General features: G+C 71.0%; 42 protein-coding genes (1 of these 42 only partly in view). 21 read left to right on the forward strand and 21 right to left on the reverse strand.

Features of this window, described 5'->3' with window-relative positions:
* The 4 genes from ACFC96_RS22145 to ACFC96_RS22160 all read right to left on the reverse strand — a co-directional run.
* A protein-coding gene (locus ACFC96_RS22145) for a class I SAM-dependent methyltransferase (RefSeq protein ID WP_376259934.1) crosses the window boundary here: on the reverse strand, positions 1-135 show its start. Its footprint begins 765 nt before the window's first position; 135 of the gene's 900 nt are visible here — the first part of the coding sequence; its start codon is at positions 133-135; its stop codon lies off the left edge, out of view.
* A gap of 94 nt (positions 136-229) precedes the next feature.
* Positions 230-1,375 carry an acyltransferase family protein gene (locus ACFC96_RS22150; RefSeq protein WP_376259932.1) on the reverse strand — a complete coding sequence of 382 codons (1,146 nt, stop codon included), beginning with the start codon at positions 1,373-1,375 and terminating at the stop codon, positions 230-232.
* Positions 1,372-2,709 carry a polysialyltransferase family glycosyltransferase gene (locus ACFC96_RS22155; RefSeq protein WP_376613718.1) on the reverse strand — a complete coding sequence of 446 codons (1,338 nt, stop codon included), beginning with the start codon at positions 2,707-2,709 and terminating at the stop codon, positions 1,372-1,374. Before ACFC96_RS22155 ends, ACFC96_RS22150 begins: the two co-directional genes overlap by 4 nt.
* Positions 2,706-3,686 (reverse strand): glycosyltransferase family 2 protein, encoded by a 981-nt coding sequence (locus ACFC96_RS22160; protein ID WP_266560871.1) that lies wholly within the window; start codon positions 3,684-3,686, stop codon positions 2,706-2,708. The genes ACFC96_RS22155 and ACFC96_RS22160 overlap by 4 nt, the downstream gene beginning before the upstream one ends.
* 198 nt (positions 3,687-3,884) lie before the next feature.
* On the opposite strand from ACFC96_RS22160, the gene ACFC96_RS22165 reads away from it, so the two are divergent.
* From ACFC96_RS22165 to ACFC96_RS22220, 12 genes are all read left to right on the forward strand, one after another.
* A complete protein-coding gene (locus tag ACFC96_RS22165; RefSeq protein WP_376259926.1) occupies positions 3,885-5,198 on the forward strand; it encodes a DUF6716 putative glycosyltransferase in 1,314 nt (437 codons plus the stop codon).
* 26 nt (positions 5,199-5,224) lie between these two features.
* Positions 5,225-6,565 (forward strand): cytidylyltransferase domain-containing protein, encoded by a 1,341-nt coding sequence (locus ACFC96_RS22170; RefSeq protein WP_376259924.1) that lies wholly within the window; start codon positions 5,225-5,227, stop codon positions 6,563-6,565.
* A gap of 14 nt (positions 6,566-6,579) precedes the next feature.
* Positions 6,580-7,518: an N-acetylneuraminate synthase family protein gene (locus ACFC96_RS22175; RefSeq protein ID WP_376259922.1), complete on the forward strand. Its 939-nt coding sequence runs from the start codon at positions 6,580-6,582 to the stop codon at positions 7,516-7,518.
* Between the two features lie 85 nt (positions 7,519-7,603).
* Positions 7,604-8,671 carry a hypothetical protein gene (locus ACFC96_RS22180; protein ID WP_376259921.1) on the forward strand — a complete coding sequence of 356 codons (1,068 nt, stop codon included), beginning with the start codon at positions 7,604-7,606 and terminating at the stop codon, positions 8,669-8,671.
* 181 nt (positions 8,672-8,852) lie between these two features.
* Complete coding sequence (locus ACFC96_RS22185) at positions 8,853-9,635, forward strand: glycoside hydrolase domain-containing protein (RefSeq protein WP_376260253.1); 783 nt, start codon at positions 8,853-8,855, stop codon at positions 9,633-9,635.
* A 160-nt stretch (positions 9,636-9,795) separates the two neighbouring features.
* Complete coding sequence (locus ACFC96_RS22190; RefSeq protein ID WP_376259919.1) at positions 9,796-11,043, forward strand: amidohydrolase; 1,248 nt, start codon at positions 9,796-9,798, stop codon at positions 11,041-11,043.
* A gap of 220 nt (positions 11,044-11,263) precedes the next feature.
* Complete coding sequence (locus ACFC96_RS22195; RefSeq protein WP_227296919.1) at positions 11,264-12,325, forward strand: BMP family protein; 1,062 nt, start codon at positions 11,264-11,266, stop codon at positions 12,323-12,325.
* Between the two features lie 221 nt (positions 12,326-12,546).
* Positions 12,547-14,085 (forward strand): ABC transporter ATP-binding protein, encoded by a 1,539-nt coding sequence (locus ACFC96_RS22200; protein ID WP_376613761.1) that lies wholly within the window; start codon positions 12,547-12,549, stop codon positions 14,083-14,085.
* A complete protein-coding gene (locus ACFC96_RS22205) occupies positions 14,082-15,227 on the forward strand; it encodes an ABC transporter permease (RefSeq protein ID WP_376259918.1) in 1,146 nt (381 codons plus the stop codon). The genes ACFC96_RS22200 and ACFC96_RS22205 overlap by 4 nt, the downstream gene beginning before the upstream one ends.
* Positions 15,224-16,513, forward strand: a complete 1,290-nt coding sequence (locus ACFC96_RS22210; RefSeq protein ID WP_376613720.1) for an ABC transporter permease — start codon at positions 15,224-15,226, stop codon at positions 16,511-16,513. The genes ACFC96_RS22205 and ACFC96_RS22210 overlap by 4 nt, the downstream gene beginning before the upstream one ends.
* Positions 16,510-16,899, forward strand: coding sequence for a cytidine deaminase (locus ACFC96_RS22215; protein ID WP_376613722.1), 390 nt, complete (start codon positions 16,510-16,512; stop codon positions 16,897-16,899). Before ACFC96_RS22210 ends, ACFC96_RS22215 begins: the two co-directional genes overlap by 4 nt.
* 94 nt (positions 16,900-16,993) lie before the next feature.
* Positions 16,994-18,271, forward strand: coding sequence for a thymidine phosphorylase (locus ACFC96_RS22220; protein WP_376613724.1), 1,278 nt, complete (start codon positions 16,994-16,996; stop codon positions 18,269-18,271).
* 69 nt (positions 18,272-18,340) lie between these two features.
* Here ACFC96_RS22220 and ACFC96_RS22225 read toward each other — a convergent pair whose 3' ends face one another.
* Entirely contained in the window at positions 18,341-19,264 is a 924-nt protein-coding gene (locus tag ACFC96_RS22225; protein WP_376259912.1) for an AEC family transporter, read from the reverse strand.
* A 187-nt stretch (positions 19,265-19,451) separates the two neighbouring features.
* On the opposite strand from ACFC96_RS22225, the gene ACFC96_RS22230 reads away from it, so the two are divergent.
* Positions 19,452-19,823 carry an STAS domain-containing protein gene (locus ACFC96_RS22230; protein WP_376259910.1) on the forward strand — a complete coding sequence of 124 codons (372 nt, stop codon included), beginning with the start codon at positions 19,452-19,454 and terminating at the stop codon, positions 19,821-19,823.
* On the opposite strand, the gene ACFC96_RS22235 is transcribed toward ACFC96_RS22230, so the two are convergent.
* The gene (locus ACFC96_RS22235; RefSeq protein ID WP_376259908.1) at positions 19,725-20,717 is read right to left on the reverse strand and encodes a sigma-70 family RNA polymerase sigma factor; all 993 of its coding nucleotides are present in this window, start codon (positions 20,715-20,717) and stop codon (positions 19,725-19,727) included. The genes ACFC96_RS22230 and ACFC96_RS22235 overlap by 99 nt on opposite strands.
* Before the next feature lie 149 nt (positions 20,718-20,866).
* Positions 20,867-22,156: an MFS transporter gene (locus ACFC96_RS22240; protein ID WP_376259906.1), complete on the reverse strand. Its 1,290-nt coding sequence runs from the start codon at positions 22,154-22,156 to the stop codon at positions 20,867-20,869.
* A 62-nt stretch (positions 22,157-22,218) separates the two neighbouring features.
* Here ACFC96_RS22240 and ACFC96_RS22245 point away from each other — a divergent pair, with 62 nt between their 5' ends.
* Positions 22,219-23,190, forward strand: coding sequence for a LysR family transcriptional regulator (locus ACFC96_RS22245; RefSeq protein ID WP_376259904.1), 972 nt, complete (start codon positions 22,219-22,221; stop codon positions 23,188-23,190).
* Here the strand turns inward: ACFC96_RS22245 and ACFC96_RS22250 are convergent, their stop codons facing one another.
* Positions 23,191-23,949, reverse strand: coding sequence for a prolyl oligopeptidase family serine peptidase (locus ACFC96_RS22250; protein WP_376613726.1), 759 nt, complete (start codon positions 23,947-23,949; stop codon positions 23,191-23,193). It lies immediately after the preceding gene.
* Positions 23,950-24,062: 113 nt separating this feature from the next.
* On the opposite strand from ACFC96_RS22250, the gene ACFC96_RS22255 reads away from it, so the two are divergent.
* Together ACFC96_RS22255 and ACFC96_RS22260 are read left to right on the forward strand one after the other, a co-directional pair.
* Positions 24,063-25,217: an adenosine deaminase gene (locus ACFC96_RS22255; RefSeq protein ID WP_376613728.1), complete on the forward strand. Its 1,155-nt coding sequence runs from the start codon at positions 24,063-24,065 to the stop codon at positions 25,215-25,217.
* A gap of 145 nt (positions 25,218-25,362) precedes the next feature.
* Complete coding sequence (locus tag ACFC96_RS22260) at positions 25,363-25,707, forward strand: ATP-binding protein (protein ID WP_376259899.1); 345 nt, start codon at positions 25,363-25,365, stop codon at positions 25,705-25,707.
* Between the two features lie 94 nt (positions 25,708-25,801).
* On the opposite strand, the gene ACFC96_RS22265 is transcribed toward ACFC96_RS22260, so the two are convergent.
* From ACFC96_RS22265 to afsQ1, 5 genes are all read right to left on the reverse strand, one after another.
* Entirely contained in the window at positions 25,802-26,002 is a 201-nt protein-coding gene (locus tag ACFC96_RS22265) for a PspC domain-containing protein (protein ID WP_376259897.1), read from the reverse strand.
* Positions 26,003-26,110: 108 nt separating this feature from the next.
* On the reverse strand, positions 26,111-26,653 hold the full coding sequence (locus ACFC96_RS22270) for a VanZ family protein (RefSeq protein ID WP_376259895.1): 543 nt from the start codon (positions 26,651-26,653) through the stop codon (positions 26,111-26,113).
* A 77-nt stretch (positions 26,654-26,730) separates the two neighbouring features.
* Positions 26,731-27,342 (reverse strand): hypothetical protein, encoded by a 612-nt coding sequence (locus ACFC96_RS22275; RefSeq protein ID WP_376259893.1) that lies wholly within the window; start codon positions 27,340-27,342, stop codon positions 26,731-26,733.
* Positions 27,342-28,919, reverse strand: coding sequence for an ATP-binding protein (locus tag ACFC96_RS22280; RefSeq protein ID WP_376259892.1), 1,578 nt, complete (start codon positions 28,917-28,919; stop codon positions 27,342-27,344). The genes ACFC96_RS22275 and ACFC96_RS22280 overlap by 1 nt, the downstream gene beginning before the upstream one ends.
* Entirely contained in the window at positions 28,916-29,593 is a 678-nt protein-coding gene (gene afsQ1, locus ACFC96_RS22285; protein WP_030682803.1) for a two-component system response regulator AfsQ1, read from the reverse strand. The genes ACFC96_RS22280 and afsQ1 overlap by 4 nt, the downstream gene beginning before the upstream one ends.
* Before the next feature lie 238 nt (positions 29,594-29,831).
* On the opposite strand from afsQ1, the gene ACFC96_RS22290 reads away from it, so the two are divergent.
* Complete coding sequence (locus ACFC96_RS22290; RefSeq protein ID WP_376259890.1) at positions 29,832-30,590, forward strand: SigE family RNA polymerase sigma factor; 759 nt, start codon at positions 29,832-29,834, stop codon at positions 30,588-30,590.
* A 158-nt stretch (positions 30,591-30,748) separates the two neighbouring features.
* Here ACFC96_RS22290 and ACFC96_RS22295 read toward each other — a convergent pair whose 3' ends face one another.
* A complete protein-coding gene (locus ACFC96_RS22295) occupies positions 30,749-31,384 on the reverse strand; it encodes a uridine kinase (RefSeq protein WP_376259888.1) in 636 nt (211 codons plus the stop codon).
* 155 nt (positions 31,385-31,539) lie between these two features.
* Here ACFC96_RS22295 and ACFC96_RS22300 point away from each other — a divergent pair, with 155 nt between their 5' ends.
* The gene (locus tag ACFC96_RS22300) at positions 31,540-31,956 is read left to right on the forward strand and encodes a hypothetical protein (RefSeq protein ID WP_376259886.1); all 417 of its coding nucleotides are present in this window, start codon (positions 31,540-31,542) and stop codon (positions 31,954-31,956) included.
* An 80-nt stretch (positions 31,957-32,036) separates the two neighbouring features.
* On the opposite strand, the gene ACFC96_RS22305 is transcribed toward ACFC96_RS22300, so the two are convergent.
* The 3 genes from ACFC96_RS22305 to deoC are packed head-to-tail and all read right to left on the reverse strand — an operon-like array spanning position 32,037 to position 35,339.
* Complete coding sequence (locus ACFC96_RS22305; RefSeq protein ID WP_376613730.1) at positions 32,037-32,933, reverse strand: aldehyde dehydrogenase family protein; 897 nt, start codon at positions 32,931-32,933, stop codon at positions 32,037-32,039.
* Positions 32,934-34,385: an aldehyde dehydrogenase family protein gene (locus ACFC96_RS22310; protein WP_376613732.1), complete on the reverse strand. Its 1,452-nt coding sequence runs from the start codon at positions 34,383-34,385 to the stop codon at positions 32,934-32,936.
* A 3-nt stretch (positions 34,386-34,388) separates the two neighbouring features.
* Positions 34,389-35,339: a deoxyribose-phosphate aldolase gene (gene deoC, locus ACFC96_RS22315; RefSeq protein ID WP_116513451.1), complete on the reverse strand. Its 951-nt coding sequence runs from the start codon at positions 35,337-35,339 to the stop codon at positions 34,389-34,391.
* Positions 35,340-35,629: 290 nt separating this feature from the next.
* Between deoC and ACFC96_RS22320 the strand changes: the two genes are divergently transcribed.
* On the forward strand, positions 35,630-36,253 hold the full coding sequence (locus ACFC96_RS22320) for a PH domain-containing protein (RefSeq protein WP_376613734.1): 624 nt from the start codon (positions 35,630-35,632) through the stop codon (positions 36,251-36,253).
* Between the two features lie 58 nt (positions 36,254-36,311).
* Here the strand turns inward: ACFC96_RS22320 and ACFC96_RS22325 are convergent, their stop codons facing one another.
* The 3 genes from ACFC96_RS22325 to ACFC96_RS22335 form a co-directional block, all read right to left on the reverse strand.
* A complete protein-coding gene (locus ACFC96_RS22325) occupies positions 36,312-37,955 on the reverse strand; it encodes a phospho-sugar mutase (RefSeq protein WP_376613763.1) in 1,644 nt (547 codons plus the stop codon).
* A 39-nt stretch (positions 37,956-37,994) separates the two neighbouring features.
* Positions 37,995-38,831 (reverse strand): purine-nucleoside phosphorylase, encoded by an 837-nt coding sequence (locus tag ACFC96_RS22330; protein WP_116510654.1) that lies wholly within the window; start codon positions 38,829-38,831, stop codon positions 37,995-37,997.
* Positions 38,832-38,923: 92 nt separating this feature from the next.
* Complete coding sequence (locus ACFC96_RS22335; protein ID WP_116510652.1) at positions 38,924-39,361, reverse strand: gamma-glutamylcyclotransferase; 438 nt, start codon at positions 39,359-39,361, stop codon at positions 38,924-38,926.
* A 116-nt stretch (positions 39,362-39,477) separates the two neighbouring features.
* On the opposite strand from ACFC96_RS22335, the gene ACFC96_RS22340 reads away from it, so the two are divergent.
* Entirely contained in the window at positions 39,478-40,926 is a 1,449-nt protein-coding gene (locus ACFC96_RS22340) for an NAD(P)H-quinone dehydrogenase (protein WP_376613736.1), read from the forward strand.
* Between the two features lie 183 nt (positions 40,927-41,109).
* Positions 41,110-42,075: a DeoR/GlpR family DNA-binding transcription regulator gene (locus ACFC96_RS22345; RefSeq protein WP_376613738.1), complete on the forward strand. Its 966-nt coding sequence runs from the start codon at positions 41,110-41,112 to the stop codon at positions 42,073-42,075.
* Between the two features lie 233 nt (positions 42,076-42,308).
* Here the strand turns inward: ACFC96_RS22345 and ACFC96_RS22350 are convergent, their stop codons facing one another.
* Positions 42,309-42,914 (reverse strand): TetR/AcrR family transcriptional regulator, encoded by a 606-nt coding sequence (locus ACFC96_RS22350; RefSeq protein WP_376259875.1) that lies wholly within the window; start codon positions 42,912-42,914, stop codon positions 42,309-42,311.
* Positions 42,915-43,106 lie beyond the last annotated feature (192 nt).

Below are 43,106 nucleotides of genomic sequence, written 5' to 3' on the forward strand. Positions count from 1 at the left end.
CAGGTCGCCGCGGACCTCCTGCCGCGTCTGCCGTTCGAGGAGCCAGGTGAACAGGAGCCGGTCGAGCGGGGGGAACCAGCCGGGGACGTCGTCGAGGTCGATGGGGCGCCGGGCGGTGGTGTGCACAGCAGTCATGGGACGCGAACCTATGAGCTTCTGATCGGCAGGGTCAAGGCGCTCACAGATCGCATCCGCCAATCGTTCTGCAAACTCTGCAGGGCATGAATCCTCAGTGAATCCTGGCCGAAGTGGGGTTCAGGCGTTTGCGCAGGAAAGGTGTGAGCGGCTTCTCGACGAAGCGGTTCAGAAGCCACGCGAGGGTGAGCATCGCGGCCACCGTGAGGGCGAATGTCGCGGCCGACGGCAGCCCGAGACGCCGGTGCAGCACCTCGATCGTCACCCAGCCCAGATGCTCGTGGACCAGGTAGAACGGGTATGTCAGCGCACCGGCGACCGTCAGCCATCCCCAGTTGACCCGGTTCAGCAGCCCGAGCGCGATCGCGCCCACCGCCACGAAACCGAGCGTGACTATCAGGATGATCGAACCCGACCCGCGGTACGAGAAGAAGTGAGGATTCGGTGCGTGCCACAGCGCGGCCACCGCGTAGTGCTGACCGATCAGCCAGCTCACGAGGACGATGCCCCACGCGGTCATGTCGCGGCGGTCGAGGTGGAGCAGATACAGGCCGACGCCGCCGATGAAGTAGGGCGCGTACTCCGGCATCAGGACGACCTCGAGGGCCGGCTCGCCGGACGCCTGGGTGATCGCGGCGGCGAGCGTCCACACGGCGCAGAACAGCACGATGCGGCGCCGGTTCGCGCCCGGCAGGACGACGCACAGGGCGAACAGCGCGTAGAAGCGGACCTCGGCCCACAGCGTCCAGCAGACGCCGAGGACGCGGTCCACGCCGAGCGGTTGCTGAAGCATCGTCAGATTGAGGAGCGCGTCACTGGGCGAGACCGCCCTGTACGCGACCACCGGCAGTGCGAAGACCGCCGTCACCAGGATCACGGCCGCCCAGTACGACGGCAGCAGACGGGACGCGCGGGAGGCGAAGAACGAGCGCAGGGGTTTGCCCCAGCCGCTCATGCAGATCACGAAGCCACTGATGACGAAGAAGATCTGCACCCCGAGGCAGCCGTACGCGAACCACTGGTGCAGGGAGGGGAACTGGACCTTCGGTGAGGTGCCCCATGCCTGGGACACCTCACCGTCGCGGCCGCCGTAGTGGTACGCGGCGACCATCAGGGCGGCTATGAGCCGCAGGCCGTCCAGGGCTCTCAGCCGCGGTGCGCGCGCGCCGGAGCGCGCGGTCCGCGCCGTGGTGTCCGCTCCCGGGGAAAGCGTCGGGAGCGTCGTCTGCGAAGTACTCATCCGAGGGCGGCCCGCTTGAACGAGCGCGCGCGGCGGGCGACTCGGCGCACCGTCGCGTTGCGCGGAATGAACGCGAGCTGGGCCGGGACGGCGCCGGGCAGCGCGAGGGACGTGAGCCGGCGGCGCTTGAAGTAGCGCCACGTGTGGTCGTTCAGCCGTGTGGAGAGGTAGCGCTCGGCCGCCGCCCGCAGCTCCGGGTAGATCTTCGGCTGCATGGCGAAGCCGACCGCGCGCACCAGCTGGTTCAGCTCGGCGGTCGCCGTGCCGGAGTCCTGCGCGGTCACGGCCGCCTGCTCCGACAGCTCCGGCAGCAGCGCGTCCACGATCGTGACCGGGACGCGGTTGCTGTTCTGGTACGGGGCGAGGCGGTCGAGGAGGGTGCCGGTGCCGATGCGGGCGACCGGGATGCCGTAGAACGCGGACGCGGTCAGGAGCGCCGTCGAGAAGCAGCCGACCACCAGGGCCGGGCGCATCCGCTGGTACAGCACCTCGGCGAGCACGGGCGTGTCGAGGACGGTGAGTTCGGCGCCGAGCTTCTCCGCCTCGGCCTCCAGGGTGCGCGACCAGGTGGCCGGCGCCGTCGGATGGGGCTTGAAGACGATCCGCGTGTGGCCGAGGGCGAACGCGCCGCGCATCATCCGCACATGCAGGTCCTCCTCCTCCTGAGCGGTGAGGATGTCGAGCGCGGAGAGGTACTGCCCGAGCAGTACGGCCGGTTCGGGCCCGACGGGGGGCAACTCGCCGCTGACGTCGCCGAGTTCGGCCAGTACCTTCACGAAGACGTCCGTCGGCACGACCTCGGGCTCCACGCCGAACTCCGTGAGGAGCAGCGGCTTCAGGTCCGGCACGAGGTCCAGATGCAGCAGCCGCCGAACGCGCGTGCCGACCAGCGGATCGATCTTGTTGCGGGTGGGGCCGTAGCTCATCAGGCCGTCCGCGTACACGTCGACGGGGACGCCGGTGAAGATCTGCGCCACCGCCATCGCCGGGTTGACCTGGATCGACTCCACGGCCAGCTCGACGTCGTCGTCGCCCAGCTCCCAGGCGAGCCGCAGATGGCGCTCCCACAGCGGTACGTCGTCCGGGCGCGGGGCCCAGCCGCCGGGGTGGAACGGCGCGATGGTCTCGTTCCACGACACGACGTCGTCGAAGCGGCCGCGCAGCCGCTCGAAGCCCGGCATCTCGTCGACGGCGGGCGTCGTCTCGGGGGTCGCCGCGTTGTTGGCGACGAGCAGGATGCGCCGGTCCGCGGGCGCGAAGCAGTCCGCGTCGAGGGCCGCGGCGAGCGTCGCGGTCCCGTACAGCGTGGAGGCGAAGAAGATCTGTGTGGTCACGCGGCAGCCACCCCCGCCGCGGCGGGGCGGCGCCGCAGCCTGCGCAGGCGCGTCGCCCGCTGCACGTCCATCGAGTCGAGGGCGTCGTCGAGCACGTCCTGCGGCATGCGCTTCAGCGCCGCGGAACTCATCGTCTTCAATTTGCGCGCCACTGCCGGTTCGAACCTTTCGATGGATCCCAAGTGGTGGGAAATAATCGCGCAGTACGTACGGACGGCCTTCGGCAGAAGGTTTTCCGCGTCCTTGTCCTGTGCCGTTTCGGCCACCACCTGGTCGAACGCCTTGATGAAATCGAGCTGCCGGACATCGCCGATCTGCGTCAGTGACGACGCGACACCGCGCCGGTAGAAAACCCCGAGAAGTCCCACTGCGGCAAAGGATTTCGCCTCGCGGTGCAGCCGCCAGATCCACGGCCGGTCCTCGGCCGTGCGCAGGCCGTCGGTGAAGTGGAGGAGACCGGCGTCGGCGAGCCGGCGGTGATACATGCCGGCCCACGCGTACGCGTAGTCGACGGACGTCGAGCGGTCGGCGGGCAGGATCGCCTCGCGCGGATCCATGACGACACCGCGCCTGCCGGTCGGCACGCGGTGGACGGTGCGGGCCCGCGCGGTGCACTGGACATGGTCCGTGCGCACGAAGTCGCAGCCCAGGCCCTCGATGGAGGCGAGGAGCCGCTCGTAGTATCCGGGGGCGAGCCAGTCGTCGCCGTCCAGGAATGTCAGGTACTCGCCCCGCGACGCGTCGAGTCCGGTGTTGCGCGCGGTGGCCAGGCCTCCGTTCTTTTCGTGTCTGACCAGGACCGCGCCGGGCAGCTCGCGCTCGGCGCGCGCGAGAATGTCCGGGGTCTCGTCCTTCGAACAGTCGTCGACGAGAATGAATTCGAAGTCGTCACGCGCGTTGGCGCGAAGACTTCTGAGGGTGTCGGGCGCGTATTGCTGCACGTTGTAGAACGGCACGATGACGGAGAGCTTGACCACGTGAAGGACGCTAGGCGGCGGCCCGGCATTCGTCTTGACCGATGGTGAGATGCCAGGTGAACGACGCGTGGCGGAATAGTGAACCCGCCTGCTTCACGGCCGTTTCCCGGCTCGATTCGCCATTCGTCGGTGCGCTGTTAACCGTTTGTTGCACTCCGGTTGGGCCGCGGTCCCAAAACGCTTCCTAGCTTCTTCGGTGTGCCAGCAAGTACCTCTCAGACCCGACGGGTCGCCGTGCTCGCGGACTCCGACACCCGGTGGAAGTGGGGCGCGCTCACCGCGCGCCGCCTCACCACCGACGAGAGCCCGCTCGACGGATTCCTCCTGCGCGGCCGGGCCACCCCCACACCCCGCCAACTCGACGAGGTCGGCGTCCGCGCCGACAGCCTCGACGAAGTCACCGCCGTCGAATTCCTGCGCCGTATGGAACAGGAAGCCGACCGGTACGACGTCCTCGTCCTCGCCCTCGTCGGCGGCGCCGTCCAGGCCATGCTCCACGGCCTCGCGCGGGCCTGGCAGGGCCGGGCCGGGCGGCCCGTCGTCGTCACCGGCTACGTGGGAGTCGTCTACGAGAAGCTCGCCGACGGACTGCTCCTGCGGCACGGCGCCGACCTCGTCCTCGCCAACTCCCGCCACGACGCGGAGCGTTTCCGCGCGGTGTACGAGGGTGTGGACGCCGACGCCTCCGCGGTGACCGAGTGCGCGCTGCCGTTCCTCGGCGGCACGCCCTACGAGAAGCACGACCCGTACACGGTCGTCTTCGCCGCGCAGCCCTCTGTGCCGGACACCCCCGCCGACCGCGCCTACCTGCTCAAGCGGCTCGTCGGGCACGCCCGGCTGCACCCGGAGCGCGAGGTACTGCTCAAACTGCGCAGCAAGCCCGGCGAGCACACCACCCACATCGAAGAGGCGCCCTACCAGAAGCTCGCCCAGCGGATCGACGGCGGACTGCCCGCCAACTGCCGCCTCGTCTACGGGCACATGGGCGAGGTGCTCGACCGCACCGACCTCCTGGTCACCGTCAGCTCGACGGCCGCGCTCGAAGCCCTGCACCGGCGCATCCCCACCGCGCTGCTCACCGACCTCGGGGTGCGCGAGGCGCTCGGCAACCACCACTTCACGGGCTCCGGGTGCCTCGCCTCCTGGGACCAGCTCGACGCGGGCCACCTGCCGAAGGCCGACGAGGAGTGGGTGGCGCGCCAGGGCGTCGCGGCCGACGGCACGTACGACACCGCCTTCGACACGGCCCGCGCCCGGGTCACGGGCCTGGCCGGAGCCGACCGGCTCCCGCCCCTGGCCCCCTACTACAGCCTCACCACCGCCCCCGGCTACCTGCCGCGCATCCTCGCCCGCCACCACCTCGCCCCCGACGGGACGCCGCTGCCCGGCGCACCCGCCGCCGGCAAGGAGCCCGGCCCCGTCCGGCAGATCGTGCGCCGGGCCGCCCGTGGCGCATACCGGCACGGAGTGCAGCGCGTGGCACCCGTCATACGGCGGATGGGCGAGCTGTGAACGCCCGTACCTCTCAAGGAGACCTGATGACCAACCCGGAAGCGGGCACAGCGGCACCGGTCCGCCGCGTCCTCGCCGTGATCCCCGCCCGTGGCGGCTCCAAGGGAGTGCCCGCCAAGAACCTCGCCCCGGTCGGCGGCGTGCCCCTCGTGGCCCGCACCGTCCGCGAGTGCCGCGCCACCCGGCTCGTCACGGACGTCGTGGTCTCCACCGACGACGCCGCGATCGCCGCCGCCGCCCGCGAGGCGGGAGCCGAGGTCGTCCTGCGGCCGGCCGCCATCGCCGGCGACAAGTCGAGCTCCGAGGCGGCCGTGCTGCACGCCCTCGACGCCCACGAGGCACTCCAGGGCGCAGCGGTCGACGTCGTGCTCCTCGTCCAGTGCACCAGCCCCTTCCTCGTCCGCGAGGACATCGACGGCGTCGTCGACGCGATCGTCGAGAGGGGCGCCGACACGGCCCTGACCGTCGCCCCCTTCCACGGCTTCGTGTGGCGCGACGCCGATGACGAGCCGGCCGCGCCCGCCGTGGTCGGACGTGCCTCCGTCGAAGGCGGCACGGACACGCTGGTCGCCCCCGCGGCCACCAGCGGCGGCTACGGCGTCAACCACGACAAGTCCTTCCGCCAGATGCGCCAGGACCGCCCCCAGGACCTCCTGGAGACCGGCGCGGTCTACGCCATGGACGCGAGCGGTTTCCGCGAGGCCAAGCACCGGTTCTTCGGCCGCACGGAACTCGTCCGCACCGACCCGGCGCGCGTCCTGGAGATCGACGACCCGCACGACCTCTCCCGCGCCCGTGCCCTCGCGCCCCTCTTCGACGCGAACATCCCCCAAGTTCTCGACTCCGCTCGAACAGGGGGGACCCCCATCGGCTCCCTCCCGACCGCCGAAGACATCGACGCGGTCGTCCTCGACTTCGACGGCACCCAGACCGATGACAAGGTGCTGATCGACTCCGACGGACGGGAGTTCGTCACCGTGCACCGCGGTGACGGCCTCGGCGTCGCGGCCCTGCGCAAGTCGGGCCTGCCGCTGCTGATCCTGTCCACGGAACAGAACCCGGTCGTCGCCGCCCGGGCCAGGAAGCTCCAGATCCCGGTCCTGCACGGCATCGACCGCAAGGACCTCGCACTCAAGCAGTGGTGCGAGGAGCAGGGCATCGCGCCCGAGCGCGTGCTCTACGTCGGCAACGACGTCAACGACCTCCCGTGCTTCGGCCTCGTCGGCTGGCCCGTGGCGGTCGCGAGCGCCCACGACGTCGTACGAGGCGCCGCGCGCGCGGTCACCACTCTCCCCGGTGGTGACGGCGCGATCCGAGAGATCGCCACCTGGATCCTCGGCCCTTCTCTCGACTCCCTCAACAAGTAAGGAACTCCCCAGTCATGAGCACCAACTCCCGCCTGCGCACGTTCGGTTCGAAGACGGCCGGCCCCGGTCAGCCCGTGTACATCACCGGCGAGATCGGCATCAACCACAACGGCGACCTCGACAACGCCTTCAAGCTGATCGACGTGGCCGCCGAGGCCGGCTGCGACGCCGTCAAGTTCCAGAAGCGCACCCCGGAGATCTGCACCCCGCGCGACCAGTGGGACATCGAGCGCGACACCCCCTGGGGTCGCATGACGTACATCGACTACCGCCACCGCGTCGAGTTCGGCGAGGACGAGTACCGCCAGATCGACGAGCACTGCAAGAAGCGCGGCATCGACTGGTTCGCCTCCCCGTGGGACACCGAGGCCGTCGCCTTCCTGGAGAAGTTCGACGTCCCGGCCCACAAGGTCGCCTCCGCCTCGCTCACCGACGACGAGCTGCTCCGCGCCCTGCGCGCCACCGGCCGCACGGTCATCCTCTCCACCGGCATGTCGACGCCGAAGCAGATCCGGCACGCGGTCGAGGTCCTCGGCAGCGACAACATCCTGATGTGCCACGCCACTTCGACGTACCCGTCGGTGGCCGAGGAGCTCAACCTCCGCGTCATCAACACCCTCCAGGCCGAGTACCCGAACGTCCCGATCGGCTACTCCGGCCACGAGACCGGCCTGCAGACCACGCTCGCCGCCGTCGCCCTCGGCGCCACCTTCGTCGAGCGTCACATCACCCTCGACCGCGCCATGTGGGGCTCCGACCAGGCCGCCTCCGTCGAGCCGCAGGGCCTCACCCGCCTCGTGCGCGACATCCGCACCATCGAGGCGTCCCTCGGTGACGGCGTCAAGAAGGTCTACGAGTCGGAGCTCGGCCCGATGAAGAAGCTCCGCCGCGTCACGGGCGTCGTCGCCGAGTCGGAGATCGCCGTCGCCGCGGGCGAGCCGGTCGGCGTCTGACCGTCCGACGTCCGCCCGTGTGGGCCGGCGCCCGGCCAGGCGCCGGCCCACGGGCCCCAACCCCCACAGGTCCCTCGGAGGGCCCATGTCAGCAGCACGCTCCGGAACCCTGTGTTTCGTGGAGAGCCCCGTCCAGCTCCTCAACGTCCTGGAATGGGCGCATCTCGCCGAGAGCACCGACACGACGGACCGGATCACCCTGGTCGTCCTGTCGCCCACGGACCCCATGACCCGCGGCCAGCTGCGCCGCATGGCCGAACTCGCCCGCGACGAGGGCCACACCGTGCGCTGGGAAGAGGCACGCGGCGGCGCCACCGCGCCCTTCCACACCATCGGCGGACTCGCGGGCGCGCTGCGCAAGGCCGCCCGCATCGTCATCGGCGACCCGTTCTCCCGCTACGTGCAGCTCCTGCTGACGATCACCCGGGCCGCCGAACTCGTCGTCGTCGACGACGGCACCGCGACCATGGAGTTCGTCTCCCAGCTCGCCCGCGGCGAGCGCCTCGTGCGCTGGCACCGCCGCGGCGGCCGCCCCGGACCGCGCGACGTCGTCTTCGCGCCCGTCTCCGCCGCGGCCCGCCGCCGCCTCACCCCCGACGGCGCCCGCCGTACCGTCGAGGTGTTCTCGGCCATGCCGATCGACTCCGTCCCCGACGGCGTCCGCGTCACCCGCAACGACTTCACCTGGACCCGCGCCCGCTTCGGCCCGCCCCGCATGACGAAGGGCGCCGACCTCGTCGGCACGTCCCTCGTCGAGACCGGCGTCGTCGACCCGGACCGCTACCTGGAGGCCGTGCGGGCCCTCGCCCGTGCCCACGGCGCGACCCGCTACTTCGCCCACCGCCGCGAGAGCTCCGACAAGCTGCACCGCCTCGCGGTGGAGACCGGCCTGGAGATCGTGCGCCCCGACCTCCCCCTCGAGCTGATCGCCCGCCGCGGCCCCATCGGCCGTACGATCCTCAGCTTCCCCTCGACGGTCGTCCACACCCTGCCGCTGGCCCTCGTCGGCACCGAGGTCCGGGTCGCCGTCTGCGACATCGACCCCGCGTGGCTGACGGAGAACGCCTCACCGCGCGCCCAGGGCTTCCTCTCCGGCGTCACCGGTACCGCACGCGACGTGCACCGCCTCGCCTCGGTCGCCCCCGCGATGTGAGCCCCGGCCTCCGGGATCTTGGCCAGACCTTGGTGATCGCATGGCCATCCGAAGGGCAACGCGTCGGGGTGCCGGCCGGTCAGACTCTCCGCACCCCCCACTCCGCATCCGTACAGAGCGCCCAGAGGAACCCGTGACGCACCCCCGGCACCGCTTGTCCAAGAGACGCCGCTACCTCGCCATGTCCGCCGCGGGCGTGGCACTCGCCGCCACCGGAGCGATCGTGGCCCAGTCCGCGACAGCCACCACCCTGCCCGCGGCCAAGACGTACACCGGCCGCGCCTTCGACACGTGCACGGCCCCCTCCCTCTCCGCCATGAAGGCCTGGAAGACCGGCTTCTACGGCGCCGCGGCCGTCTACGTGGGCGGCAAGAACCGCGGCTGCGCCCAGCCCAACCTCACCGCCTCGTGGGTGAAGTCGGTCAGCGCCTCCGGCTGGAAACTGATCCCGCTCTACGTGGGCGCCCAGCCGCCCTGCCAGTCCGGCGCGAACCCCGAGAAGATGACCGCGTCCACCGCCGCGTCGCTCGGCGCCACGGACGGCGCCGACGCCGTCACCAAGGCCGCCGCCCTCGGCATGAAGGCCGGCTCCCCGCTCTACCTGGACATGGAGTCGTACGACACCACGGACACGTCCTGCAACAACGCGGTCCTCACCTACGTCCGCGCCTGGGACAAGGCCGTGCACGCCAAGAACTACCGGACCGGCTTCTACGGCTTCCGCAGCTCCAGCGCGAAGGCCGTCGCCACGACGACGAACCGCACCGACATGCCGGACATCCTCTGGTACGCGCTGTGGGACAAGGTCAACACCACGACGTCCGACTGGCCTTTCGCCTCCACCCTGTGGACGGGGCACCGCCGCGCCCACCAGTACATGGTGAACAGCAAGGAGTCCCGCGGCGGTTACGCGATCACGGTGGACCGGGACGCCTGGGACGCGCCGGTGGCGATCGTCGGGTAGACGAGGCCGGTGGGGGGGTATGAAAGAGGTGTCATACCCCCCGTACGGGTAGGCCATGCGAGTCGGGCCCGAGTTTCTTACCCCAATTCGGTTGAACTTTTGTTGATCGTGGGGCGGTTGCCCCCTGCCCCGGCCTACCCTTCAAAGGGTGAACCAATTGATGTCCCGAGGGTCCGAGGCCGGTCAGCCCGCGGAAGCGGTCACCGCAGGAGCGCTGCCCGGCACGCTGTCCGAAGAGCTCCGTGCCGAACTGGTCGCCTTCCGGCGTGACTTGCACATGCACCCCGAGCTCGGCAACCAGGAGTTCCGCACGACGGCGGCGATCAGGGCCCGCCTCGAGAAGGCCGGCCTCACGCCACGCATCCTGGACATCGGCACGGGACTCGTCTGCGACATCGGCACGCAGGACGGGGAGTGGCGGGGCGGGCGCACCATGCTCGCCCTGCGCGCCGACATCGACGCGCTCCCCATCCCGGACACCAAGGCGAGCTGCGCCTACCGCTCCACCGTGCCCGGCCGGGCCCACGCCTGCGGTCACGACGTGCACACCACGGTCGTGCTCGGGGCGGGCCTGGTCCTCGCCGAGCTGCACCGGCAGGGCCGGCTCCCGCACCCCGTACGCCTGATCTTCCAGCCCGCCGAGGAGGTGCTGCCCGGCGGCGCCCCCGACGCCATCGAGTCGGGCGTGCTCGAAGGCGTCGGGTCCATCATCGGCGTGCACTGCGACCCGAAGGTCGACGCGGGCCGGATCGGACTGCGGCCCGGCGCGATCACCTCGGCCTGCGACCGTCTGGAGGTGGCGCTCGACGGGCCCGGCGGGCACACCGCGCGCCCCCACCTCACCACCGACCTCGTGACCGCCGCGGCGAAGGTGGCCACCGAGGTCCCCGCGCTCGTCGCCCGCCGCATCGACGCCCGTTCGGGCCTCGCCGTGACCTGGGGCCGTATCGAATCCGGCCACGCGTGCAATGTGATCCCGCAGCACGCCGAGCTGTCCGGCACCGTCCGCTGCCTCGACCTGGAGGCGTGGCGGCAGGCGCCCGACCTCGTGCACGGCGCGATCCAGGAGATCGCCGACCTCTACCGCGCCAAGTCGGAGATCAACTACATCCGCGGGGTGCCGCCTGTCGTCAACGCCCCGGAGGTCACCGATCTCCTGACCGCGGCGATGACCCTGCGTCGCGGCGCCCACTCCGTCGAGGACACCCCGCAGAGCCTGGGCGGCGAGGACTTCTCCTGGTACCTGGAGCACGTCCCCGGAGCCATGGCCCGCCTCGGGGTGCGCACTCCCGGCGAGCGCGGCGGACGAGACCTGCACCAGGGCGACTTCGACGCGGACGAGTCGGCGATCACGGTAGGGGTGGAGCTGTTCACGGCGGCGGCGCTGATGGACGGGGCCGCGCGCTAGCAGTGGCGTGAACCGTTGGGAGGAAAGGGTCGGTGTGGCCGGCACGTAACCCACCCGACCCACCCACGTAACGCCCCGTAGACCGGGCGGCCGGGCGGCGTTCGCGTCAATCCGATAACGGCTGCGGAACAGCCCTTTATCTGACATCTACGCGCGTTACGATCCGTCCGAAAACCAGCGCCGGAAGCCCGGCGCTCAGGTCAGGTCGAAGGAGCCTCCCTTGCGCCGGGTAGCCAAAATCTCCGCCGCGTGCATAGCCACCGCGGCACTCGCTCTCACCGCCACCGCATGTGGCGGCACTTCCTCGGACAACGAGTCCTCGGGCTCCTCGTCGGACTCCGGCAAGAAGGGCGGCGTCAAGATCGGCCTCGCCTTCGACGTCGGCGGCCGGGGCGACCACTCCTTCAACGACTCCGCCGCGCGCGGTGCCGACAAGGCCAAGAAGGAGTTCGGCGGTGACCTCAAGGAGCTGACCGCCAAGACCTCCGACACCGAGGCCGACCGCGAGCAGCGTCTGTCCGACCTGGCCGACGCCGGCTACAACCCCATCATCGGCGTCGGCTACGCGTACGCCACCTCGATGACCAAGGTCTCCGCGAAGTACCCGAAGACCACCTTCGGAATCGTCGACTCCGTGGTGAACGCCAAGAACACCGACTCCATCGTCTTCACCGAGGAGCAGGGCTCCTACCTGGCCGGCGTCGCCGCCGCGCTGAAGACGAAGAAGGACCACGTCGGCTTCATCGGCGGTGTCGACGTCCCGCTGATCAAGAAGTTCGAGGCGGGTTACGTCCAGGGCGTCAAGGCCACCAACCCGAAGATCAAGGTCGACGTCCAGTACCTGAGCCACGGTTCGGACACCTCCGGCTTCGCCTCCCCGGACAAGGGCAAGGAAGCCGCCCAGGGCATGCTGGACAAGGGCGCCGACGTCGTCTACTCGGCGGCCGGCTCCTCCGGCAACGGTGCCATCGAGGCCGTCTCCGGCACGAAGGGCGCCTGGGCGATCGGCGTCGACTCGGACCAGTACAACATCCCGGGTCTGGCCAAGTACAAGTCCTCGATCCTGACCTCGGTCGTCAAGAACGTCGACATCGGCGTCTTCGACCTGATCAAGTCGGTCAAGGACGGTTCGCCGAAGACCGGCACCAACACCTACGCCCTGAAGGACGGCGGCGTCTCGCTCGCCACCTCCGGCGGCTACATCGACGACATCCAGGCCAAGCTGGACGCCGCCAAGGAGCAGATCGCGAGCGGCAAGGTCAAGGTCAAGACCACCCCGTGACCTGAGGCCCGAAGGGCCCGGCTCGGCGGGGGGAGTGGCGAAAGCTTCCCCTCGCCGAGCCATAACAATGTGTCAACTCTACGCGTGTAGCTAAGAGTTGGCGTACTACCGTCGCCGACGCGCCCCGTGCGGCTCCGCGCGACCGTTCACCCCTTCCGTACGTACGTCCTGTCCCCCGAGGAGAGTGCGCCATCAACGCGTCCAGCCCTCCCGCCGTCGAACTGCGCGGCATCACCAAGCGCTTTCCCGGCGTCGTCGCCAACCGCGACATCGACATCACCGTACGGCGGGGCACCGTCCACGCCCTGTGCGGTGAGAACGGCGCCGGCAAGTCGACCCTGATGAAGATCCTCTACGGCATGCAGAAGCCGGACGAGGGCACCATCGCGATCGACGGCACCCAGGTCACCTTCGCCACGCCCGCCGACGCCATCGCGCGCGGCATCGGCATGGTCCACCAGCACTTCATGCTGGCCGACAACCTCACCGTCCTGGAGAACGTCGTCCTGGGCGCCGAGAAGCTGCACGGCATCGGCGGCAAGGCGCGTACGAAGATCCGCGAGATATCCGAGGCGTACGGCCTCGGCGTGCGGCCCGACGTCCTCGTCGAGGAGCTCGGGGTCGCCGACCGCCAGCGCGTCGAGATCCTCAAGGTCCTCTACCGGGGCGCCCGGACGCTGATCCTCGACGAGCCCACCGCGGTCCTCGTGCCGCAGGAGGTCGACGCGCTCTTCGACAACCTGCGCGAGCTCAAGTCCGAGGGCCTCACCGTCATCTTCATCTCCCACAAGCTGGGTGAGGTGCTCTCCGTCGCGGACGAGATCACGGTCATCCGGCGCGGGACGACGGTCGGCACGGCCGACCCGAGGAACACCAGCACCAAGCAGCTCGCCGAGCTGATGGTCGGCAGCGAGCTGCCCTCGCCGGAGACCGAGGAGTCGACGGTCACCGACACCCCGATGCTCCACCTGGCGGGGGTGCGCCTCACGCAGACCGACCTGGACGGCGTCGAGCGCGTCATCCTCGACGACGTCACCTTCACCATCCGCCGCGGCGAAGTCCTCGGCATCGCGGGCGTGGAGGGCAACGGTCAGTCCGAACTCGTCGAGGCCATCATGGGCATGCGGACCGCGGACCGCGGCACCGTCGCCCTGGACGGCGCCGACGTCACCCGGACCCCCACCCGCAAGCGCCGTGAAGCCGGTGTCGGGTACATCCCCGAGGACCGGCACCGCCACGGCCTCCTCCTCGAAGCGCCGCTGTGGGAGAACCGGGTCCTCGGCCATGTCACCGAGCGCCCCAACTCCAAGCGCGGGCTGCTCGATCTGAAGGCCGCCCGCGCCGACACCGAGCGCATCGTGCGCGACTACGACGTCCGCACCCCCGGCATCGAGGTCACCGCGGCCTCCCTGTCCGGCGGCAACCAGCAGAAGCTGATCGTCGGCCGCGAGATGAGCCACGCGCCCAAGCTGCTGATCGCCGCCCACCCCACCCGCGGTGTGGACGTCGGCGCGCAGGCGCAGATCTGGGACCAGATCCGCCGCGCCCGCCGCGAGGGCCTCGCCGTGCTGCTCATCTCGGCCGACCTGGACGAGCTGATCGGCCTGTCCGACACCCTGCGGGTGATGTACCGCGGCCGCCTGGTCGCCGACGCCGACCCCGCCACCATCACCCCGGAGGAGCTGGGCTCCGCCATGACAGGTGCGGCCTCGGGCCACCTCCAGCACACGGAAGACGCCGAAGGCGGGGACGTCCGATGAAGACACTGATATCCCGGGGCACGTCCCGGATCGACAAGGAGCGGCTGATCCTCGCGATCGCCGCCCCGCTCCTGGCGATCATCGCCGCGCTGGTCGTCACCGCCTTGATCATCACGGCGACCGGCAAGGACCCGTTCGCCGCGTTCAGCGACATGGTGACCTACGGCTCCGCGAGCGACAGCCAGGTCTACATCCTCAACAAGGCGACGACGTACTACCTCGCGGGTGTCGCGGTGGCCATCGGCTTCCGCATGAACCTGTTCAACATCGGTGTCGACGGCCAGTACCGGCTCGCCGCGTTCGTCGCCGCCGTGCTCGGCGGGGCGCTCACGCTGCCCGGCTGGCTCTCCATCCCGCTGATCATGCTCGCGGCCATGGCGACCGGTGCCCTGTGGGCGGCCATCGCGGGCATCCTCAAGGTGACCCGCGGGGTCAGCGAGGTCATCGCGACGATCATGCTGAACGCGATCGCCACCGCGATCATCGCCTACCTGCTCCAGCCCGAGCAGCTCGGCCAGCTCGACGACGCCGGCACCCTGGTCTCCACCAAGCCGCTGCCGAAGTCCTCGTACTTCTTCACGATGGACATGGGGCCGGCCGGCCAGGTCTGGGGCTTCATCGTGATCGCCGTGCTCGTCGGCGTCGCGTACTGGTTCGTCCTCGGCCGCACCCGCTTCGGATTCGACCTGCGCACCGTCGGCCAGTCCGAGTCGGCGGCCGCCGCGAGCGGCGTCAGCGTCAAGAAGATGGTCGCCACCAGCATGATCATCTCGGGTGCCGTGGCCGGTCTCGTCGGTATGCCGACGCTCCTCAACGACAGCCACCAGTACGACAACAGCTTCCCGGTGGGCCTCGGCTTCACGGGCATCGCGATCGCGCTGCTCGGCCGTAACCACCCGGTCGGCATCGCGCTCGGCGCCCTGCTGTGGGGCTTCCTGGAGCGCACCACCAACCACCTGGAGTTCCAGGGCTACGACAAGGAGATCCTCGGCGTGATCCAGGGCGTCATCGTCCTGTGCGTCGTCATCGCCTACGAGGTCGTACGCCGCTACGGGCTCAAGCGCCAGCAGCAGCGGGTCGGCGCCGAGCTCGCCGCGCAGGCCGCCGCCGTCCGCACCGAGAAGCAGGAGGTGGCCGGATGAGCGCCACGAAGACCGACACCCCGCCTCCCGCGGCCCCCGCGGTGAGCGGCGCCAGGAAGGCGCGCGGCCGGCTCTCCACGGGCCAGACCCTGATGACCGTCGTCGGCGCGCTGTTCCTGGTCTCCGCCGTCCGCGTCATCACGGGCGCCGACCAGCTCACCTCCGGCGGCCAGATCAGCGCCGCGCTCGGGCTCGCCGTGCCCATCGGCCTCGCGGCCCTCGCGGGCCTGTGGTCGGAGCGGGCCGGCGTGGTCAACATCGGCCTCGAAGGCATGATGATCCTCGGCACGTTCGGCGCCGGCTGGCTCGGCTGGCAGACCAGCCCGTGGCTCGGCCTCGTCTGCGGCATCGGCTTCGGTGTCCTCGGCGGTCTGATCCACGCCGTCGCCACCGTCACGTTCGGCGTCGACCACATCGTCTCCGGTGTGGCCGTCAACCTCCTCGCCCTGGGCGCCACCCAGTACCTCGCCAAGCTGTTCTTCGCCGACGGAGAGCCCGCGACCAAGGGCGGCAACCCCAAGCAGTCGCCGCCCGCCGAGTCGCTGGGCGACGTCACGATCCCGGGCCTGTCCAGCGGCCTGCACTCCATCGAGCAGCACCACTGGTTCCTGGTCTCCGACCTCGCCGGCATCCTCGGCGGTCTGGTCACCAACGTCTCCGTGATCACGATCCTCGCCGTGCTGCTCTTCGTGGGCAGCTGGTGGGTGCTGTGGCGCACCTCGTTCGGTCTGCGCCTGCGCTCCTGCGGCGAGAACCCGGTCGCGGCCGAGTCCCTCGGCGTCAACGTGTACGCGCACAAGTACGCCGCCGTCGCCATCTCCGGCGGACTTGCGGGTCTCGGCGGCGCGTTCCTCGCCCTGGTCACCTCCCACAGCTACCTGGAGGGCCAGACCGGTGGGCGCGGCTACATCGGCCTCGCCGCCATGATCTTCGGCAACTGGCGGCCGGGCGGACTCGCCATGGGCGCGGGCCTGTTCGGCTTCTCCGACGCGCTCCAGCTGCGCAACGGCGGTGAGACCGTGCACGCGCTGCTGCTCCTGCTGGTCGTCCTGCTCGCCCTCCTGGCGGGCTGGAAGGCGTACCGCAAGGCCATGATCCAGGCCACGGTCAGCGCGGTGATTGCCGTGGTCGTCCTGGTCTGGTACCTCCTGACGGATGAGGTGCCCGGCGACTTCGTCGGCGCCACCCCGTATGTCGTCACCCTCCTGGTGCTCTCGCTGTCCGCGCAGCGGCTGCGGATGCCGAAGGCCGACGGCATGCGCTACCGGAAGGGTCAGGGCAAGTGACGGAAGCCGACTGGGAAGCACTCAGAGAGACGGCCCGCGAGGCCATGTCCCGCGCGTACGTGCCGTACTCGGCCTTCCCGGTCGGCGCCGCGGCCCGCGTGGACGACGGCCGCACCGTGTCGGGCTGCAACGTCGAGAACGCGTCGTACGGGCTCGGCCTGTGCGCCGAGTGCGGGCTCGTCTCGCAGCTCCAGCTGACCGGCGGCGGCCGTCTGACGCACTTCACGTGCGTGGACGGCAAGGGCGAGATCCTGATGCCGTGCGGCCGCTGCCGCCAGCTCCTGTACGAGTTCGGGGGGCCCGAGCTGCTCCTGGAGACGACGGCGGGGATCCGCCCGCTCGGCGAGATGCTCCCCGACGCGTTCGGACCCCAGCACCTCAACTGACCGAAGGCCCCGCCCTGTTGGGCGGGGCCGCTTTCAACGGGTCGCTCTATGCGCGTAGAGTCGGCCCTGCTGCCACCTGCGGAAGGACAACGCCATGGACGTCATCTCCGTCATCCGGACCAAGCGGGACCGGGGCGAACTCAGCGACGAGCAGATCGACTGGGTCATCGACGCGTACACCCGCGGCGCCGTCGCCGACGAGCAGATGTCGGCGCTCGCCATGGCGATCCTGCTCAACGGCATGAACCGTACGGAGATCGCCCGCTGGACCGCCGCGATGATCGCCTCCGGTGAGCGCATGGACTTCTCGTCCCTGTCCCGCCCGACCGCCGACAAGCACTCCACCGGAGGCGTCGGCGACAAGATCACGCTGCCGCTCGCCCCGCTGGTCGCCGCGTGCGGCGCCGCCGTCCCGCAGCTCTCCGGCCGCGGCCTCGGCCACACCGGCGGCACCCTCGACAAGCTGGAGTCCATCCCCGGCTGGCGCGCCCTGCTGTCCAACGACGAGATGCTGCACGTCCTCGACACCGTCGGCTCCGTGATCTGCGCGGCCGGTGACGGGCTCGCCCCCGCCGACAAGAAGCTCTACGCGCTGCGCGACGTCACCGGCACCGTCGAGGCGATCCCGCTCATCGCCTCCTCGATCATGTCGAAGAAGATCGCCGAGGGCACCGGCTCACTCGTCCTCGACGTCAAGGTCGGCACCGGCGCGTTCATGAAGACGATCGAGGACGCCCGCGAACTCGCCTCCACGATGGTCGAATTGGGCACCGACAGCGGCGTGCGCACCGTCGCCCTGCTCACCGACATGTCGACGCCCCTCGGCCTCACCGCAGGCAACGCCCTCGAAGTCCGCGAGTCCGTCGAGGTGCTGGCGGGCGGCGGCCCCGCCGACGTCGTCGAGCTCACCCTCGCCCTGGCCCGCGAGATGCTCGACGCCGCGGGCATCAAGGACGCCGACCCGGCGAAGGCCCTCGCCGACGGCTCCGCGATGGACGTCTGGCGCCGCATGATCGCCGCACAGGGCGGTGACCCCGACGCGGCGCTGCCCACGTCCCGTGAGCAGCACGTGGTGGTCGCCGGGAGGTCCGGCGTCCTGACCCGCCTGGACGCGTACGACATCGGCGTCGCCGCCTGGCGCCTCGGCGCGGGCCGCGCCCGCAAGGAGGACGTGGTGCAGGCCGCCGCCGGCGTCGAACTCCACGCCAAGCCGGGCGACCCGGTGACGCAGGGCCAGCCCCTCATGACCCTGCACACGGACACGCCGGAGCGCTTCGGGTACGCCCTTGAGTCCGTCGACGGCTCGTACGACATCGCGGCACCGGGGACGACGTTCGAGGCCACGCCGGTGGTGCGGGAACGCATCGGCTGACCTGGGTTTCCTCCGGGTCTCCCGGAACGGGCGAACGGGACCGGTGGACCTCCGCCGGTCCCGTTCGACTCACCCCAGCAGCGCCGCGATCACCACCAGCGCCGGCACCGACGCCAGCGTCGACAGCAGGATCGACTCCCTCGCCAGTCTCTCCGCGACGTGGTAGCGCGAGGCGTACGTGAAGAGGTTCTGCGCGGCCGGGAGCGCCGACGTCACCACCACGTCCAGGAGCGATGCGCCCCGCAGACCGAAGACGCCCGCCGCGAGTACCCACGCCACCGCGGGCTGCCCCACCGACTTCAGGGCCACCGACAGCAGCACCGGGACCCGGTCGGAACCGCGCCGGGCCGGCAGCGAACTCCCGCACAGCGAGATCCCGTACGCGAGCAGCACCACCGGCACGGACATCTTGCCGATCAGATCGACCGGGTTGAAGACCGGCCCCGGCACTGTCCACCCCGTCGCCGCCACGATCACGCCCGTGAGCGCGCCGACCGCGATCGGGTTGCGCAGCGGTGTGACGAGCCGTCGCCACAGCGACCGCGTCTCCCCGGCCTCCGACAGATCGAGGACCGTCATCGCGATCGGCGTCACCACGATCTGCTGGAAGAGCAGCACGGGCGCGACCAGTGAGGCGTCGCCGAGGACGTACACGGCGATGGGGATGCCGAGGTTTCCCGAATTGACGTAGCTGGAGCACAGGGCGCCGATCGTGGTCCGTCCCACGCCCCACCGGCGCGCGGCACCCACCGCGACGAACACCCCGGCGGCCGCCGCCGTGCTCAGCGCCGTCACCAGCAGCCGCGGCGACAGGATCACCGAGAGGTCGGCCTTCGCGAGCGTGGTGAACAGGAGCGCGGGTGTGGCGACATGGAAGGCGAGCTTGGTGAGGACCTCGCGGCCGTTGTCCCCGAGATAGCCGCGCCTGCCGATCAGATAGCCGACGGCGATGACCACCGCGATGACGGCGAACCCGTTCAGCACCCCTGTCACGCTGCCCCCTGCCGGCGTCGTGCGGACGGCTGAGCAGGTACGTGATCAAGGAGCATCCCCCTAGCCTCGGAGGGCATCCGACGCGGGGTCAACGTGATGCGCGCGACACACGGGGAGCGTGAGGCACGGCACTCGGCACACGGCCGGATCGCCGATGAGTTCCCGCCGCCGGGCGGGTCTTTCTTGCGTGGCTGCTTCCCGACGTCCCGACCTGGCTCTCACCGGCCCTCTGCGCCGCGGCGACGTGCCGCACCTGTGCGAGCAGGTGCGCACGGCATGCGCCCGCGCCCCCGCACGCGACCTCGTCTGCGACCTCGCGGCCGTCACCACGGCCGACCTCGCCACCGTGGACGCGCTCGCCCGGATGCAGCTCGCCGCCCGCCGGGCCGGGGCGGGACTGCGGCTGCGCGATCCGTCCCCGGCCCTGTGGGCCCTGCTCCAGCTGGTCGGCCTGCCCGGCCTAGGCGGGCTGGTCGTCGAGATGGAGCGGCAGACCGAACAGCGGGAAATAGCGGGCCGTGTCCAGGAAACAGTGGAGTCCGGTGATCCGGCCCTCTGAGATCTCCAGGACCTGGACGGCCCACGGCGCGAACCCGCCCTTGTCCGGGTCGGGCTTGTAGTGGGCGAACGCGGGCGAGCCGTTGGCCTCGACGGGCACCAGCCGGCTGTCGGCACACGAGGCGCCGATCGTCGTCATGAAGCCCGTGATGTCCGGCGTGCCGCGCAGCCACAGGTCGAACGGCGGCATGGTCATGACGGCGTCCTCGGCGAGCAGCGCCGTGAGGGCCTTCATGTCGTATCCCTCGAACGCCGCGACATAGCGCTCGAGGAGCGCCTGGTGCTCCTCGTCCAGCTCGCCGCCGGCGTCCTTCGTCTCGGCCGGGGCCTCGGCGAGCGTGGCGCGGGCCCGCTGGAGCGCGCTGTTCACCGACGCCACCGACGTGTCGAGGAGCTCGGCGACCTCCTGCGCCTTCCAGGCCAGGACCTCGCGCAGGATGAGCACGACCCGCTGCTTGGCGGGCAGCTGCTGGAGCGCCGCCACGAAGGCGAGGCGCACCGACTCCCGCGCCACCGCCGCCTCCGCGGGGTCGTGCACGGTCGGCAGCACGCGCGCGTCCGGCATCGGCTCCAGCCACACGTTGTCCGGCCGGGGGGTGAGCGCCGCCTGCGCCAGCGGAGCCGCCGCCGTCAGGTCCATCGGACGGGCCCGCTTGTTGCCCGCGTTCAGCATGTCCAGGCAGACGTTCGTCGCGATGCGGTACAGCCAGGACCGCAGGCTGGAGCGCCCCTCGAACTTGTCGAAGCTGCGCCAGGCGCGGACCATCGTGTCCTGCACCGCGTCCTCGGCCTCGAAGGCCGAGCCCAGCATCCGGTAGCAGTACCCGGTCAGCTCGACCCGGTGCTTCTCGAGACGGACGTCCAGCTCGGTGGTCGTCCCTGCGATGTCACTCATGTCCACACCCCGCCCTGCGGCTTCTGGCAAGTCCCGAAAGTCCATGCAAGTCCCAGCACTTCGGAAGCTACCGCAGGGCACTGACAACGGCCCCCGGACCGGCGAATTACGCCGGCCCGGGGGCCGTTGTCAGTAAGATCCGGGCAGCGTCAGTGCGCCGCCACGAGCGTCTGCCGCTGCTGCACACGCGCCGCGTGCGAGCCCCACAGGGTCACCGACACGACGCCGAGCACCGCCACCAGGCCGAGGGCCACGGTCCCGGCCCAGCCGCCCGCGTGGAAGGCCACCGCGCCGAGGGTGCCGCCCACGCTGGATCCGATGTAGTACACGGACTGGTACAGCGCGGACGCCTGCGCCCGCCCGTGCGTCGCCGTGTGGCTGACCGAGGACGACGCCACCGCGTGCCCCGCGAAGAATCCGGCCGTGACCAGGACCAGGCCGAGCAGCACCATGGGGATCGAGTCACCGAGCGAGAGCAGCAGCCCGGACGCCGTCGTGCCCACCGCCAGGTACAGCGCCCCGCGCCGCCCGAGCCGCGCGACGAGCTTGCCGGCCGCGGCCGAGGAGACCGTACCCACCAGGTACACCAGGAAGATCGAGCCGATGATGCCCTGCGGGAGCGAGAACGGCGCGGCCGTGAGCCGGTAGCCGATCACCGTGTACACGGCGCCGAAGACCGTCATGAACAGGGCGCCGATCACGTACAGACGGCACAGCAGCGGGTTCGCGAGGTGGCCGCGCACCGTGCGGGCCAGCACCCGCGGCCGCAGCGAGCCGGGGGTGAAGTGCCGCGGCCGGGGCAGCAGCAGCCGGAAGGCGACCGCGCACGCCACGGCGATCACGCCGATCGTGCCGACCGCCGCGCGCCAGCCCCACTCCTGCGCGACCCACCCGGTGATGACCCGGCCGCTCATCCCGCCGATGGAGTTGCCCGCCACGAACAGGCCGATCGCGGCGACCAGCGCCTTGGGCCGCACCTCCTCCGCGAGATACGCCATCGCGGAGGCCGGCAGACCGGCGAGAGCGGCACCCTGGAGCGCCCTCAGCGCGATGAGCGCGCCGAGCGAGGGAGCGAAGGGCACGAGCAGGCCGACCGCGACCGCCACCGACAGGGACGCCGTCATCACGGTGCGCCGTCCGAACCGCTCCGACAGGGCGCTCAGCGGCAGTACACACACGGCGAGCGCGCCCGTCGCGCCGGACACCGTCCAGCTCGCGGCGCTCGCGCTGACGTCGAAGTCCGCGGAGACGAGGGGGAGCAGGGCCTGCGTGGAGTAGAGGAGGGCGAAGGTCGCGACCCCGGCCAGGAAGAGGGCGAAACTCATCCGGCGGTACCCGGGGCCGCCCGGGTTCAGACGGGTGTCGGTGGCTTCGGGGGACGACGGCTTACGGGCGGCGACCGCGTGGGTGGCGGTCGCCCCGCTACTGGCAGGAGGCATGTTTCGAACGTAGGCCTCCATGTTTCATGCGTCCAATGCATGAAAACGCCATAATCGATCCCATGGCGCATAAGCAGAGTTCAGAGACCCGCCTGTCACCGTCCAGTGACACAGAAGACATCGTGACGACGCTCGCGCCACGCCTGTCGTACTTCGCCGCGGTCGCCCGCACCGAGCACGTCACGCGGGCCGCCCACGAGCTGGAGATCCCCCAGTCGACGCTGTCGCGCGCCCTGGTGCGCCTCGAACGGGACCTCGGCGTGGAGCTGTTCGCGCGCCACGGCCGCACCGTCTCGCTCACCCCGGCGGGCCGCACGTTCCTCACGTCCGTCGACAAGGCGCTCGCCGAGGTCGGCCGCGCCGCCGAGTCGGTACGGGCCGACGCCGACCCCGCGTCGGGCAAGGTCGCCTTCGGCTTCCTGCACACCATGGGCTCCGAGACCGTCCCCGGCCTGATCCGCGCCTTCCGCGCCGACCACCCGCGCATCCGCTTCAGCCTCGTCCAGAACTACGGCGAGGCGATGCTGGAGCGCCTGCGCGCCGGCGAACTCGACCTCTGCCTCACCTCTCCCGTCCCCGACGCGCCCGGCCTCGTCGCGCGCCGCCTCGACGAGCAGCGCCTGCGTCTGGTCGTCCCCGACGACCACCGCCTCGCGGGCCGCAAGCGCGTCCGTCTCGCGGAGGCGGCCGACGAGACGTTCGTGACCCTCGAACCCGGCTACGGACTGCGCCGCATCACCGACGGTCTGTGCACGGAGGCGGGGTTCAAGCCGCGCATCGCCTTCGAGGGCGAGGAGACGGAGACCCTGCGCGGCCTGGTCGCGGCGGGCCTCGGCGTGGCGCTCCTGCCGCCACCGGCCGTACCGCGCCCGGGGGTTGTCGAGCTGACGGTGACCGGCCAGCGGGCGGTACGCGAGATCGGCGTGGCCTGGCTCGACGGGCATCCGGACACCCCGCCGGTCGCCGCGTTCAAGAAGTTCCTGCTCTCCCGGCGCGGCAACCTGCTCTCCGAGTGGACCCGCGCGCAGGAGTAGTCACCGGCCGAGGGACCTGCCGAACCCCGAGGCCAGCGGCATCCGCAGTCCCAGCGGCGGCGGCGCGGCGAGCGCGTCCCGCACCGGGCGCGAGAACGCCCGGCCGAAGAGCGAGCCGAGCACGAAGTCGCGTGCCAGGGCGTGGACTTCTGCGCGGTGCTGGTGGAGCGCGTGGCCGTCGGAGTGCACCTCGAAACGGCAGATGTCGCGGTTCGACTTCTTCGCGCGGGCGGCCAGGCGGAACGACAGCTCGGGATCCGTGCGCTCGTCGTTCGTGCCGTGCACGATCAGGACGCGGCGGCCCACGAGCTGTTTCACCGGTTCGAGGGGCGCGGCGACGTCCTCCTCGGGCAGCCAAGGGGCGAGCGCGAGCACCGAGTTGACGGCGCCGTGCCCTCCCGCGTGCAGTGCCGCGCGGGCGCCCATACCGACCCCGACGAGACAGACGGCGACGTCGCCGTAGCGCCGTACGGCCTCGTCCGCAGCCCAGTCGGCGTCGCGCGCGAGCTGTGCCTGCGCGCCGTTCCAGCCGCGGCTGCGGTAGTGCACGACATGCGCCGCCAGGCCGTCCCGCCGCCCGTCGCGCGCGAGGGCGCGCCCCAGGGTCCGTACGGCCTGCGAGGCCAGCGGTGACGGTCTGCGCGTGGAGGTCTCCGCACCCGCCGGAAGCAGCAGGACCACACCGCTCACCGCCGCGGGGACGGGCCCCACCGCCTTCCCGAGCCGGGCCTCACGGACCGTCGTCGCTTGCTGTCCCATGACAGAACAGTGTCAGAAGGCCCGGTGTACGCCACCCGTCCGCAGGGTCACTGTTACGTATCGACAGGCGGACGCCACCGGGTATCTACGCGCGTAGGCGTTAGAGTGCCGAAATGACGAGCCAGACCAGCGGAAACTCGCAGATTCCGACCCCCGAGCAGATCGTTCGCGCCCCCAAGGTGCTGCTGCACGACCACCTCGACGGCGGGCTTCGCCCCGGCACCATCGTCGAACTCGCCCTGGAGCAGGGCTACGGGAACCTCCCGGAGACCGACCCCGACAAGCTCGGCATCTGGTTCCGCGAGGCCGCCGACTCCGGCTCCCTCGAGCGCTACCTGGAGACCTTCGCCCACACCTGCGCCGTCATGCAGACCCGCGAGGCGCTGTTCCGGGTCGCCGCCGAGTGCGCCGAGGACCTCGCCGAGGACGGCGTCGTCTACGCCGAGATCCGCTACGCCCCCGAGCAGCACCTCGAACAGGGCCTCACCCTCGAAGAGGTCGTCGAGGCGGTCAACTCGGGCTTCAGGGAGGGCGAGCGGCGCGCCAAGGCCGACGGCCACCGCATCCGGGTGGGCGCCCTGCTCACCGCCATGCGGCACGCGGCGCGCGCCCTGGAGATCGCCGAACTCGCCAACCGCTACCGCGACGCGGGCGTCGTCGGCTTCGACATCGCGGGCGCCGAGGCGGGCTTCCCTCCCACCCGCCACCTCGACGCCTTCGAGTACCTCAAGCGCGAGAACAACCACTTCACGATCCACGCGGGCGAGGCCTTCGGCCTGCCCTCCATCTGGCAGGCGCTCCAGTGGTGCGGCGCCGACCGCCTCGGCCACGGCGTGCGGATCATCGACGACATCAAGGTCGAGGACGACGGGTCCGTCGAGCTCGGCCGCCTCGCCTCCTACGTCCGCGACAAGCGCATCCCCCTGGAGATGTGCCCGAGCTCCAACCTCCAGACGGGCGCCGCCGACTCCTACGAGGCCCACCCCATCGGCCTGCTCCGCAGGCTGCACTTCCGTGCCACGGTGAACACGGACAACCGCCTCATGTCCGGCACCAGCATGAGCCGCGAGTTCGAGCACCTGGTCGACGCTTTCGGCTACACGCTCGACGACATGCAGTGGTTCACTGTCAATGCGATGAAATCAGCATTCATTCCTTTCGATGAACGACTGGCCATGATCAATGACGTCATCAAGCCGGGATATGCCGAGTTGAAATCCGAATGGCTGTTCCGTCAGACCGCCTCGACCAGGGGGTCTGTCGCGTAGTAGCGCCATTTTGTGCGAATCCGAAGCGGCCGGGAACAGGAAATCCCGGCCGCTTCCGCGCGTATTTCGCTGTTTGCAACGCGCCCTGGCGCATGTTTACGGTCGTGGACCGCTCAAGCCCCCGTTCACGAGGACTCATTTCACGATGAAGCAGTCTGCCGTCAAGACCCTCGGTGTCGCCGCCCTCGGTGCCGCCTTCGCCGCCGCGGGCGCCGGTGCCGCGTCCGCCGCCCCCGCCCTGCCGGACGCGGGCTCCGCCCTGAACACCGTGACCGGCACGCTCCCCGCCGAGCAGGTCGCGAAGGTGCTGCCCGCCGGTGGCACCCAGTCTCTGGCCGCCGGCAAGAACGCCGTCGCCGGTGGCCTGAACGCCGCCGCGCCCGCCGTCCGGAAGGCCCTCCCCACCAACGGCCACGACCCGGTCTCCGGGCTCCTCGGCGGCCTGCCCGTCAAGTCGCTGCCCGCCGGTGGCGCCCTGCCCGTCGGCTGACCCACCCGACACGGCACCCGCACGGACACACAGCAGGGGCGCACCCGCGCGGGTGCGCCCCTGCTTGTCGTCCATCAGCCCGCGGACCCCGTCGTCACCACGCCTGGCGGGCCTTGCCCTCGCCCGGCAGCAGGATCCACAGCGCGATGTACAGCAGGAACTGGGGACCGGGAAGCAGACACGAGAGCACGAAGATCACGCGCATCGTGGTCGCGGAGGTGCCGAAGCGCCGTGCCAGCGCTGCGCACACTCCGCCGATCATCCGTCCGTTCGTGGGGCGGGCAAGGGCGGTCATGGTGGGCTCCTTCGCGAACCGTAGCGGTGAGGCGCTCCCTTGGCCGGGACGGCCGGGGCGTCTTCGATGTCTTCGAAGCTACGGTGACGAACCGGGCGAAGCGTCAGCTCACGGGGCGACGCCGACCCTGGAAATCGTCGGGGTCCGCCCCTGAGACGGCTCCTCCCGGGGGAGGGCGGTGACCTCGGCCCTGCGGCGGAGCCTGCCCCTGAGGGTCGGCACCACGGCCGCGTGCGCCAAGGCCACGCCCAGCGTGTTCAGGAACAGCGAGTCGATGTCCACGACCTGCCCCGGCACCCCGGTCTGCAGCAGCTCGATGCCGAGAGACAGCAGCGCTCCGGCGGCGACCGTACGCACGAGCGAACCCAGCGGCGAGACGACGAGCCGCCCCCCGGCGATCGGCAGCAGCACCCCCAGCGGGGCGAGCAGCAGCAGCTCCTTGCCGATCCGCCGCACCGCCTGCGCCGGACCGAGCGCGAGATCCGCCCTGATCCCCGCGAACGGATGCAGGTTCGCGGCGCTGACCCACGGCACGTCCAGGGGGCGCAGCGTGATCCAGCAGACGAGAAGCAGATGCGCGGCAAGGAGGGCTATCCCTGCCGTACGGAAGCGGATGGCGGCCTTGGAGCCGCCCGGGCGATGGCGCTGCACGCCCCCCAAGACGCGGGCGGCGGGACGATCGGTTCCGCGTCGCCGGCGTCCGCCCGCGACCACCGCGCCCGCCCGCGTCAGCCGACCGTCTCGGCGGGCGCCGGGACGAGCCCCGGCCGCGTCCGCATCTCCGGAGAACAGTCGTACGCGCGCAGAGCGTCGTCACCCGGCCCGCCGAGCACGACCTTGTCGTCCTTCGCCGCGGCCCCGCCGTTCGCATACGTACACACGATCTGCGCCAGCGCGTACGGCGAGAGGTCGTCCGGCGGGACGCTCAGCCGCAGCGCGTTGTCCGGGTCACCTTTGCCCGGCCCCGAGACGGTCATCCCGGGCCGTACGTCCGTCGTGTACCCCGCCTGACGCTCGGCGCCGCCCGGAGACTGCTCCAGCTCGTCGAGCAGCGCCTGGGCGAGCCGCACCCGGTCCGAGGCGCCCTGCCCCTTCGGCAGGGTCACCGACCGGTCGACGCTCACCAGCTGCGACGTACAGACCAGATACACCTGCACGGCGAACTCGCCGCCCGAGCGCGACTCCAGACCGGGCCCCGACAGCGTGCACGGCACCCGGGACGGCGCGGCCCCGAAGTCCGTGGGCACCTCCGTCGGTCTGATCCCGCACCCGGCGAGGAGCACGGCGAGAACCGCCGCTCCCAGCACCGCGTGACGCCGTCCTGCCCTGCGTGCGGTCATCACGCGCCGCCCTCCTCACCGGAACCGCCACCGACGGCGCCCTCGTCATCGGGCGGCAGCGTCAGCGGTGACGCGTCGAGCGGCAGCCGGAACGTGAACACGGCGCCTCCCTCGGGGGAGTTGGCGGCCGTGATCTCGCCGCCGTGGATGTGCGCGTTCTCCAGGGCGATCGAGAGCCCGAGCCCACTGCCCTCCGAGCGCGGCCGCGACGCGCTCGCCTTGTAGAACCGGTCGAAGACGTGCGGGAGCACGTCCTGCGGGATGCCGGGCCCGTGGTCACGTACCTCGATCACCAGCGCCGAGTCCGCGAGCCGCACCGACACCCGCACCGGCGAGCCGCCGTGCTTGAGCGCGTTCCCGATCAGGTTCGCCATGATGACGTCGAGGCGGCGCGGGTCGATGCGGGCCATGATGCCGCGCTCCGCGTCCAGGTCCACCGCGTCGAGCCAGGCGCGGGCGTCGATGCAGGCCGTGATCTGGTCGGCGATGTCGACGTGGTCGAGGACGAGCCGGGCGGTGCCCGCGTCGAAGCGGGTCACCTCCATCAGGTTCTCCACCAGGTCGTTCAGCCGGCGCGTCTCACTCACCACGAGGCGCACGGCCGGCTCGATCATCGGGTCGACCGAACCGGTCTCCGCGTCGAGCTCCTCCTCGAGCACCTCCGTCACCGCGGTGATCGCGGTCAGCGGCGTACGCAGCTCGTGCGACATGTCGGCGACGAAGCGCCGCGACGCCTCCTCGCGTGCGCTCATGTCGGCGACCTTCTTCTCCAGATTCTCCGCGGTCCGGTTGAACGTCCGCGAAAGATCGGCCAGTTCGTCCGTACCGGACACCCGCAGACGTGTGTCCAGCTTCCCTTCCCCGAGCCGCCGGGCCGCCCGCCCGAGCCGGTGCACCGGCTTGAGCACCGTCGTCGCCGCGGCCTGCGCGAGCAGCGCCGAACCGACCAGCGCGAGCGCCGTCGCGATCCCGAGCGACCAGGCAAGGGAGTTGAGATCCTTCGCCTCCGGCTCCAGGGACTTGAGCATGTAGCCCGTCGGCCCCCCGTCGATCACCCGCGCCCCACCGACCAGATACGGCGTGTCATTGCTGACGATCCGCTGCCAGTACAGGTGGTAGGGGTGCTTGTTGCCGTCCGTGAGGGGCTGCTCCCTGTTCACCGCGTCCTGCAGCGAACGCGGCACCTCGGCCAGCGTGATCGCGTCCAGGTCGGAGTTGCCGGCGATCCGCCGTCCGTCCTTGTCGTCGCTGATCAGCAGCACGCTGAAGTGCTGACTGCTGCTCGCCATCAGGTTCGCGGCATGCTGCAACTCGCCCTGCGTCGGATGCTCGGGCAGCGCCGCGGCGCGGTTCTGCATCTCCTGCTGGAAGTCGCTGAGCGCCGCGTCCTGCGCCCGGGTCAGCACCGCCTCGCGGTTGAGCCAGTACGCGATCCCCGAGGCCGACACCGCCGCGGTCAGCGCCACCAGGGCGAAGACGACGACGAGCCGCAGCCGCAGGCTCGTGAAGCGCAGGCCGGCGAGTATCGCCTTCTTCGCCGCGGCCCACCCCCGCAGCCGGTCGTGCGCATCGGTCACTGAGGCGTGTCCAGCCGGTAGCCGACCCCGCGCACCGTACGGATCAGCGTCGGCGACGACGGCACGTCCTCGACCTTCGCGCGCAGCCGCTGCACACACGCGTCGACGAGCCGCGAGTCACCGAGGTAGTCGTGCTCCCACACCAGGCGCAACAGCTGCTGCCGTGACAGCGCCTGGCCCGGCCTGCGGCTCAGCTCGAGGAGCAACCGCAGTTCCGTGGGCGTCAGTTGGAGGTCCTCACCGTTCTTGGTGACCGTCATCGCGGCCCGGTCGATGACGAGGCTGCCGAACGACGCCGCGTCGTTCGCCTCCCGCTCGCCCCGCCGGAGCACCGCGCGGATCCGGGCGTCGAGCACCCGCCCCTGCACCGGTTTCACGACGTAGTCGTCGGCGCCGGACTCCAGCCCGACCACCACATCGATGTCGTCGCTCCGCGCCGTGAGCAGGATGATCGGCAACTGGTCCGTGCGCCGGATGCGCCGGCACACCTCGAACCCGTCGATGCCGGGCAGCATCACATCCAGCACGATCAGGTCCGGCCGCTGCTCACGCAACAGCTTCAGACCGTCCTCGCCGGTGGCAGCGGTGGCAACCCGATGGCCCTGGCGCGTAAGAGAGAGCTCCAGGGCCGTTCGGATGGCGTCGTCGTCCTCGATCAGCAACAGGGAAGGCACAGACGCCATTCTGTCCCATGGCACGGCTCGAGTTCGACCGTTGGAGCGCTCCCAAGCTCGTAATGAGGGGGCATCGGGCCCCATCCGCACACGACTCGCACACGCCCGCGCCCTGTGACAGGTCTGTGACAGTCGACGGACACCGTCATGAAGTGTCCCGGGCAAGCTTTTGGACATCGCAAGGACGCAAGTCCTTACGAGCCACGGGAAACCGAGACTCCACGACGGGGGGCGCGAGATGAACACGCTGCACAGCACCACCACTGGCGCAGTTGTCACACGTCTTCATGACGCTCTCGTGCGGAGTCCCGGTTCCGGGAAGCACGAGTTGTCCGGTGCCGTGAGCGGGCGGGGGTGCGCTCGCGGCGCCGGGCGTCAGCACACCACGTACATGACGGTGGTTGACGCGAACCAGGCGGTGTCCGACGGGGGAGCCGCGTACGGGGAGGAATCGGGGGAGCGGAAGAAGTCCCTGTCGGAGGCCGAGTTCACGGCCTACGTCCAGGAACGCCGCGCCTCCCTGTACGCAACCGCCTACCACCTGACCGGCGACCGCTTCGAGGCCGAGGACCTGCTCCAGAGCGCCCTCTTCTCGACGTATCGCGCCTGGGACAGGATCAGCGACAAGGCGGCGGTCGGGGGTTACCTCCGCCGCACCATGACCAATCTGCACATCAGCGCGTGGCGCCGCCGCAAGCTGAACGAGTACCCGACCGAGGAACTGCCGGAGACGGCGGGCGACACGGACGCGATGCGCGGCACGGAGCTGCGCGCGGTTCTCTGGCAGGCCCTGGCCCGCCTCCCCGAACTGCAGCGCACGATGCTCGTCCTGCGGTACTACGAGGGCCGTACGGACCCCGAGATCGCGGACATCCTCGACATCAGTGTCGGCACGGTGAAGTCCAGCATCTGGCGCTCCCTGCGCCGGCTGCGCGAGGACGAGGTCCTCAGCTTCGGCCGTGACCTGGAGGAGTCCTTCGGCGAGCTGGTGGCCTGAAGGCAGGGGGCGGGCCGTCGCTCCGGGGGGACGCGACGGTACGGGGGAGCGGTACCGGGGGGATCACGGGGGATCTTCACGGGGGGAACGAAGCGGGACCGGAGGGCCGGGGGGTCTCTCCGGTCCCGTTTCTCATGCGTACGGGGTGTGCGGGCCGCTCAGGCCTGGGCGCGGGCCTTCACGCAACGGCCCGCGGCGGCCGCGGCGAGGCGGCCGAGGGCCTCCTCCTTGCCGCACGCGTGCGCGCCGAGCGCCGTCTGACGGGCCACGATGCCGCGCTCGGCGCGCATCAGGCGCCAGCCGCGGCGCAGCAGGAACGGCACGGACTTGCGGCCCTCCCTGAGGTCCCGCAGCAGCCGGCGGCGGAACGTCGTGGACGGGCGGCCGCGCAGGCACAGCGCGTCGGCGAGCAGGCCGAGGTCCCGGCAGCGCTCCACGATGTCCGCGGCGAAGATGCCCTCCGCGATGAACAGGGGCGTGCGCTCGATGTCGAGCGTCTCCTCGCCCACCCGCGAGCTGGTCGCGATGTCGTAGACGGGAACACGGGTGCGCCCCGTGCGGCACAGCTCCGCGATCGCGGCGACGGCCGCCTCCGTGTCCCAGGACAGGGGCGAGTCCCAGTCGATGTCCGAGCTGCCCGGCACCTGCGGCAGCGTCGGGTCGTCGCTCTCCTTGTAGAAGTCGTCCAGGCACAGCACGGGAAGCCCGGAGCGGGACGCGAACGACGACTTGCCGGAGCCGGAAGGGCCTGCCAGCAGGACGACCCGGGTCGGTATCGAGGGATGGGAACTCACGAGACACCAGTGTGCTGCATCTCCTGCCCCCGGTGGACCCTGCGGGTCTGCCTTTGTCGCACGGGTGCGCCTCAACTACTCTGCGTACGCGTACGATTACTCGATCTGCGGCGGCGCATCAACCGGCCGCCGGTACCGGAAACGGGCGGCACTCCATGGCACGACACTCAGCGAAGAAGTCCTCGGCGGCCCAGCGTGCGCTGCTGCGCGCGGGGCTCACCCTCACCGCCGCGGGAGCGGCGCTCGGCGGGGGCGCGGTGAGCGCCGGCGCGGCGGAGCCCGCCGCCGCGCCTCTCGCCTCGCCGGTCGGCGACCTCGACACCGCGGCGGCCGGCGGAGCGGTGACGGGGGCGCTCAAGACCGCCGCGAACGAGGGTCTCGCCCCGGTCAAGCACCTGAAGCTCAACCCGCTCTCCGGTACCGGGGTCGATCCGCTCGACAACGCGGTCGGCACCCAGGTCGCCGACTTCAAGCCCGTGACCACGGCCGCAGCCACCGGCCCCCTGGCCCAGGGCGGCGCCCTCGCCGACCTTCCGCTGGCGGGGCAGGTCGCGTCGCTGCTCCCCGGTTAGGGCGCCGTCCCCCCATGACACGGCGAAGCCCCGGCCCTCCTGGACGGAGGAGGGCCGGGGCTTCGGCTTCGGGGCGGGGCTCAGTACGAAGAACCCGATGCGCCGAGTGAACCCGTCGGGTGCCACACCGTCTTGGTCTCGAGGAAGGACGTGAGCCGGTCCGTGCCCGGGTCCGTCGTCCAGTCCGTGTCCACAGCCTGTGGACGGCGTACGCGCTTGAGGTTGTCCGCCGCCGCGATCTCCAGGTCACGGGCCAGATCGGCGTCCGCGCCCGTCAGGTCGATCGCGTTCACGTCCTGGTGCGCGGCCAGCGGCGCGGCGATCTCCGCCGTCCTGCCGGACAGGACGTTCACGACACCGCCCGGCACGTCGGACGTGGCGAGCACCTCGCCGAGCAACAGCGCCGGCAGCGGGGACGTCTCGCTCGCGATCACCACGGCCGTGTTGCCGGTCGCGATCACCGGGGCGATCACCGAGACCAGGCCCAGGAACGACGACTTCTGCGGCGCCAGCACGGCCACCACTCCGGTCGGTTCGGGCGTGGACAGGTTGAAGAACGGGCCCGCGACCGGGTTCGCCCCGCCCACGACCTGGCCGATCTTGTCCGTCCAGCCCGCGTACCAGACCCACCTGTCGATCGCGGCGTCCACGACGGCCGCCGCCTTGGACTTCGACAGGCCCTCGGCGTCCGCCACCTCCCGCACGAACTGGTCGCGGCGGCCCTCCAGCATCTCCGCCACGCGGTAGAGCACCTGCCCGCGGTTGTACGCCGTCGCGCCCGCCCAGCCGCCGAACGCCTTGCGTGCCGCCACCACCGCGTCACGCGCGTCCTTGCGGGACGACAGCGGGGCGTTCGCCAGCCACTTGCCCTTCGAGTCCGACACCTCGTACACCCGGCCGCTCTCGGAACGCGGGAACTTCCCGCCCACGTACAGCTTGTAGGTCTTCAGGACTGTGAGTCGCTCAACCGTGCTCATTTAGCGTGTGCCCTCCGGGCTCGACGGGGCGAGGTACGCCTCCAGGCCGTGGCGGCCGCCCTCGCGGCCGTGACCCGACTCCTTGTAGCCGCCGAACGGCGAGGTCGGGTCGAACTTGTTGAAGGTGTTGGCCCAGACGACGCCCGCCCGGAGCTTGTTCGCGACCGCGAGGATGCGCGAGCCCTTCTCCGTCCAGATGCCGGCGGAGAGCCCGTACTGCGTGTTGTTCGCCTTCGCCACCGCCTCCTCCGGAGTGCGGAACGTGAGGACGGACAGCACCGGGCCGAAGATCTCGTCCCGCGCGATCGTGTGTGCCTGCGTGACGTTCGTGAAGAGCGTCGGGGCGAACCAGTAGCCGCTGTCCGGGAGTTCGCACGGCGCCGACCAGCGCTCCGCGCCCTCGGCCTCGCCCGTCTCCGCGAGCGCCTTGATCCTCGCGAGCTGCTCGGCGGAGTTGATCGCGCCGATGTCGGTGTTCTTGTCCAGCGGGTCGCCCAGGCGGAGGGTGGTGAGGCGGCGCTTCAGCGCGTCCAGCACCTCGTCGGCCACCGACTCCTGGACCAGGAGGCGCGAGCCCGCGCAGCAGACCTGGCCCTGGTTGAAGAAGATGCCCGTGACGATGCCCTCGACCGCCTGGTCGACGGGCGCGTCGTCGAAGACGATGTTCGCGCCCTTGCCGCCCAGTTCGAGCGTGACCTTCTTGTCCGTGCCGGCCACCTGGCGGGCGATCGCCTTGCCCACCGCGGTGGAGCCGGTGAACGCCACCTTGTTCACGTCGGGGTGCGCCGTGAGCGCCGCGCCCGCGTCGCCGTAGCCCGGGAGGATGTTCACCACGCCCTTGGGCAGGCCCGCCTGGCGGCAGATGTCCGCGAAGAACAGGGCCGAGAGAGGGGTCGTCTCGGCCGGCTTCAGGACGACCGTGTTGCCCGTCGCGAGAGCCGGGGCGATCTTCCACGCCAGCATCAGCAGCGGGAAGTTCCACGGGATGACCTGGCCCGCGACGCCCAGCGGCGCCGGGTTCGGGCCGAAGCCCGCGTGGCCGAGCTTGTCCGCCCAGCCCGCGTAGTAGAAGAAGTGCGCCGCGACCAGCGGGAGGTCCGCGTCGCGCGTCTCCTTGATCGGCTTGCCGTTGTCCAGCGTCTCCAGGACCGCGAGCTCGCGGCTGCGCTCCTGGATGATCCGCGCGATCCGGAACAGGTACTTCGCGCGCTCGGCGCCCGGCAGCGCCGACCACTTCTCGAACGCCTTGCGGGCCGCCTTCACCGCGCGGTCCACGTCCGCCTCGCCCGCCTGGGCGATCTCGGACAGGACCTCCTCCGTGGACGGGCTGACCGTCTTGAAGACCTTGCCGTCGGCCGCCTCGGCGAACTCGCCGTCGATGAACAGGCCGTAGCTGGGGGCGATGTCGACGACGGAGCGGGACTCCGGTGCGGGTGCGTACTCAAAAGTCATGGGTCAGTCCACCGTGACGTAGTCGGGGCCGGAGTAGCGGCCGGTGCTCAGCTTCTGGCGCTGCATCAGCAGGTCGTTGAGCAGGCTCGAAGCGCCGAAGCGGAACCAGTGGTTGTCCAGCCAGTCGCTTCCGGCGGTCTCGTTGACCAGCACGAGGAACTTGATCGCGTCCTTGGTCGTACGGATGCCTCCGGCCGGCTTCACGCCTACCTGTACGCCCGTCTGGGCGCGGAAGTCACGCACGGCCTCCAGCATGAGCAGGGTGTTCGCCGGAGTGGCGTTCACCCCGACCTTGCCGGTCGACGTCTTGATGAAGTCCGCCCCGGCCATCATGCCCAGCCAGCTCGCACGCCGGATGTTGTCGTACGTCGACAGCTCGCCCGTCTCGAAGATGACCTTGAGGCGTGCGGCGCCCGAGGCCTCCTTCACGGCGACGATCTCCTCGTACACCTTCAGGTAGTGGCCCGCGAGGAACGCTCCGCGGTCGATGACCATGTCGATCTCGTCGGCTCCGGCGGCGACCGCCTCGCGGACGTCCCCGAGCTTCACCTCCAGGGCGGCGCGGCCCGCAGGGAAGGCGGTGGCCACGGAGGCGACCTTCACGTCGCTCCCGGCCACGGCCTCCTTGGCCGTCGCCACCATGTCCGGATAGACGCAGACGGCGGCGGTGCGCGGGGTCGTACGGTCGGTGGGGTCCGGGTGCACGGCCTTCGCGCCGAGCGCGCGGACCTTGCCGGCGGTGTCGGCGCCTTCGAGGGTCGTCAGGTCGATCATCGAGATCGCCAGGTCGATGGCGTAGGCCTTGGCCGTCGTCTTGATCGACCGCGTGCCGAGGGACGCGGCGCGAGCCTCCAGGCCGACCGTGTCGACCCCGGGCAGCCCGTGAAGGAAGCGACGCAGCGAACGGTCCGAGGCGACCGCGTCGGCGAATGCGGGTGCGGGTGCAGTGGGCATGGTCACGAGGGGAGCATATCTACGCGCGTAGCTGCTGTACAGGGGGAGGGGTGAGTGGTGGGTCTCTGCGGCGGGTGCCGGTGGGGCTGCGTGGGGGCGTGTACGTGCTCGCCGTTCCGCGGGTGCACTCGGCGAGCCGATGGCCTGAACGTGGTGCTGGTGGCTGCGCGCGCCCACGCGCCACGCCCTCCCGTCTCGTGCGCTGCTGATCGTTCGGTGGGGAGCGGGGCCTGTGTGGTTGTTCTCAGGCCGTAATCAACGTTCCTCCCGGCTTCAGGCATCATCGGTGTATGAAGACCCCGGACTCCCAGCCCTCCGTCACGGAACCCGTGGCGGCGGAGCGGGCCTACCGTTCTCCCGCAGGTATCGCAGGTGGCGTCCTGCTGCTCGTGATGGGGGCCTGGCTCGGTTTCGACGCCCTGGTCAACGGCGACGCCCGTACCGCCTGGCTGGCCGTCGCGGGGCTGCTGCTCGCCGTGCCGCTCGTCGTCGCGTTCACGATCCGGCCCGCGGTGTTCGCGAACGAGGACCGGCTGCGCGTCCGTAATCCGTTCCGTGCGATCACCCTGCCCTGGGCGTCCGTCGCCGATCTGCGCGCCGGCTATTCCAGCGAGGTCTTCACCGAGGGCGGGGACAAGTACCAGCTCTGGGCCATCCCCGTCTCCATGCGCGCCCGTAAGAAGGCCAATCGGCGCACGGGTGGCCGTAAGGACAGGGGGCTGAGCGGGGCCGCCGATCTCGTGCCCCGCAAGGCCGCCGGTGACCAGTCTTTGGACGAGATTCGCGAACTGGCCCGGGACCGCGCCGACAAGCCGTCCGCGCAGGGCGAGCCGTCGATCCGCTGGGCCTACGAGATCATTGCGCCCGCGGTCGTGGGAGCGGTCCTGATGGCCGTTCTGCTTCTGATCGGCTGAGCTCAGGCACGGGAAAGGCCGGGGTCGGATGCGACCCCGGCCTTTTGCTCGCCCTTTTTCAGATCCCTGCCGCCGTCGACAGGTCCCGCTTGATCGCGTTCAGTACCCGTGCGCCCTCTGCCCGGGCCGCCGCGAGATCCGCGTGCGCCGCTACCGGGATCACCGCCTCCAAGTAGCACTTGAGCTTGGGTTCCGTGCCGCTCGGGCGGACGATGACCCGGGCGCGGTACTCGCCGTCCAGCGTGTAGCGCAGGCCGTCCGTCGGCGGGAGCGTGGTCGTGCCCCGGGTGAGGTCCTCGGCCCTCGCCACCCGGAGGCCCGCCAGTTCGGTCGGCGGTGCTTCTCGGAGAGCGGCCATCGCCTTGGTGATGATCGCGAGGTCCTCCACCCGTACCGACAGCTGGTCCGTCGCGTGCAGGCCGTGGGCCACCGCCAGGTCGTCCAGCGCGTCAAGCAGGGTGCGGCCCTGTTCCTTGAGCGTCGACGCCAGTTCGGTGACCAGCAGTGCCGCCGTGATGCCGTCCTTGTCCCGTACGCCCTCTGGGTCCACGCAGTAGCCGAGCGCCTCCTCGTAGCCGTAGCGCAGGCCGTCCACCCGGGCGATCCACTTGAAGCCCGTCAGGGTCTCCTCGTAGGGCAGGCCGGCTTGTTCGGCGATCCGGCCCAGGAGCGAGGACGACACGATCGACTCCGCGAAAACGCCCCTGACTCCGCGTGCCACCAGGTGGGCCGCCAGCAGCGCGCCCACCTCGTCGCCTCGCAGCATGCGCCAGTCCTCGTCGTCCTTCACGGCGACTGCGCAGCGGTCCGCGTCCGGGTCGTTCGCGATGATCAGATCGGGGTTCGCGGCCCGGGCCGTCGCGAAGGACAGGTCCATCGCGCCCGGTTCCTCCGGGTTCGGGAACGCGACCGTCGGGAAGTCCGGGTCCGGGTCCGCCTGCTCGGCCACGAGGACGGGCTCGGGGAAGCCCGCTCGCGCGAACGCGGCGAGCAGGGTGTCCTTGCCGACGCCGTGCATCGCCGTGTAGACCGTGCGCGCCGTGCGGGGGGAGCCCGGGGCCAGAACCGCGTCCGTACGGGCCAGGTAGGCCTCCAGGACGTCCTCGCCGAGCGTTTCCCAGCCGGAGTCCGGGCGGGGTACGTCGTGGAGGGAACGGATCGCCGCGATCTCGGCCGCGATCTCGGCGTCCGCGGGCGGCACGATCTGGGAGCCGTCGCCGAGGTAGACCTTGTAGCCGTTGTCGCGGGGCGGGTTGTGGCTGGCCGTGACCTCCACGCCCGCCACCGCGCCCAGGTGCCGTATGGCGAAGGCGAGGACCGGGGTGGGCAGCGGGCGCGGCAGCACCGCGGCGCGCAGGCCGGCGCCCGTCATGACGGCCGCCGTGTCCCGCGCGAAGTCCGCCGACTTGTGCCGCGCGTCGTAGCCGACGACGACGAGCCCGCCCGCCTCGCCCTTGCTCCTGAGATACGCGGCCAGGCCCGCGGCCGCGCGGATGACCACGGAGCGGTTCATCCGCATGGGGCCCGCGCCGAGCTCGCCGCGCAGACCCGCGGTGCCGAACTGGAGCGTGCCGGCGAAGCGCTCGGTGAGCGCCTTGGTGTCGGCGCTCTCGATGAGCTTCGCCAGCTCCTCGCGGGTCTCCGGGTCGGGGTCCTCGGCCAGCCAGGCCTCGGCCCTGGCGAGCAGTTCGGTGTCCTGCAAGGTCACGGTTCGTCCAGCCTCTCGCGAGTCTCTACGGGATCAGATGCGGCCCAGGACCTTGCCCAGGAGCTCGCCCATGCGGGTGGCGGAGTCGCGGCCGGCCTGGAGCACCTCTTCGTGGTTGAGGGGCTCGCCCGTCATGCCCGCCGCCAGGTTCGTGACGAGGGAGATGCCGAGCACCTCGGCGCCCGCCTCACGGGCCGCGATGGCCTCGAGGACGGTCGACATGCCGACGAGGTCCGCGCCGATGGTGCGGGCCATGCGGATCTCGGCCGGGGTCTCGTAGTGCGGGCCGGGGAACTGCGCGTAGACGCCCTCTTCGAGGGAGGGGTCGATCTCCTTGCACAGCGCGCGCAGGCGCGGGGAGTACAGGTCGGTGAGGTCGACGAAGTTCGCGCCGACGATCGGGGAGGTGGCCGTCAGGTTCAGGTGGTCGCTGATCAGGACCGGCTGGCCGGGGCGCATGCCCTCGCGCAGACCGCCGCAGCCGTTGGTCAGGACGATGGTCTTGCAGCCCGCGGCGACGGCGGTACGGACGCCGTGCGCGACGGACGCGACACCGCGGCCCTCGTAGTAGTGCGTGCGCCCGAGGAAGACGAGGGTGCGCTTGTCGCCGATCTTGTACGAGCGGATCTTTCCGCCGTGGCCCTCGACGGCCGGGGGCGGGAAACCGGGCAGCTCGGTGACGGGGAACTCGGCCTCGGGGGTGCCGAGGGCGTCCACGGCCGGTGCCCAGCCGGAGCCCATCACGAGGGCGACGTCGTGGGTGTCGGCGCCGGTGAGCTCGCGCAGGCGCGTGGCGGCGGCGTCGGCGGCGACCCGGGGATCGAATCCGGCGGCGCCCTGGATGTTGTCCGGAGTAACAGATGCGTTCACGCGATCGAGGGTAGCCGGTTCGGTCCTACGCGCGTAGATGACAGACCTCACGGGAATGGGATCGTTGTCTTGTCGTTTCCGACGAAGTCCGCTCAGCAGGGGCGCTTGCGCAGTTCCATCACGTAGTCGTGCGGGGCTCCGGCCGACTCCGCCGCGTCCGCCAGCTCGCCGAGATAGCGGGCCGAGGGGAAGCCGCCCTCGTACCCGTTGAGCACGTACACCCAGGCGGGTTCCTCGCCCTCCAGCGTGTCCACCCGCACCCGCATGCGCCGGTAGATGTCGAGCCCCACGCCCTCCCAGCGGTCCATGGAGTCCTCGTCCATCGGCGCGATGTCGTACAGGGCGACGAAGACCTGCGAGCGGGGCGCCTCGACGAGGGTCGCGAGCGCGCCTTCCCAGCCCATGTGCTCGCCCCCGAACGTCAGCCGCCAGCCGCTGAGCCAGCCCGTCGCGCGCATCGGCGAGTGCGGTGCGCGGCGCGTCATCAGCCGCGCGTCGAGATTGCCGGCGTATGCGGCGTAGAGCGACATGTGGTCGAGGGTACGGCAGGTGTGGCCGAGGTCTCTCCTGTGCCGGCAGCCCCTCCGACGTGGGACGCGCACGGACGGAGGCCCCCGGGGCGAAAGCACTTGAAGCGTGCGGGACAATGGAGTACGTGACTCGGATCGTGATCATCGGTGGCGGACCTGGCGGATATGAGGCGGCCCTCGTGGCTGCCCAGCTCGGCGCGGAGGTGACCGTCGTCGACTGCGACGGCCTGGGCGGGGCGTCGGTGCTCACCGACTGCGTCCCGTCCAAGACCCTGATCGCGACGGCCGAGGTGATGACCACCTTCGACTCGTCCTACGAGGAACTGGGGATCATCGTCGCCGACGACACCCCGCACATCGACAGCCCCGCACGGGTCGTCGGCGTGGACCTCGGCAAGGTCAACCGGCGTGTGAAGCGCCTCGCGCTCGCCCAGTCCCACGACATCACCGCGTCCGTCACCCGGGCCGGCGCCCGCGTGATGCGCGGCCGCGGCCGCCTGGAGGGCCAGCAGGCCGCCGACGGCTCCCGCAAGGTGGTCGTGCGCACCGCCGACGGCAGCGAGGAGACCCTCACCGCCGACGCCGTCCTGATCGCCACCGGCGGTCACCCCCGTGAGGTGCCCGACGCTCAGCCCGACGGCGAGCGCATCCTCAACTGGACCCAGGTCTACGACCTCGACGAGCTTCCCGAAGAGCTCATCGTGGTCGGTTCCGGTGTCACCGGCGCCGAGTTCGCCGGCGCCTACCAGGCCCTCGGCTCCCGTGTCACGCTCGTGTCCAGCCGCGACCGCGTCCTGCCCGGTGAGGACCCGGACGCCGCCGCCGTCCTGGAGGACGTCTTCCGCCGCCGCGGCATGAACGTCATGGCCCGCTCGCGCGCCCAGTCCGCCAAGCGCGTCGGCGACCGCGTCGAGGTCACCCTCTCCGACGGCCGCGTCATCTCCGGCACTCACTGCCTGATGGCCGTCGGCGCCATCCCGAACAGCAGCGGGATGGGCCTCGAGGAGGCCGGGGTCAAACTCAAGGACTCCGGGCACATCTGGACCGACAAGGTCTCCAGGACCAGCGCCCCCGGCGTGTACGCCGCCGGTGACGTGACCGGCGTGTTCGCGCTCGCCTCCGTGGCCGCCATGCAGGGCCGCATCGCCGTCTACCACTTCCTCGGCGACGCGGTGGCACCGCTGAACCTCAAGACGGTCTCCTCGAACGTCTTCACCGACCCCGAGATCGCCACGGTCGGCTACACGCAGGCCGACGTCGACGCCGGGAAGATCGACGCCCGCGGGGTGAAGCTGCCGCTGCTGCGCAACCCGCGCGCCAAGATGCAGGGCATCCGCGACGGCTTCGTCAAGATCTTCTGCCGCCCCGGCACGGGCATCGTGGTGGGCGGCGTGGTGGTCGCCCCGCGCGCGAGCGAACTGATCCATCCCATCTCGATCGCGGTCGACAACAATCTGACGGTCGAACAGATTGCGAACGCGTTCACCGTGTACCCGTCACTTTCGGGCTCGATCGCCGAGGTGGCGCGTCAGCTGCACACGCGGAAGACGGCCGACGAAGCCTGACGGCCGGCGATTTCACCGGACACGGTCAACTTCCCGCAGGTCACAGCCTGTTGATGGCCGTGTGGCGGGCATAGGCGCGGGAGATGAGCGTCTATACCACTTTCCGTGGTTCCGTGCGAACAACTTCTGTAATTCGGCGCATACTGCTGAAAGCAGACGGTCGTTGGGGTTACTGTCAGTTTCGTGTTCGCTGCAGAACGTCGTCAATTGATCCTCGAAATGGTGCGGGCCAATGGAGCGGTATCGCTCCGGGAGCTCGCCCGCGTCGTCCAGACCTCCGAAGTGACCGTACGGCGGGACGTGCGCGCACTGGAGGCAGAAGGACTCCTCGACCGCCGGCATGGCGGTGCGGTATTGCCGGGCGGATTCACGCGGGAGTCCGGCTTTCCGCAGAAATCACATCTCGCGACCGCAGAGAAGACGGCCATCGCCGATCTCGCCGCGGGCCTCGTCGAAGAAGGCGAAGCCATTGTGGTGGGGGCGGGTACGACCACGCAGGAGCTGGCACGCCGGCTCGCCCGGGTGCCCGGGCTGACCGTCGTCACCAACTCCCTACTGGTGGCGCAGGCGTTGGCCCACGCCAACAGGGTCGAGGTCGTCATGACGGGCGGCACTCTGCGCGGCTCCAACTACGCGCTCGTGGGCAGCGGGGCCGAGCAGTCCCTTCAGGGGCTCAGGGTCTCCCGCGCCTTCCTCTCCGGCAGTGGTCTGACCGCCGAACGCGGCCTCTCCACGTCCAACATGCTGTCGGCCTCCGTCGACCGCGCGCTGGTACAGGCCGCCGCCGAGGTCGTCGTCCTCGCCGACCACTCCAAACTCGGCACCGACACGATGTTCCAGACGGTGCCGACCGATGTGATCACGCGCCTCGTGACGGACGAACCGCCCGCCCACGACGACCGCGCGGCCACCGAACTCCAGGCACTCGCCGACCAGGGGGTGCAGATCGCGATCGCCGGAGCCTCGGCGACCGGAACGGGGCCGGCGGGGGGAGATCCCGCCCCGACGCGGCAGACGCGCCGGGACGTACCGCTGCCGGGCCAGCGCCGCACCCAGCTCCCGGGCGGCCCCCAGCTGCGCAGCGCTTCCGCCCTCGACCAGGCACCCCCTGAGCGCGCGGTGAGGGTGGCCGACCTCCGGCGGCGCTGAGCAGGACTCCGGGCGGGGCCGAGCCCGGTGCGGAGCCTTCTGCGTACGGCTGCGGGGCGCCGTCGGACGGCCGCTGGGGCCTGTCGTACGGATCACGCCGGGCTCGCGGGTGCCGGCACCGCGCCAGGCGGCGCTGGCGTCGGTCGCCGACGCTCCGCGTGTGCTCCTTCCTCCGCCTTGCGATGCACCAGCACCGGCTCCCTGGGTACGGCCGGATCCAGACGAAAAAGGTCCTAGCCCGCGGTGATGCCTCGCAGCGTCAGCCGGAGCAGACGATCCGCCAGTTCCGGGTCGTCCGGGGTCTCCTCCGCCGCCAGCGCGATCGCGTTGGTCAGCTGAAGCAGATCGCCGATCGACACGTCCGCGCGCACGGCACCGGCCCGCTGCGCCCTGGACAGCAGGGCCTGGCCCGCCTCGCGCATCGGCGTACTGCACCGCGACATGGCCGAACCGGCGTCGGTCGACGCCGACATGAGGGCCCGTGAGAGCCCGCGGTACTCACCCGCATGAGTGATGATGTCGCGCAGCCATGCCACCAGCGCCGAGCATGGCTGCGGGTCCGCGAGCAACGCCCGCGAGCGCGCCAGCAGATCGTTCACCGCGTCTTCGAAGACCGCGCTCATCAGCGCGTGCCGGTTCGGGAAGTGCCGGTAGAGCGTCCCGATGCCGACGCTCGCGCGCCGCGCCACGTCCTCCAGGGACGCGCCCGTGCCGTGCTCCGCGAACGCCTTACGAGCCTCGGCGAGCAGCCGCTCGTAGTTCCGGCGTGCGTCGGCCCTCATCGGGCGTACGGAAGGGGCCGGGCGGGGCCGGTCCGTCTGGTCCGTGCCGGTCGTCATCGGTCCTCCCTGGTCGTGCGCGCGCTCTCCAGGATGCCTGATCGCGCGGCAGTCGGACCACGGACCGAGACAACGCGAACGCCCGGTGGTCCGTGTCGGGGTCCGCCGGGCGTTCGTGTGGGGTGTGGTGGTGCCGGGGGTCAGTCCTTGATCTCGCAGATGGTGGCGCCGGAGGTGATGGAGGCGCCGATC

It is taken from the genome of Streptomyces sp. NPDC055955 (assembly GCF_042270245.1).
Lineage (GTDB): Bacteria > Actinomycetota > Actinomycetes > Streptomycetales > Streptomycetaceae > Streptomyces.

Coding starts and splice junctions, on each gene's coding strand:
- ACFC96_RS22150 (WP_376259932.1), bottom strand. CDS start 1,375: ATGAGTACTTCGCAGACGACGCTCCCGACGCTTTCCCCGGGAGCGGAC.
- ACFC96_RS22170 (WP_376259924.1), top strand. CDS start 5,225: ATGACCAACCCGGAAGCGGGCACAGCGGCACCGGTCCGCCGCGTCCTC.
- ACFC96_RS22175 (WP_376259922.1), top strand. CDS start 6,580: ATGAGCACCAACTCCCGCCTGCGCACGTTCGGTTCGAAGACGGCCGGC.
- ACFC96_RS22180 (WP_376259921.1), top strand. CDS start 7,604: ATGTCAGCAGCACGCTCCGGAACCCTGTGTTTCGTGGAGAGCCCCGTC.
- ACFC96_RS22185 (WP_376260253.1), top strand. CDS start 8,853: ATGTCCGCCGCGGGCGTGGCACTCGCCGCCACCGGAGCGATCGTGGCC.
- ACFC96_RS22190 (WP_376259919.1), top strand. CDS start 9,796: ATGTCCCGAGGGTCCGAGGCCGGTCAGCCCGCGGAAGCGGTCACCGCA.
- ACFC96_RS22205 (WP_376259918.1), top strand. CDS start 14,082: ATGAAGACACTGATATCCCGGGGCACGTCCCGGATCGACAAGGAGCGG.
- ACFC96_RS22210 (WP_376613720.1), top strand. CDS start 15,224: ATGAGCGCCACGAAGACCGACACCCCGCCTCCCGCGGCCCCCGCGGTG.
- ACFC96_RS22220 (WP_376613724.1), top strand. CDS start 16,994: ATGGACGTCATCTCCGTCATCCGGACCAAGCGGGACCGGGGCGAACTC.
- ACFC96_RS22235 (WP_376259908.1), bottom strand. CDS start 20,717: ATGAGTGACATCGCAGGGACGACCACCGAGCTGGACGTCCGTCTCGAG.
- ACFC96_RS22240 (WP_376259906.1), bottom strand. CDS start 22,156: ATGCCTCCTGCCAGTAGCGGGGCGACCGCCACCCACGCGGTCGCCGCC.
- ACFC96_RS22245 (WP_376259904.1), top strand. CDS start 22,219: ATGGCGCATAAGCAGAGTTCAGAGACCCGCCTGTCACCGTCCAGTGAC.
- ACFC96_RS22250 (WP_376613726.1), bottom strand. CDS start 23,949: ATGGGACAGCAAGCGACGACGGTCCGTGAGGCCCGGCTCGGGAAGGCG.
- ACFC96_RS22255 (WP_376613728.1), top strand. CDS start 24,063: ATGACGAGCCAGACCAGCGGAAACTCGCAGATTCCGACCCCCGAGCAG.
- ACFC96_RS22260 (WP_376259899.1), top strand. CDS start 25,363: ATGAAGCAGTCTGCCGTCAAGACCCTCGGTGTCGCCGCCCTCGGTGCC.
- ACFC96_RS22265 (WP_376259897.1), bottom strand. CDS start 26,002: ATGACCGCCCTTGCCCGCCCCACGAACGGACGGATGATCGGCGGAGTG.
- ACFC96_RS22275 (WP_376259893.1), bottom strand. CDS start 27,342: ATGACCGCACGCAGGGCAGGACGGCGTCACGCGGTGCTGGGAGCGGCG.
- ACFC96_RS22290 (WP_376259890.1), top strand. CDS start 29,832: ATGAACACGCTGCACAGCACCACCACTGGCGCAGTTGTCACACGTCTT.
- ACFC96_RS22300 (WP_376259886.1), top strand. CDS start 31,540: ATGGCACGACACTCAGCGAAGAAGTCCTCGGCGGCCCAGCGTGCGCTG.
- ACFC96_RS22305 (WP_376613730.1), bottom strand. CDS start 32,933: ATGAGCACGGTTGAGCGACTCACAGTCCTGAAGACCTACAAGCTGTAC.
- ACFC96_RS22310 (WP_376613732.1), bottom strand. CDS start 34,385: ATGACTTTTGAGTACGCACCCGCACCGGAGTCCCGCTCCGTCGTCGAC.
- deoC (WP_116513451.1), bottom strand. CDS start 35,339: ATGCCCACTGCACCCGCACCCGCATTCGCCGACGCGGTCGCCTCGGAC.
- ACFC96_RS22320 (WP_376613734.1), top strand. CDS start 35,630: ATGAAGACCCCGGACTCCCAGCCCTCCGTCACGGAACCCGTGGCGGCG.
- ACFC96_RS22335 (WP_116510652.1), bottom strand. CDS start 39,361: ATGTCGCTCTACGCCGCATACGCCGGCAATCTCGACGCGCGGCTGATG.
- ACFC96_RS22340 (WP_376613736.1), top strand. CDS start 39,478: ATGGAGTACGTGACTCGGATCGTGATCATCGGTGGCGGACCTGGCGGA.
- ACFC96_RS22350 (WP_376259875.1), bottom strand. CDS start 42,914: ATGACGACCGGCACGGACCAGACGGACCGGCCCCGCCCGGCCCCTTCC.